The organism is Streptomyces sp. NPDC001744 (genome assembly GCF_042892575.1).
Classification (GTDB): Bacteria; Actinomycetota; Actinomycetes; order Streptomycetales; family Streptomycetaceae; genus Streptomyces.
Map to the genome: position 1 here is coordinate 10,499 of NZ_JBIAUG010000032.1, position 43,241 is coordinate 53,739.

33 protein-coding genes are annotated in these 43,241 nt (G+C 72.8%); 18 read left to right on the plus strand and 15 right to left on the minus strand.

The genetic code is table 11. From position 1 onward, the window contains the following. Positions 1-280: 280 nt before the first annotated feature. Both ACFYZY_RS28085 and ACFYZY_RS28090 read left to right on the plus strand, forming a co-directional pair. Positions 281-3,967, plus strand: a complete 3,687-nt coding sequence (locus tag ACFYZY_RS28085; protein ID WP_388699585.1) for a trypsin-like peptidase domain-containing protein — start codon at positions 281-283, stop codon at positions 3,965-3,967. A gap of 31 nt (positions 3,968-3,998) precedes the next feature. Then, positions 3,999-4,967 carry a bifunctional riboflavin kinase/FAD synthetase gene (locus ACFYZY_RS28090; RefSeq protein ID WP_388699587.1) on the plus strand — a complete coding sequence of 323 codons (969 nt, stop codon included), beginning with the start codon at positions 3,999-4,001 and terminating at the stop codon, positions 4,965-4,967. A 28-nt stretch (positions 4,968-4,995) separates the two neighbouring features. On the opposite strand, the gene ACFYZY_RS28095 is transcribed toward ACFYZY_RS28090, so the two are convergent. The 8 genes from ACFYZY_RS28095 to eccE all read right to left on the minus strand — a co-directional run bounded on the left by ACFYZY_RS28095 (position 4,996) and on the right by eccE (position 16,215). Next, positions 4,996-6,042, minus strand: a complete 1,047-nt coding sequence (locus tag ACFYZY_RS28095; protein WP_388699588.1) for an ABC transporter ATP-binding protein — start codon at positions 6,040-6,042, stop codon at positions 4,996-4,998. Then, entirely contained in the window at positions 6,039-7,004 is a 966-nt protein-coding gene (locus ACFYZY_RS28100) for an ABC transporter ATP-binding protein (RefSeq protein ID WP_388699590.1), read from the minus strand. Before ACFYZY_RS28100 ends, ACFYZY_RS28095 begins: the two co-directional genes overlap by 4 nt. Then, the gene (locus ACFYZY_RS28105) at positions 7,001-7,981 is read right to left on the minus strand and encodes an ABC transporter permease (RefSeq protein ID WP_388699592.1); all 981 of its coding nucleotides are present in this window, start codon (positions 7,979-7,981) and stop codon (positions 7,001-7,003) included. The genes ACFYZY_RS28100 and ACFYZY_RS28105 overlap by 4 nt, the downstream gene beginning before the upstream one ends. Then, the gene (locus tag ACFYZY_RS28110; protein WP_388699594.1) at positions 7,978-9,039 is read right to left on the minus strand and encodes an ABC transporter permease; all 1,062 of its coding nucleotides are present in this window, start codon (positions 9,037-9,039) and stop codon (positions 7,978-7,980) included. The genes ACFYZY_RS28105 and ACFYZY_RS28110 overlap by 4 nt, the downstream gene beginning before the upstream one ends. 3 nt (positions 9,040-9,042) lie before the next feature. After that, positions 9,043-10,878, minus strand: a complete 1,836-nt coding sequence (locus tag ACFYZY_RS28115; RefSeq protein WP_388699656.1) for an ABC transporter substrate-binding protein — start codon at positions 10,876-10,878, stop codon at positions 9,043-9,045. A 192-nt stretch (positions 10,879-11,070) separates the two neighbouring features. Continuing rightward, positions 11,071-13,779, minus strand: coding sequence for an SCO5717 family growth-regulating ATPase (locus tag ACFYZY_RS28120; protein WP_388699596.1), 2,709 nt, complete (start codon positions 13,777-13,779; stop codon positions 11,071-11,073). Between the two features lie 217 nt (positions 13,780-13,996). Beyond that, the gene (locus tag ACFYZY_RS28125; protein WP_388699657.1) at positions 13,997-14,782 is read right to left on the minus strand and encodes a hypothetical protein; all 786 of its coding nucleotides are present in this window, start codon (positions 14,780-14,782) and stop codon (positions 13,997-13,999) included. 128 nt (positions 14,783-14,910) lie between these two features. Next, positions 14,911-16,215, minus strand: coding sequence for a type VII secretion protein EccE (eccE, locus tag ACFYZY_RS28130; RefSeq protein ID WP_388699598.1), 1,305 nt, complete (start codon positions 16,213-16,215; stop codon positions 14,911-14,913). Positions 16,216-16,406: 191 nt separating this feature from the next. Here eccE and eccB point away from each other — a divergent pair, with 191 nt between their 5' ends. From eccB to ACFYZY_RS28165, 7 genes are all read left to right on the plus strand, one after another. Then, positions 16,407-17,951 carry a type VII secretion protein EccB gene (gene eccB, locus ACFYZY_RS28135; RefSeq protein WP_388699599.1) on the plus strand — a complete coding sequence of 515 codons (1,545 nt, stop codon included), beginning with the start codon at positions 16,407-16,409 and terminating at the stop codon, positions 17,949-17,951. Positions 17,952-17,954: 3 nt separating this feature from the next. Next, complete coding sequence (gene mycP / locus ACFYZY_RS28140; RefSeq protein ID WP_388699601.1) at positions 17,955-19,220, plus strand: type VII secretion-associated serine protease mycosin; 1,266 nt, start codon at positions 17,955-17,957, stop codon at positions 19,218-19,220. Positions 19,221-19,307: 87 nt separating this feature from the next. After that, on the plus strand, positions 19,308-19,766 hold the full coding sequence (locus ACFYZY_RS28145) for a hypothetical protein (RefSeq protein ID WP_388699603.1): 459 nt from the start codon (positions 19,308-19,310) through the stop codon (positions 19,764-19,766). Positions 19,767-19,789: 23 nt separating this feature from the next. Then, entirely contained in the window at positions 19,790-21,172 is a 1,383-nt protein-coding gene (locus tag ACFYZY_RS28150; protein WP_388699606.1) for a hypothetical protein, read from the plus strand. Between the two features lie 12 nt (positions 21,173-21,184). Next, complete coding sequence (locus ACFYZY_RS28155; protein ID WP_388699608.1) at positions 21,185-22,441, plus strand: S8 family serine peptidase; 1,257 nt, start codon at positions 21,185-21,187, stop codon at positions 22,439-22,441. Between the two features lie 31 nt (positions 22,442-22,472). Next, positions 22,473-22,805 carry a hypothetical protein gene (locus ACFYZY_RS28160; RefSeq protein ID WP_388699611.1) on the plus strand — a complete coding sequence of 111 codons (333 nt, stop codon included), beginning with the start codon at positions 22,473-22,475 and terminating at the stop codon, positions 22,803-22,805. Between the two features lie 14 nt (positions 22,806-22,819). Then, entirely contained in the window at positions 22,820-23,128 is a 309-nt protein-coding gene (locus ACFYZY_RS28165) for a WXG100 family type VII secretion target (RefSeq protein ID WP_388699613.1), read from the plus strand. Between the two features lie 85 nt (positions 23,129-23,213). Here the strand turns inward: ACFYZY_RS28165 and ACFYZY_RS28170 are convergent, their stop codons facing one another. The 5 genes from ACFYZY_RS28170 to eccCa all read right to left on the minus strand — a co-directional run bounded on the left by ACFYZY_RS28170 (position 23,214) and on the right by eccCa (position 31,035). Further along, positions 23,214-23,447: a DUF397 domain-containing protein gene (locus tag ACFYZY_RS28170; protein ID WP_125661844.1), complete on the minus strand. Its 234-nt coding sequence runs from the start codon at positions 23,445-23,447 to the stop codon at positions 23,214-23,216. A gap of 110 nt (positions 23,448-23,557) precedes the next feature. Beyond that, complete coding sequence (locus tag ACFYZY_RS28175; protein ID WP_388699616.1) at positions 23,558-24,226, minus strand: hypothetical protein; 669 nt, start codon at positions 24,224-24,226, stop codon at positions 23,558-23,560. A gap of 2 nt (positions 24,227-24,228) precedes the next feature. Next, positions 24,229-26,391 carry a hypothetical protein gene (locus ACFYZY_RS28180; protein WP_388699618.1) on the minus strand — a complete coding sequence of 721 codons (2,163 nt, stop codon included), beginning with the start codon at positions 26,389-26,391 and terminating at the stop codon, positions 24,229-24,231. Positions 26,392-26,402: 11 nt separating this feature from the next. After that, positions 26,403-26,837, minus strand: coding sequence for a hypothetical protein (locus ACFYZY_RS28185; protein ID WP_388699621.1), 435 nt, complete (start codon positions 26,835-26,837; stop codon positions 26,403-26,405). Between the two features lie 205 nt (positions 26,838-27,042). Further along, entirely contained in the window at positions 27,043-31,035 is a 3,993-nt protein-coding gene (gene eccCa, locus ACFYZY_RS28190) for a type VII secretion protein EccCa (protein ID WP_388699623.1), read from the minus strand. A 170-nt stretch (positions 31,036-31,205) separates the two neighbouring features. On the opposite strand from eccCa, the gene eccD reads away from it, so the two are divergent. From eccD to ACFYZY_RS28220, 6 genes are all read left to right on the plus strand, one after another. After that, positions 31,206-32,681 carry a type VII secretion integral membrane protein EccD gene (gene eccD, locus ACFYZY_RS28195; RefSeq protein ID WP_388699625.1) on the plus strand — a complete coding sequence of 492 codons (1,476 nt, stop codon included), beginning with the start codon at positions 31,206-31,208 and terminating at the stop codon, positions 32,679-32,681. Between the two features lie 198 nt (positions 32,682-32,879). Further along, positions 32,880-33,170 (plus strand): 30S ribosomal protein S15, encoded by a 291-nt coding sequence (gene rpsO / locus ACFYZY_RS28200; RefSeq protein WP_388699632.1) that lies wholly within the window; start codon positions 32,880-32,882, stop codon positions 33,168-33,170. A 280-nt stretch (positions 33,171-33,450) separates the two neighbouring features. Further along, the gene (locus tag ACFYZY_RS28205) at positions 33,451-35,670 is read left to right on the plus strand and encodes a polyribonucleotide nucleotidyltransferase (RefSeq protein ID WP_388699634.1); all 2,220 of its coding nucleotides are present in this window, start codon (positions 33,451-33,453) and stop codon (positions 35,668-35,670) included. Further along, positions 35,667-37,046, plus strand: coding sequence for a M16 family metallopeptidase (locus ACFYZY_RS28210; protein ID WP_388699637.1), 1,380 nt, complete (start codon positions 35,667-35,669; stop codon positions 37,044-37,046). The genes ACFYZY_RS28205 and ACFYZY_RS28210 overlap by 4 nt, the downstream gene beginning before the upstream one ends. A gap of 27 nt (positions 37,047-37,073) precedes the next feature. Then, a complete protein-coding gene (gene dapB / locus ACFYZY_RS28215; RefSeq protein ID WP_388699639.1) occupies positions 37,074-37,826 on the plus strand; it encodes a 4-hydroxy-tetrahydrodipicolinate reductase in 753 nt (250 codons plus the stop codon). Between the two features lie 5 nt (positions 37,827-37,831). Continuing rightward, the gene (locus tag ACFYZY_RS28220) at positions 37,832-38,284 is read left to right on the plus strand and encodes a hypothetical protein (protein WP_388699641.1); all 453 of its coding nucleotides are present in this window, start codon (positions 37,832-37,834) and stop codon (positions 38,282-38,284) included. On the opposite strand, the gene ACFYZY_RS28225 is transcribed toward ACFYZY_RS28220, so the two are convergent. After that, positions 38,274-38,834: a hypothetical protein gene (locus ACFYZY_RS28225; RefSeq protein WP_388699644.1), complete on the minus strand. Its 561-nt coding sequence runs from the start codon at positions 38,832-38,834 to the stop codon at positions 38,274-38,276. The genes ACFYZY_RS28220 and ACFYZY_RS28225 overlap by 11 nt on opposite strands. Before the next feature lie 54 nt (positions 38,835-38,888). Next, positions 38,889-39,128: a hypothetical protein gene (locus ACFYZY_RS28230; RefSeq protein ID WP_388699646.1), complete on the minus strand. Its 240-nt coding sequence runs from the start codon at positions 39,126-39,128 to the stop codon at positions 38,889-38,891. 199 nt (positions 39,129-39,327) lie between these two features. Between ACFYZY_RS28230 and thyX the strand changes: the two genes are divergently transcribed. The 3 genes from thyX to ACFYZY_RS28245 all read left to right on the plus strand — a co-directional run bounded on the left by thyX (position 39,328) and on the right by ACFYZY_RS28245 (position 42,948). Further along, positions 39,328-40,068 carry an FAD-dependent thymidylate synthase gene (gene thyX / locus ACFYZY_RS28235; protein WP_388699648.1) on the plus strand — a complete coding sequence of 247 codons (741 nt, stop codon included), beginning with the start codon at positions 39,328-39,330 and terminating at the stop codon, positions 40,066-40,068. A gap of 179 nt (positions 40,069-40,247) precedes the next feature. After that, on the plus strand, positions 40,248-41,147 hold the full coding sequence (gene dapA / locus ACFYZY_RS28240) for a 4-hydroxy-tetrahydrodipicolinate synthase (RefSeq protein WP_388699651.1): 900 nt from the start codon (positions 40,248-40,250) through the stop codon (positions 41,145-41,147). A 115-nt stretch (positions 41,148-41,262) separates the two neighbouring features. Then, entirely contained in the window at positions 41,263-42,948 is a 1,686-nt protein-coding gene (locus ACFYZY_RS28245; RefSeq protein WP_388699654.1) for a ribonuclease J, read from the plus strand. Positions 42,949-43,241: the final 293 nt, after the last annotated feature.

A 43,241-nucleotide genomic window follows, 5' to 3' on the forward strand; every position in this document is an offset into this window, starting at 1 on the left:
CCTGGGGGCATCGCCCATCTCCCGCGCGTTATTGGGTTTACGGGCGCGCGGGGGGGGGGGCCCCCCCCGGTCCCCGGCCCCGCGGGGGGGGGGGGGGGCCCCGGGGGGGGCCCCGCCCCACCGCCTTTCCCCGGTGTCCCCCTCCTGAAGGGGAGCCGTCCGGCGAAGTCACGGGGATTCACTCCACCGGGCGGGCGCTCGGGGCGAAAGGGGAGTGAAAGGGGGCGCGTTACGCGCCGTGCGCCGTCCGGTGATCACCGGCGGCCTTACCGTCGTCAGCATGGGACGCGGGGACCTGGCGACGCTGGTGCGGATCTGCGATCCGGCGGGCCGGTCGCGCGGCACCGGCTTCCTCGCCGACCACCACGGAACGGTCGTCACCAGCCACGAAGCCGTCGACGGACTCGGACGCGTCCTGCTGCGCGCCCCGGGCGACCGGAGCTGGCTCGCCGAGGCCGAGGCCGTCACCCCCCTCCCGGAGAGCGGGCTCGCGCTCGTCCGCAGCGACGGACTCGGCGTCCGCCCCCTGCCGCTCGCCACCCGCGCCGAGATCGAACCCGGCACCTACGTCCGGATCGCGGCCCACGGCTGGCGCGAGGCCCGCGTCCTCGGCCCCGCCGCCGTCACGTACACCGCCGCCGACCGCTTCCACGACCTCGACGACGCCCTCGAACTCGCCATCGGCACCGAGGGCGCCGAGGCGCTCCGCCGGGGCGGACAGGCCGCCGGCGGCCCCGTCCTCGACACCACCACCGGCACCGTCCTCGCCGTCCTCGGCACCGCCCTCCGCGGCGCCCGGGCGACCGCCGGGTACGCGGTCCCGCTCCGGCCCGCCGGCCCCCTCGCCGACCTGCTGCGCCGCAACGCCGCCACCGTCCCCGCCTACGGGCCCGACCTCAACCTCGCCGGCATCCTGGAACTGACCGCCACCTCCACCGGACCCGCGCGCCTCCCCGACCCGTGGCCCGAACCCGTCGAACGCGCCGGGTGCGCCCGCGAACTCGACCGCTTCGCCACCGGGAACGCCCCCGTCCTCGCCCTGGTCGGCGCCCCCGGCACCGGCCGCACCACCGCCCTCGCCGCGCTCTGCGACCGCCGCGCCCGGGGCGCGGAACCGGCCCCCACCGTCCGGCTGCGCGGCGCCGACCTGCGCGCCGGGGACCGCTCCCTCGCCGACGCCGTCGGCCGCGCCCTGCACCAGGCCGGCCGGATCGTCGCCGCCTCCGGGGCGCTCGGCGACACCACCGCCGTGACCCCCGAACGGGCCGCCGCCCTCGCCCGGGAGGCGGGCCGGCCGCTCCTCGTCGTCCTCGACGGTCCCGAGGAGATGCCCCCGCTCCTCGCCCACCGGCTCCCCGCCTGGACCACCGCCACCGAACGCTGGCTCCGCGCCCACGAGGTCCGGCTCGTCACCGCCTGCCGCCCCGAACACTGGGAGCGGGCCGGCGCGCTCTACGGCCCCCACGCCCCGCACCGGCCCGCCGCGGCGACCGGGGGAGGGCCGCCCGCCGTCGTCCTCGGCCCGTACACCGAGGAGGAGGCCCGGGCCGTGCGCGAGGGGTACGGGCTCCGCGCGACGGACCTCGCCGAGGCGGACGCCCGGCACCCGCTCGCCCTGCGGCTGCTCGCCGAGGTCCGGGCCGCGCTGCCCGGAGAGGTGCCGGGGCGGCCCTGCCGCGAGGAGATCTTCACCGCCCACCTGGACCTGATGTGCCTGCGGATCGCCGTCCGGATCGCCGCCGGGACCCGGCCCCTCGTCCGGGGGACCGCCGTGCGCCGGCTCGCCGCGCGCGTCACCGGCCGGGTCCACGAGGCGGCCCGCCGCTGCCTCGGCCCCGGGCACGGCGTCCTCGACCGGGCCTCCTTCGAGGAGCTGTTCCCCTGGCGGGAGGGGTGGGCCCCGGCCGTCCTCACCGAGGGCCTGCTCGTCCCGGCCGGCTCCGGCTACCGCTTCGCCCACGAGGAACCGGCCGACTGGCTCCAGGCCGCCCACCTCGACCTGGACGCGGCCCTGCACGCCCTGGTCCACGCCCACCGCGGGACGCCGGCGGGACCCGGCCCTTCCGGCCGGACCCACCCGGACGCGGACCCCGCCGCCCCGGGAGCCGCCGGGCAGGGAGGCACCGGGCCGGGAGGCGTCCCCTCGGGAGCCGCCGAACCGGAGGTCGCCGTTCCGGCCGGTCGTCACCGGGCGGGAGCGGGCACCCCGCCCCCCGCGCTCCCGGACGTGCCCGGAGCGGTCCCGCGCGCCCCCGGCCCCCGCACGGCCCCGGACGGCCCCGGCCCCGCCGTACCCGCGCGGCGGGACGCCGCGCCGCCGGAAGGGCCGGACGGGCAGCCGCCCGTGCCCCGGCACCGGATCGGACCCGTCCTCCAGGCGCTCCTGCTGCTGCACCGGGAGCACGGACCGGCCGGGCTCGCGCCCAGGCTCGCCGCGCTCGTGGAGGCGCTGGCCGGGTTCGCGGACGCCGACCGGAACGGGGACGGCGCCTGGTGGGCCGCGCGGCTCCTCGGGGAGAGCGTCCGGCGGATGCCGGACCAGCGGCCCTACCTGCCCGTCCTGCGGCTGCTCGCCGACCGGATCGGCGCCCGCCCGGCCCGGCACCCCGTCTTCGCCGCCTTCGGGCCGGGGTTCTGGCGCGGCCTCGCGCTCGGGGAGGACGAGCGGATCGACCTGCTCCGGCGGCTCGTCCCCGCCGACCCGCCGGACGGCGAACGCTGCCTCGACGCCGTCGCGGAGATGCTCGCCGCCGACCCCCGGGGCGTCCAGCCGCTCCTGTGCCGCTGGTTCGGCGACGGACGGCCGCTGCCCGCCGCCCCGCACGCCACCGTCGCCACCACCGCCCAGGCGCTCCTCCACACCCACCGGCGGCTCGCCGTGGACGACCTGTGCGAGGCGCTGGTCGCCACCGCGCACCCGCTCGCCGAAGGTCTCCTCGGCGCGCTCGCCGAGGACGAGACCTCCGCCCTCTGCCGGGCCGTCGACCGCTGGGCCCACGACGACGGACGCCCGGAGCGGCGCGTCGCCGCCGCCGCGTACGGACACCTGGCCGCCGGCCGCGCCACCGCCCCCGCCGACCGCGAACTCCTCCGCTACGCGGCCCTCGCCCTGCTCGCCCGCCCCGGCGACCGGGCCCTGCACGGCGCCGCCCTCGGCCTCCTGATCCGCGACCCGCACACCCGCGCCGCCCACCTGCCCCGCGCCCGCACCGAACCCGGCGTCCCCCTGGACGCCCTCCTGGCGGCGCTCCCGACCCACCCCGAACCGGTCCTCGACGCCCTCGGGGAGCGGCTGGACGGCCCCGGCGCCACACCGGCCGCCGTCCTGCGGGCCCTCGCCGGGATCGACACGCCCTCCCTCGCCCGCCGCGTCGCGGCCTTCGTCCGCGACCGCGCCCTGCGCCACCCCGAGGACGCCCCGCACGTCGCCGCCTTCGTGGACCGGAGGTTCGAGGACGGACCGGAGGCCAGGGCCGTCCTCCACCCCCTGGTCACCGGCCTGATCCGGAGCCGCCCCGCCGCCCTCCGGCACGCCCTCGCCCCGGTGCTCGCCGCCCCCGGCACCGGCGCCTCCCGCCACCTGCGGGCCGAACTGCTCGACGTCCTCCTGGAGCACGAGCGGTACGAGGCCGACGCCGGCGAGCTGTCCGTCCTGGACGCCCTCCTGGAGGCCGCCGCCGAGGGCGCGGAGCGGCGCAGCGCGCCCCGCACCCGGCAGCTCACCCACCGCGCCGGGCTCCTGTACCTCCGTACCCCCGAGGGCGCCGGGCGGCTCGACCGGACGCTGGCCGCGCTCGTCCACGAGTGGCCCGTCTTCACCGAACTCCTCGGCGGCTGGATCGTCGCCGCCCCCGGCGACTGGGCGCCGCTGCTCGGCATCGAGACCCTGGACGCGCTGCGGAGCCCCGGCACCCCCATGCCGATGCGTGCCGACGGGCGGGGGCATGGCAGTCTTAGACCTGCTTAATCGGCGAACAGGCGGACGAGGAGCGGTCACAGTGCAGCGCTGGCGTGGTTTGGAGGACATCCCCCAGGACTGGGGGCGCAGCGTCGTCACCATCGGCTCCTACGACGGGGTGCACCGAGGGCACCAGCTGATCGTCGGACGCGCCGTCGAGCGCGCCCGCGAGCTGGGCGTCCCCTCCGTCGTGGTCACCTTCGACCCGCACCCCTCCGAGGTCGTGCGGCCCGGCAGCCACCCGCCGCTGCTCGCCCCGCACCACCGCCGCGCCGAGCTGATCGCCGGGCTCGGCGTGGACGCGGTGCTGGTGCTGCCGTTCACCGCCGAGTTCTCCCAGCTCTCCCCGGCCGACTTCATCGTCAAGGTCCTCGTCGACAAGCTGCACGCCAGGCTCGTCGTCGAGGGTCCCAACTTCCGCTTCGGCCACCGGGCGGCGGGCGACGTCGCCTTCCTCGCCGAACTCGGCGCCACCTACGACTACGGGGTCGAGGTCGTCGACCTGTACGTCAGCGGCACCGCGGGCGGCGGCCGGCCCTTCTCCTCCACCCTCACCCGCCGGCTCGTCGCCGAGGGCGACGTGACGGGCGCGGCCGAGATCCTGGGCCGCCCGCACCGCGTCGAGGGCGTCGTGGTCCGGGGCGCCCGGCGCGGCCGCGAACTCGGTTTCCCGACGGCCAACGTCGAGACCCTGCCGCACACCGCGATCCCGGCGGACGGCGTCTACGCCGGCTGGCTGACGGCCGCCGGGGAGCGGATGCCGGCGGCCATCTCGGTCGGCACGAACCCGCAGTTCGACGGCGTCGAACGGACCGTCGAGGCGTACGCGATCGACCGCGAGGGGCTCGACCTGTACGGGCTGCACGCGGCCGTCGACTTCCTGGCGTACGTGCGCGGCATGCTGAAGTTCGACACCCTGGACGGTCTGCTCCGGGCGATGGCGGACGACGTGCGGCGCTGCCGCGAGCTGACGGGGGAGTACGACCGGGAGCACCCGCACCGGGACTGACCCGGCGGCCCGTTCCCGGCCGCACCGCTCACCCCCTCTCCGTGCTCCCCCCGCTTGCCGTGTTTTCCGTGTTTTCCGGGTCTTCCGCCCAGTGGCAGGCGACCGCGCCCGCCCCGCCGCCGGGCAGGACCGGCGGGTCCTCGCCCCGGCAGCGGTCCGCGACCGCCGCCGCCGCGCCCGACGCGAGGACCTGGCAGCGGGCGTGGAAGCGGCAGCCGGAGGGGACGCGGGACGGGTCCGGGGGTTCGCCGGCCAGGACCACCGGGGTGCCGCCGGACTCCGGGAGCACCGACAGGAGCGCCCGTGTGTAGGGGTGCCGGGGCGCCGTCAGCACGGACTCCACCGGGCCCGTCTCCACGATCCGTCCCAGGTACATCACCGCCACCCGGTCCGCGATGTTCCACGCGAGCCCCAGATCGTGCGTCACCACCAGGGCGGACAGGCCGAGTTCGTCCCGCAGGCGCAGCAGCAGCGCCAGGATCTCGCCCCGCACGGACGCGTCCAGGGAGGCCACCGGCTCGTCCGCGACGATCAGTTCGGGCTCCAGGACCAGGGCGCCCGCGATGACCACCCGCTGCCGCTGCCCGCCGGACAGCTCGTGCGGGTAGCGCAGGAAGAAACGTTCCGGCGGACGCAGTCCGGCCCGCGCGAGGGCCCCGGCGACGGCGGCCCGCTCGTCCCCCGCGTACCCGTGGATCCGCAGCCCCTCCGCCACCGCGTCGTACACGGTGTGCCGGGGGTTCAGCGACCCGCTCGGGTCCTGCAGGACGAGCTGCGCCCGCTTCCGGTACGACTTCAGCGCCCCGGAGGAGTACGCGAGCGCCTCCCCGTCGAAGGAGACCGTGCCCGACGTGGGCCGGACCAGCCCGAGCAGCGAGCGGGCCAGGGTCGTCTTGCCGCAGCCCGACTCCCCGACGAGGGCGACGATCTCGCCCGTGCCGACGTCCAGGTCCACGCCGTCCACCGCGCGGGCGGCCGGCGCGCCCCGCCGCCCGGGGAAGACCACGCGCAGGTCCCGCGCCGAGAGCAGCGGTCCGGCCGCCGCCCCCGGACGCGCGGAGGCGTCCGTCCTCATGAAGCGCTCCCCACGTGTACGCAGGCGGCCCGGCGCCCCGCGCCCGCCTCCCGCAGCTCCTGGTCGGTCTCCGCGCACGCGTCCAGCGCCACCGGGCAGCGCGGGCGGAAGACACAGCCGTCCGGCAGCGCGGCCGGGTCCGGCGGATCGCCCGGCAGACCGCGCGGCGCCCGCCGGGACGCGGGGTCCCCGATGCGGGGGAACGCCGAGGACAGCGCCCGCCCGTAGGGGTGCGCGGCCGCCTCGTACACCGCCCGCGCCGGGCCCTCCTCGACGATCCGGCCCGCGTACATCACGGCGAGCCGGTCGCAGGTGTCGGCGAGGACCGCCAGGTCGTGGCTGATCATCAGGAGCCCGAGGGACCGCTCGGTGACCAGTCCCTCGATCAGCCGCAGGATCTGCGCCTGGATCATCACGTCGAGGGCGGTCGTCGGCTCGTCCGCGACGATCAGCCGGGGACCGCAGGCCAGCGCCATCGCGATCATCACGCGCTGCCGCTGCCCACCGGACAGCTCGTGCGGGTGGGCGGCGGCGCGCGCGGCGGGCAGACCGACCTGTTCGAGGAGTGCGCCGACCCGCTCCCGGGCCGCCGCCGGGGTCGCCAGACCGTGCACGAGCATCGGCTCCGCGATCTGGTCCCCGATCCGCCGCACGGGGTTCAGCGAGTGCATCGCGCCCTGGAAGACGATCGACGCGCCCGCCCAGCGCACGGCCCGGAGGCGTCCCCACGACATGGCCAGGACGTCCTCGCCGTCCAGCAGGATCTCGCCCTCCAGGCGCGCCGAGGCCGGGAGGAGCCGCAGCAGGGCGAGGGCGAGCGTGGACTTGCCGCAGCCGGACTCGCCGGCCACGCCCAGCCGCGTCCCCGCCTCCAGGGTCAGGTCGACCCCGCGCACGGCGGGCACGGCCGCCGCGCCCGTCCCGTACGTCACCCTGAGACCCCGTACGTCGAGCAGGCTCATCGCCCCACCCCCAGCTTCGGGTTGAGCACGGACTCGACGGTCCGGCCGCACAGCGTGAAGGCGAGCGCGACCAGGGCGATGGCGATCCCGGGCGGGGCCAGGTACCACCAGTGGCCGGAGGAGACCGCGCCCGCCTCGCGGGCGTCCTGGAGCATCCCGCCCCAGGAGACCACCGTCGGGTCGCCCAGGCCGAGGAAGGCGAGGGTCGCCTCGGTGAGGATGGCGGCCGAGATGCCGAGCGTGGTCTGCGCGAGGACCAGCGGCATCACGTTCGGCAGCACGTGCCGGGTCATGACGTGCCCGTCGCCGCCGCCGAGCGCGACCGCCCGCTCGATGTACGGACGGGACTCCACCGCGATCGTCTGCGCCCGCACCAGACGGGCGGTGGTCGGCCACGAGGTCACCCCGATCGCCAGGACCACCGTCCACAGCGAACGGGACATCACGGTGGCCAGCACGATCGCCAGGACCAGCGTCGGCATCACCAGGAACCAGTCGGTGATCCGCATGACGACGGTCGAGAACCAGCCGCCGTAGTGCCCGGCGACGATCCCCACCAGGGTGCCGATGGCGACCGAGAGGACCGCCGCGAGCAGACCGACGAGCAGCGAGACCCGCGCCCCCCAGATCAGCAGCCCGAGCAGGGGGCGCCCGAACCGGTCGGTGCCGAGCGGGAACCCGGCGCTCGGCGGTTCCAGGGCCGTGCCCGGCGCCTCCGTCACCGACTGCACGCCGGCGCCGACGAGCAGCGGGGCGGCGAGCGCGAGCAGGGCGGTCAGGACGAGCCCGGCGAGCCCGTACAGGCCGGCGCGGTGGGCGCGGTACCGCTTCCAGAAGCGGGCCACCGACGCCCGGCGGCGTTCCCGGGCGAGGGACGACGCCGAGGGGGCCTTCCGCGGGGGCCCGGGGAAGGTCTTCGCGGAGGGCTCCGGAGGCGGCTCGGGAGCGGACGTCGCGGAGGTCGTGGAGGAGGTCATCGGCCCACCCGGGGATCGAGCAGCGGATAGAGCAGGTCGGCGATCAGGTTCATCAGGATCATCGCTCCGGCGAAGACCACGAACAGGCCCTGCACCAGCGGCAGGTCGGGCACGCTGAGCGCCTGGTAGAACAGCCCGCCGAGCCCCGGCCAGGAGAACACCGTCTCCACCAGGATCGAACCGGCCGCCACGTGGCCCAGGTTGATGAAGACCATGGTCACGGTCGGGAGCAGCGCGTTCGGCACGGCGTGCCTGCGGCGCACGAGGTCGTCCCGCAGCCCCTTCGCCCGCGCCGTCGTCAGGTAGTCGCCGCCCATCTCGTCCAGGAGCGAGGACCGCATGACGAGGAGGGTCTGCGCGTAGCCGACCGCCACCAGGGTCACCACCGGCAGGACCAGGTGGTGGGCGACGTCGAGGACGTGCGCGAGACCGGTCGCGCCCGTGCCCGACTCCATGCCGCCGGTCGGGAAGAGGCCGGGGACCGGGCCCGCGCCGACCGAGAAGACGATGATGAGGAGCAGGCCGAGCCAGAAGGACGGCACCGACCACAGCGTCAGGGCGATCCCGGTGTTCAGCTTGTCGCCGAGCCCGCCGTGGCGCCAGGCCGACCGGGTGCCGAGCCAGAGTCCGAGCGCCGAGTAGATCACCACGGCGACCCCGGTGAGCAGCAGCGTCGCCGGGAGCTTCGCCGCGATCAGCTCCCCCACGGGGGCGTGGAACTGGAAGGAGGTGCCGAGGTCGCCCGTCAGGGCCTTCGCGCAGTAGTCGGCGAACTGCTGCCAGAGCGGCAGGTCGAGCCCGAACTGTCGCCTCAGCGTCGCCAGTTGCTCGGCCGAGGTGGGCACGCCGTGGGTCATCGCCCGCACCGGGTCGCCGGGAACGATCCGGAACAGGAAGAAGCTGGTGACGAGCACGGCGAGGAGGGAGACGAGCGCGCCGCCCAGCTTTCCCGCCGCGTGGCGGAGGAGGCCGGGGGAGACGCCGGCGCGGGACGCGCCGTCCGCGGTACGGACCGTGTCCGGCCGTACCGCGTCGGCGGGGGTGCCTGTCGTCGTCACCGGCTACTCGCGGTCGTCGGCGGTCGCGCGGCGGCGGCGGGCGGCCCAGACGCCCGCGCCGAGGAGGACGACGGCGGCGGGTCCGGCGACCAGCCAGATCCCGGCCGGCGAGGAGTCCGCCCCCGGCCCGGAGGACGACGCGGCGGGCACGGCCGACCACCAGCTCCAGTAGCCGTCCTGCCCCCACAGGTTCCCGGCGTCCGCGGGCATGGTCGTGATGGACGCGATGTGGTCCGTGCGGTACGCCTCCAGGGCGTTCGGGTAGGCCATGACGTTCATGTACCCCGTGTCGTACAGGCGGGACTGCATCCGCTTCACCAGATCCGCCCGCTCGGCCGCGTCGTACTCCGCCGCCTGGCGCGCGTAGAGCCCGTCGAACTCCTTGTCGCAGATGAAGTTGTCGGTGGCCCCGGTGTCCTTCGGCGTGGCCGGGAGGGTGCCGCAGGTGTGGATGGAGAGGACGTAGTCCGGGTCGGGGTTGACCGACCAGCCGTCGAAGGCGAGGTCGTAGTCGCCCTTCAGCCAGGGGTCCGAGACGCTGTCCAGGCACTCGACCTTCAGGCCGATGCCGAGCTTGCCCCACCACTCCTGGAGGTACTTGCCGACCGCCTTGTCGTTCGGGTCGGTGGCGTGGCAGAGGATGCGGAAGTCGAGCGGCCGGCCGTCCTTGCCGACGCGCTTGCCGTCGGCGTTCCTCCGGTACCCGGCGGCGTCGAGGAGCCTCTCCGCCCCGGCCGGGTCGTACGCCCGCCTCTGCGCGCCGGAGGGCTTCCAGAAGTACGTGCCGAAGCGGGGCGGGATGTACCCCTCGCCCTCGACGGCGTGGCCCTGGAAGACCTTGTCCACGAGGGCCGCCCGGTCCACCGCGAGGAAGAGCGCCTTGCGGACGGCCGGGTCGAGGAGCGCCTTGTGGCCGTTGCCGAAGGTCCTCCCGTCCCGGGCCCTCGCGCCGGGGTTGGTGGCGAGGGCGTAGAAGCGGCGGCCGGGGGCGTCGTTGACCTTGATGTTCTTCTGGGTCTTCAGGGCGGCCGCCTGGGCGGGCGTCAGGTTCGGTACGAAGGAGACCTCGCCCTTCTGGAGGGCCGCGACGGCGGCGTCCCCGTCCTTGTAGTACTTGAAGACCAGCTCGTCGAACTTGGGCGCGCCCCGCCAGAACCTCTTGTTCGGCTTGAGCCGGACGTACTGGTCGACCTTGAAGTCCGTGATGACGAACGGCCCGTTGCCCACGAGGGGGAACTGCTTGTCGTTGTTGAACTTCGAGAAGTCGGTGACCTTCTCCCAGACGTGCTTGGGCACGATCGGCACGTCGAGCGCGGTCATCGTCGCCTGCGGCTTCTTCAGCCTGATGACGAGGGTCTTCGGATCGGGCGCGGTGACCTTCTCGAAGTTGGCCGTGAAGCTGCCGTTGGCGGTGGCGGCGTTCGGGTCGGTCATCATCTTGTTGAAGGTCCAGGCGGCGTCCTCGGCGGTGGCCTGTCGCCCGTCGGACCAGAACGAGTCCCCGCGGATCGTGTACGTCCACGTCAGCTTGTCGGGCGAGGGGGTCCACGAGGTCGCCAGACCCGGGACCGTGCGGGCGTCCTTCGGGTCGTAGTTCGTCAGGTACTCGTAGGCCAGCCGGTGGATGCTCGTCGAGGTGAGTTTCTGGGCCAGGAACGGGCTCAGCGAGTCGATGCTCTGCGAGACCGCCACCGTGAGGGTGGTGCCCCCGGCCTTTCCGTCCTCGGCTCCGGCCGTGCCGGGGACGGCGGCGAGAGAGCCCGCGGCGAGACCGCAGGCGAGGAGCGGACGGAGGAGCCTGCGGGCGGGACTGGGACGGGGTGGGACCTTCGTGACCATGACCATGGGACGTGACCTCGCGTCGGAGTTACTGTCGTGGATCGTGGGCTGACGGTGAGTGAAGCGAAGGTGTATCAGCGGTGGTCTGCCGTCGTCAACGATGGCTCAAACCCCTTGTGGACTGCGGGAACGCCAAGAGGCCCCGTACCGGGGGACCGGTACGGGACCTCATTGGTCTACTCCTGTGACGCCCTACTGATGAGAGGCCGGCGGCGCCTGCGGAGGCAGCGGCTGCCCGGGCCACCGCTCGGGAGATTCCTGCGCCGGGACCGGCTGCTGCCAGGCCGGGGGCGCGTCCGGCAGGCCGGGCTGGGACGGATGGGGCTGACCGGGAGGGAACGGACCGGGCATCGGTCCGGGGCCCTGGTCCGGTGCCGGCCGGCCGTACGGCGGCTGCCCGGGTATCGGCTGACCGGGCATCGGCTGCCCCGGCGCCGGATGCGCCTGCGGCGCGGGGGGCGTGCCGGGCTGGGGGGCGTACGGCTGGCCGGGGGCGGGCTGTCCGGGGGCGAACGGGCCCGGCGCCGGCGGGACCGGTCCCCGCGGGCCCGGCATCGGCGGCGCCATGTGCGGGGGCGGCGCCCCCCGGCCGTCACCGGTCCACAGGCCCTGCGCCTGCTGCGCCCGGACGAAGTCCTCGGCCACCAGCGCCGACAGGTGGAAGTACGCCTCGCGGGTCTTCGGCCGCATCATGTCGAGGTCCACCTCGGCGCCGGCCGCCAGGTGCTCGTCGAAGGGCACGACCACGACCCCCCGGCAACGGGTCTGGAAGTGCTGCACGATGTCCTCGACCTTGATCATCTTGCCGGTCTCGCGGACCCCCGAGATGACGGTGAGGGAGCGCTGGACCAGATCGGCGTAGCCGTGCGCGGAGAGCCAGTCCAGGGTGGTCGACGCGCTGGAGGCGCCGTCCACGGAGGGCGTGGAGATGATGATGAGCTGGTCGGCCAGGTCGAGGACCCCGCGCATGGCGCTGTAGAGCAGACCCGTGCCCGAGTCGGTGAGGATGATCGGGTACTGCTTGCCCAGGACGTCGATCGCCCGCCGGTAGTCCTCGTCGTTGAAGGTCGTCGAGACGGCCGGGTCCACGTCGTTGGCGAGGATCTCCAGGCCCGAGGGCGCCTGCGAGGTGAACCGGCGGATGTCCATGTACGAGTTGAGGTACGGGATCGCCTGCACCAGGTCGCGGATGGTCGCCCCGGTCTCGCGCCGCACCCGGCGGCCGAGGGTGCCGGCGTCCGGGTTCGCGTCGATCGCCAGGATCTTGTCCTGCCGCTCCGTCGCCAGGGTCGCGCCGAGCGCGGTCGTCGTCGTGGTCTTGCCGACGCCGCCCTTGAGCGAGATGACCGCGATCCGGTAGCAGGAGAGGACCGGCGTCCGGATCAGGTCCAGCTTCCGCTGCCGCTCCGCCTCCTCCTTCTTGCCGCCGAGCTTGAAACGGGAGGCGGCGCCGGGGTTCCGGCTGGACTTGGGCTTCTGCTTGTTGTTCCGCAGCAGCCGGTCGGAGGAGAGCTCGACGGCGGCGGTGTACCCGAGCGGGGCCCCCGGCACCGAACGCTCGCGCTGGTCGTGCGTCACCGGCGAGGGCCAGGCCGCCCCGGTCCGGGGATCGACGGGCGGCTGTGCGTCGTGCGGGGAGTGCGGCTGGGGCTGGGGCTGGGGAGGCTGCGGGGGGACGGCACCGGGCTGGGGGAGCCCGTAGTCGCCCGTTTCCCGGGCCTGCGGCGGCACACCGCCGGGCTGCGGGTAGCCGTAACCGGCCGGCTGCGGGGGCGTCCTGGGGTGCGGGAAGCCGTAGCCGGGGTGCGGGGCGGGAGCCGGGGGCTGCGGGGGCTGGGGAGCCTGGGGGTAGCCGTATCCGGCCGGTTCCTGGGACTGCGGGGGCACGGGGCCGGGCGCGGCCGGCGCGGACGCGGGCGACGGCCGGGCGGCGGGCGGGGGCACCGGCTGGGCGCCGGGAGCCGGCGGGGCGGGCCACTGCTGGGCCGCCGGTGCCGCGGGCTGGAACGACGGCGGCAGGGGAGGGAGTCCGGGCGCGGCCCCGGGCTGCGGCGCGGCGGGCGGGAAGTCGCCGGGAGCGGCGGGACCGCCGGGGGCCGGGAAGGCACCGGGAACGGCGCCGGGGCTCCGGGGCACGTCGGCGGCAGGGGGCGCCGCGGTCTCCGCCCCCGCCTCCGCCGTGGTCTCCGTACCGGCCCGGGCGGTCCGGTCCTCCGGGGGCGTGGTGACGTCGGAGGCGTCGCCCGGCTCGCCGCCGTCCGTCACGGAGTCCGTCACGGACGGCTCGGCGTCCCCGGCCTCTTCCGGTGCCCCGGGGGAGGGCACGCCGGAACCCGCCGGGGCGTGGTCGTCCCCGGCCGGGGCCGGAGCGGCGTCCGGGCCCGCGTCCGGCACCTCGGCGCCGTCCGCCGGGGACCCGGTGGCCCGCTCCGCGACCTCGTGCCGGAGCGCGGCGGGAGAGAAGTGCATGGTGGCACCGCTCTCCACGTCTCCGTTTCCGCCCCCGGTGGGGGAGCCGGCCGGCGCCGGACCGTCGGTCGCGGAGCCGTCGGACGGCGCGTCGGCGGCCGTGAAGCCGTCGGGCAGCGAGCCGTTCGGCGCGGTGGGGTCCTTCGGCGCGGAGTCGCCCGGAGCCGGGGACGGCGTCGCCGGCGGCGCGGGGCTCCAGGGGGGCTCGTAACCGCTGTCCGCCGGGGGGCCCGGCACGGGGACCGGTGCTCCGCTCGGCGGCGGGAGAGCGACGCCACCCGCCCCCGTACCGTCCGGCGCGTTCTGCGTGTACCAGGCGGGCGGGGTGTAGTCGATGGTGAACTCACCCGTCGTCTCGGCGGGATCCGCGTCGGACTGATCGTCGGCGGGCGGATTCCAACCCCCGTGGATCTCGTCACGATCGCCGTTCACTTTGCCTCCTGGTGTGGTCGAGCACCCTTGTGCCGTCGTGGGCGGGGCCCTTCCAGCCTAATCGGCGCGGGCCACCTCCGGGCGGGCCCGGCAGCTCCGTCCCGCCCGTCTCCGGGGCCCGGTCCGGTCCCCAAGTGACCCGACCGCGCCGCAGAGTGAGAACCCCTACCGTTCAAAACGATGCAAAAAGGGACGTACGCGAGCGACTTCGTGCCGCTCAGTCCATGCGGCGCGCGCCGCCCAACAATCCGGTCTCGACGTCCGTCGCCTGCGTCATCACGAACTGGCGGTCGTCCGGGGTGCACCAAAGGGTGACCCCGTCCGCGAGCGTGGACAGCGCCTCGTACGCGTGGCGCGGCAGGTTCATGATGCGGCCGATCCGGACCGCCTCGTCCGGGGACACCCGCTGGACCCCGGCCAGGGAGGACTTCTCCAGGAGGCGGGGCGCGACCGGGCTGAGATAGGGGAGCAGCGTCACCACCGACTGCCAGGGCGTCGACACGACGCGGCCGCGCGGCGGTCGCATGCCGCAGTCGCGCACCACGACCACCGGGCTGCCCGCCGACGCGCCCTGCGGCGGCACCCGGCCCACGTCGTGCAGCGTGATGCAGGGCTGCCCGCCGCCCGCGGCCCGGGCCAGCGCCGTCCACGCCTGCGCGCGACCGGTCTCGACCGCCACCCGGGCGCCCGTCGCGGCGGCCCGCAGCGCCAGGACCTGCGCGGTCCACAGGCCGCCGATGAGGGTGACGTCGTACGGGACGGGGCGGTTGATGCCGAGCACGGCGGGGCGGCCCTCGGCGTCGACCCCCATGACCACGCCGTCGTCGCCCACCGGGAGGGCCAGCGCTTCGAGTTGCTCCACGGACACGGAGTGCCGGTCGCGGCGCGGTCCGACGAGCCCGAAGCCGAACCGGGGCCGTCCGCCCCGTCCGGCGGGCCGGGGGAGGGGCGCGGCGGCGGGGGCGTCCGTCCGTCCGCCGTACGTACCGGTGGCCGGCCGCACGCCATGGGCACCGGAGGCGCCATCGACACCGGGAACGCCGGGCGCGCCGGTGAGTCCGGGAGCCCCCGCGCCCGGCTGTGCACCGGGGCCGGGGAAGCCGTGCGGTTCGTGCGGGGCGGCGGTGGACATCAGCGCGCACCCCCCAGCGGAAGCGTCGCCAGGACGCCGGGCACCTGTTCCCGGTCCAGTCGCACGAGCCCCGTCCTCACCCCGCGCGCCGCGCGCTCCAGTTCGTGCCGCGCGGCCACCAGTTCCTCGTCGCTGCGCCCGGTGATCCGTACGTGTCCGGTCACCGTCACCTCCTGCCGGTCCCCGCCGCTCAGCGTCAGGCTGAACGTCGTCGCGAGCGCGGGCAGCGAGGTCAGCAGGGCCACCAGCTGCGGCATCGACGCGCCCGCGCCGCCGTTCCGGCCGCCCAGCCGGGGCCAGCGCCCCACCCAGTACGTCGTGTGCCGGCGGTCGTCCACCCGCCAGGTGCGGGTGGTCTCCCGGGCCCGCCGCTCCTGCGGCCGGCCCCGGCCCGCCTGCGCGATCGCCATCGGGCTCGCGCAGCTGGACGTGGCGAGCGCCGAGGTGAGCTCCTGCTCGGTCAGCACGCTCGCCCGGAACCCGGCGCCCGCGAGCCGGCTCGCCAGCTGGTCGGCCGCGCGCACCAGGCACTTCTGCGCGCCCGTCATGCCGCCGCCGCGCGCGGCGACCGCCTCGGGACAGAGTTCGGGGTCGAGCTTGAGCGCGATCCAGGTGATCCGCACCGCGGGCGAACCCGTCCGCGCCTGGAGCGGGCCGTAGTTGCGCACCGCCATCGACTGCGCGGGCAGGTGCGGCGCGGGGGCCGGCTGCGTGTGCTGGACGATCTGCGCCGACTCCAGCCGGATGCCGTCCACGCTGAGCGCGTCCCGGACGATCCCGACCGGCAGCGGCCGCGCCGCCCGGTCCGGCCGCAGCGCCGTGCCCTCCGCGTCCACCCGCAGGACCGCGGTCAGGAAGGTGCCGTCCCCGACCATGCCGACCGGACGCCGGTCACGGTCGCCGTACGTGAGGGTCCGCAGCGCCGGGTCGCACTCCATGATCGGCGCGAAGCCCGGCTCGGTGCCCTCGGGCACCGTGAACGACGCGGCCCGGCGCGTCCGGGCGCGCAGCGCGAGGAAGGTGCCGAGCCACTCGGGCAGGGAACGCCGGCGCCGGCGCACCACGGCCAGCAGGACGAGCACGACGGCCACCACGCCCGCCGGTGCCAGCAGGACCGGCTCCACGGCCCAGGCGACGAGCAGCAGGGCCGCCGCCACCTCGATCAGTACGAGCTGTTGCAATCGGAACGAACCGAAATGACCGGGGCGGGCCTGGAGCCTCGGCGAGACCGAGGAGCCGGGTCCCGCGGGCGGGGGAGCGGAGGCGGCGGCCGCTGCGGGCCGCCTCCGCGTCGCGGAAGCCATGATGGAGAATCCCCCTCAATTCGTCCCGATGACCCTGGCCTGCCAGGGCTTTGGCGGCCGGATCACCCTACCCGCCCCACGAACCCCACGGGGCAGCAGGCATAGTAGGGGGCCGGTCCGACGGCCGGGGCCCGGGTGCCACCGCCCCGGCCGCCCCGCGAGGAGACCGCGCCTGACGAGAATGGGGACTCATGGCATCGCGACGGGACGAGCTCAACGCGTACACCTTTGCGAAGAAGCGCACGGTGGCGGCATTCCTCCAGCCCTCTCCCTCCGGCACCGAGGAAGGGGCGCCGAAGCCGCTGCGCGCGGTCCTCCCCGGGCTGGTCGTCGCCGCGTTGGCCGTCGCCGGGTTCGGCGCCTGGGGCATGTTCAAGCCCACCGCCCCCAAGGGCTGGGACGACCCCGGCACCCGCGTGATCGTCGGCAAGCAGTCGACGACCCGGTACGTCGTCCTGGAGACCGGCAGGGGCAAGGACCGGAAGACCCTGCTCCACCCCGTCCTCAACCTCACCTCCGCCCGGCTCCTGCTCGACCCCGACAAGTTCCAGGTCGTCCAGGTCGAGGACGGGAAGCTCGACGAGGGCAAGCCGCCGCGCGGCCCGATCCTCGGCATCCCCTACGCCCCCGACCGGCTGCCCGCGGCGGACGACGCGGGCAGGCCCAAGCGCTGGGCCGTCTGCGAACAGCCCGGCGGCGGCAAGGGCGCCGGCGTCCAGAAGGCGACCTTCCTCTTCGCCGAGCGCGACCTCGGGCGGACCGAGGGCCCTGGCCGGCTCGGGGACGGACAGGTCCTCTACGTCAGGGGCGAGAAGGGGAACGCCCGGTTCCTCGTCGACCACACCGGCACCAAGTACCCCGTGAAGGCCGGCTCCACCGGCCTCCTGACCGCCCTCGTCGGCCTCGGCAAGGAGCCGCAGCCCGTCACCGACGACTGGCTCGCCACCCTGAAGGCCGGCGACCAGATCGACTTCCCGCGCATCGACGGACGCGTCGGGGACCCCGCCGGCATCCCCGGCGACACCCTCACCGGGACCGAGAACCGCATCGGCATGGTCCTCCTCGCCCAGACCGGCTCCGGCCCCCAGCACTACGTCGTGCTCGCCGGGAAGGTCCGGCCCGTCACCCCCTTCACCGCCTGGCTCCTCATCAACTCCCCGCAGACCGCCGTCCTCGACATGGACGGCAGGGCCACCGCCGTCGACGCCTCCTCCGTCGACCCGGACCCCACCCCCTTCCACGACGGCGCGCGCTGGCCCCGGCTGAAGTCCACCCGGGTCAACGCCGTCTCCGGCCCCGGCGCCCGCGACACCGTCTGCAGCGTCCTCACCCACGTCGACGAGAAGGGCGGGACCACCCTCACCACCTGGGCCGGCCGCGACTATCCCGCCGACATCACCGCCGGGGGCACCAGCACGTACGTCACGCCCGGCACCGGCCTCCTCTACACCCAGATCCAGGGCCGGCAGAAGACGCCCGACGGCTCCCTCTTCCTCGTCACCGACACCGGCCTGCGATACGCCGTCCAGGCCAACGGCGACAGCGACTCCGACCGCTCCGAGATCGGCGCGGGGAAGCAACCGCGGAGCGACGGGCGCCCGGAACCCAGCGACGCCCAGAAGCGTCTCGGCTACGAGAAGGTCACCCCGGTCCTGGTGCCGATCGAGTGGTCCGAGTTCCTTTCGAAGGGCCCGCGCCTGGACACCAACAGCGCGCGCCAGCCGCAGGGTTCCTAGGGGATGGCGCCGGTGACGACCACGCACCGCACGGCGGCCCTGCTCACCGCCGGCACCCTCGCCCTCCTCCTCCCGGCCCCCGCGGCGACCGCCGCGACGCCCCGGGAGGCGCCGGTCCTCGACGGCGGCGGCGAGTGCGCCTTCCCCATGAAGGAGCAGATCCGGGGAACCCCCTGGCCGCTCCAGCGGGTCCTCCTCGACGAACTGTGGCAGGACACCAGGGGCAAGGGCGTCCGGGTCGCCGTCATCGACACCGGGGTCGACGACGTCAACCCGCAGCTGCGCACCGCCGTCGACGCCGGGGCGGGCAAGGACTACCTCGAACCCGACAAGAAGAATCCGGGCCCCGGCGACGAGAGGCGCGGCAGGACGGACGGCACGGTCGACGAGGTCGGTCACGGCACCAAGGTCGCGGGCATCATCGCCGCCCGCCCCCGCGAGGGCACCGGCTTCGTCGGCCTCGCCCCCGAGGCGACGATCATCCCGATCCGGCAGAACGACGAGAAGAACAACGGCAAGACCGACACGATGGCCCGGGCCATCGACTGGGCCGTCGCGAAGAACGCCCACGTCATCAACATCTCGCAGGACACCACCCAGGCCCTCTCCCCGAAATCCGCCCTGGCCAGGGCCGTGGCGAACGCGATATCCAAGGGTGTCGTCGTCGTCGCCTCCGCGGGCAACGACGGCGTGGACGGCGCCCTCGGGAACACCTACCCGGCCGCCTTCCCCGGCGTCCTCGCCGTCGCCTCCTCGGACCGCAACAACGAGCGCGCCGCCTTCTCCCAGTCCGGGACCTTCGTGGACGTCGCCGCCCCCGGCGTCGACATCGTCTCCACCGTCCCCGGCGACGGCCAGTGCGTCGACAACGGCACCAGCTTCTCCGCCCCGTACGTCGCGGGCGTCGCCGCCCTGCTCCGCGCCAAGTACCCGAAGTGGACCCCGGCCCAGATCGTCGCCCGCATCGAGCAGACCGCCGTCCGCTCCGTCAACGGGCGTGACAATCACGTCGGTTGGGGCGTGGTGGATCCCGTACGGGCCCTCGCCGACCTCCCCGGCACACCGCCGTCCTCGCCCACGCCCGACCCCGGCCCGCCCAGGCCGCCGGCCCCCGAGCCGGCCCGCCTGGCCCTGTCGGAGACGCCCCAGGAGCGCTCCGAACGGCTCGCCACCTACGCGTTGGGGATCGGAGCCGTCCTGGTGGCCGTGGTCGCCGGAACCGCCACCGTGATCCGTGACGGCCGCCGCCGGAAGGGGGCACGCCCGTGAACGGTTCTCCGGACAGGGCTTTGCAGTTGGAACTGTCGTACCGAGTGGCTAGAGTGACCGTTGTTCTTGCGGGACGGGGGATGTGACGTGGCAGGACCGGACGGGCACGGCAAGAAGGATCTGGAAGTCGGAGAGGTAACCCTCCAGACGTTCCAGACGCGCATGCAGAAACTGCTCGACGAGCTGAAGAGCTCGCCCGCCGAACACACGAAGATCGGCGAACAGAGGATCACACCGGACGCGTACGGCACGGGCTTCGCCGCCGCAACCGAGCTGCACGGGGCGTACGACAAGGTGCGCACACGGCTCGAAGAGCTGACGAGGATCTTCGGCGAGACGATCGAGGCGATGGGCATTCGCGCCCGGATCGCCGACAAGGGGTACTCGGGCGTGGACGAGGAGGAGCGGCAGCGCTTCGCCGCGATCCAGAAGTCCGTCGAGACGGGCACCAGCAAGCACCACGGCACCGGAGGCCGGGGCGCGCCCACGCCCGAGCAGCCGGTCACACCGACGCACGGGACCGCCGACACCGGCGGATTCAGCTGACGCCGACGGGGGAGGAACACACGATGTCGGGAGAGTTCGAGGGGAAGTCCCTGGACGCCCTGTACGCGATGATCGCGTCGGCCAGGCCCGAGGAGCTGTCGAGCAGCGGGACCGCCCTCGCGGCCGCGGTGCCCAAGATCCTTGCCATCGCCACCGATCTGCGGCACTACATCAGCCGCGTGGAGTGGGAGGGCGAGGGCGGCGACGCGTTTCGCAAGTGGGGCGCGGGCATGGTCTCCGAGACCCTGGTCCTCGGCGACTTCACCAAGGTCGTCTCCGAGGAGATGAAGCGCGCCGGCCAGGCCCTCACCGAGGCGAAGGCCGCCGTGCCGAAGCCGGCGGGCATGTGCTTCGCGGACCCGGAGAAGGAGAAGGCCCGCATCGAGGCCGAGAAGGGCCCGAAGCTCCAGGAGGCGATCCAGCAGCTCCAGCGCCTGTCGTCGTACTACGACGCGACGCGGGAGCGGATCGCGACGGAGCGGCAGCCGGAGTTCAAGCCGTTGAACGGCTCCGTCGACCTCGGTGAGAAGGCATACGGCCCCGGAGACGGAACCGGCTCCGGGACGTCTTCGGGCACAGGTACAGGCTCAGCCCCCACCGTCCACTCGCCCTCCCTGCGGCCCGCGGAGCCGGGCACCGGCGGCGCCGACCGGATCACTCCGCCGTCCCCCTCGCCGACGCAGCCGTCCACGCCTCCTCCGCCGGTCGCACCGCCGGACAGGGTGGTGGACACCCGCCTCGACTCGGTGACCATTGCTCCGGAGGCACCGAACCGGCCCACGACGCAGCCCCCTGCCGTGCAGCCCCCGACGACGAGCGGACCGGGGCCCGTGCTCCCTCCCGTCGCTCCGCCCTTCGGTCGGCAGACCGGTCCCCAGGGCGGCCACCCGCTCCCGCGCCCGGCCACCCCGGGGCCGTCCGGTCCCGTCACCCGCGCCCCCGGGCTCACGGGTCCCGGCCCGCTGGGCTCCGCTCCTCGGGCCGAGGGCATCATCGGTGGTCGGCAGGTCCCGGGCCACGCCGGACCCGGCCGGCCGGGACGCGTGTCCATGCCCATGGGCACGGTCATCGGTGAGGAGCGCGCCGCCTCCCAGCTCGGCCGCGGGGCCACGGGCATGCACGGTCCCGGTGCCGGAGGTTTCGGCGGCGCCCCCGGCAGCACGCCCGGTGCGGCGGGCCGCCGACTGGCGACCCAGCCGGGCGGAACGGTGGGATCCGCCGCCACGTCCGCCACGGGCGGGCGTGCCTTCACCCCCGGCGGCACGGGACTCGTCCGTCCCCCGGCCTCCACCGACCCGGACCGGAAAGAGCGTCGCGAGACGCGCAACCGTCCCGACTACCTGTCCGAGGACGAGGAGACGTGGACCTCGGGACAGCGCCGGATCGTCCCGCCCGTCATCGACTAGGAGTCTCCCCCGATGCCCTTCCCCACCCGGGCCGTTCGCAGCCGAGCGGTCGGTCTGCTCGGCGCCCTGACCGCCGTCGTCGCGACGTGGACCGTCGCGGCGCCGGTGGCGCAGGCGGACGACATGCGGTCGCGCCAGTGGTACCTGGAGGCGATGAAGGCGGACGAGCTGTGGAAGGTGGCCACGGGCAAGGGCGTCACGGTGGCCGTGCTCGACAACGGCGTCGACTCGTCCATGGCGGAGCTGCGCGGCAAAGTGCTCCCGGGCCGCGACTTCTACAACGACAAAGGGGGAGACGGCCTTGCGAACGGCGAGGACACGAGTCCCCACGGCACGAACATGGCCCTTGCCATCGCGGGCACCGGAGCGAACGGCGGCGTCAGGGGAATCGCACCGGACGCCAGGATTCTTCCTCTGAAGGTCGCCGATGCTGTCGGGTCCTACGGCCTGGTGGGCTACGCAGGCCGGGCGATCCGGTACGCGGCTGACAACGGCGCCAAGGTGATCAACATCTCGATGGCCGGAGTCGAGTCCGATGAGGACATCGCCAAGTGGCAGAAGGCGGTGGACTATGCCTTGGCGAAGGACGTACTGATCTTCGCGGGATCAGGCAACGACGGGGATGGTGGTCCGCTCTATCCGGCGGCGACTCCCGGTGTCGTTGCCGTTGGAGCCCTCGACACCAAGGGGAAGATCGCCAAGTTCTCCAGCTACGGCCCCCACCTCGCCCTTGCCGCCCCCGGCGTCGATGCGCCGGGCCGCTGTTCCAAGAACAAGTCCGAGTACTGCGCCTTCGAGGGCACCAGCCACGCCTCCGCCATCGCCTCCGGCACCGCCGCCCTCATCTGGTCCGCCCACCCCGACTGGACCGCCAACCAGGTCCTCCGGGTCATGCTGGAGACGGCCGGACACAACGGGCCCGTCCCCAGCAAGTACATCGGCTACGGGTCCGTACGCCCCGCTCAGGTGCTCCTGGAGGGCAAGGGGAATCCGGGCGATCCGGACGTCAACCCGCTGCTCGCCGCGCGGGCGAGCCGGTCGCCCGCTCCGTCCGCACCGCGGACCTCCCCCTCACCCGGGAAGACGGGGACAAGCGGCACGAGTCCGGCCACGGGCCCCGGGACGCCCGGGAAGACCGAATCGGCCGCCGGGCCCGAGGAGAGCGGTCTCCCGCTCCGGGCCGTCGCCGTGAGTGCCGTCGCCGTCGTCGCCGTCCTGGGCGTCGTCGTGGCGGCGGCAGTACGCAGGAGAACGTCGACAGACGCATGAGCAAGGTCATCTCACCAACCGAGGAGCACGAATGAGCACTCCCACCGGCGGGTTCGGACTCGCAGACGATCCGGTCGTCAAGGCCAAGAACAAGATCATGGAGACCGGTGAGGCGGTCTCCAAGCAGGCGCGCGAGCTCGCCAACATCCTGGAGACGTGCAGCGCCGGCTGGACCGGTGTCGGCGCGGTGGGCTTCAAGCAGGCCCAGACGTTCCTCAACGAGGACCACGACGTCATCCGTCGTCTGCTGGGCGTGCTGCTCAACGCCGTCGGCGAGACGAAGAACCTCAGCAACGCGAACGACGACGACGTCCGTGCCGCGTTCGCCGCCGCCAACAACAACTCCGCGCTCAACAACCTCTAAGAAAAGGGGACGAAATGTCTGCCGACAGCGCCGGCACCCGGGTACGGTACGAGAGCGTCCAGGAGATGGCGAACCGCATCCGCACGGTCTCGCAGAACATCATCAAGGACATCCAGGAGATGGACACCGCACTCAAGGTCGTCACCGACACCTGGGACGGCGACGCGCACCACGAGTACGAGATCCTCCAGCGCAAGTACAAGAAGCGCGCCGAGGACATGAGGGACCGCCTGGAGAAGGTCGCCAAGATCGTCGAGCAGGGCAAGGACAGCTACCGCGCCACCGACGTCAAGGCGTCCCGCCTCTTCACCGAGGCGTACTGATCCGCGTACGCGCCGCGACCCCCGGGGTCGCGCGAAGGGGCCCGCTCCCTCGGGGGAAGCGGGCCCCTTCGCGTTCCCGTACGTCCTACCGCAGGTCGAACTCCCCGTCCTTGGCGCCCAGGACGAAGGCGTCCCACTCGGCCTTGGTGTACCGCAGCACGGTGTCGTGGTCGAGGGAGGACCGCATCGCGATGGCGCCGCCCGGCAGATGGGCGATCTCCACGCGCTCCTCGTCGGGGCTCGTACCGGGGGCTCCCTGCCACTCGACACCGCTGATGTCGAGCGCGTACAGCTCGTCCTTCTCCTGCTGGGTGCCCATCTGGCTCTGCTCCTTCGTGCGGTGGGAAAGGTGGAACGGTGTAGCGGTTCCATCATGAACGCCGGGCGGACGCCCTGTCAGGCGGAACCGGATGTGCCTCGCGTGGATCGTCAGGGGGCGTTTCCGGTGAGGGGCCTCACGACGGGGTCCTTCGCCAGCGGCCGGTTCTCGCAGCCGAGGAGTTCCGTGGCCCGGCGCGCCATCAGGTAGACGAACGACATCTGCTGGTCCTGGGTGCCGTGGTCCTCGACGGTGCCCAGGTTCGTGGTGAACGAGACGCCCGCGTGGAAGAGGACCTTCTTCGACGGTTCCTTCAGCTCGCCGGGCAGCTCGCACCGTACGTAGAGGTCGGTGGTGACGTCGCCGGACCGTCCCGTCGCCCCGTTCAGGCGGTAGCGGCGGGTGCCGGCCGCGTCCGTTCCCTTCTGCGCGTCGGAGAGGGGAGCCCACCCGTACTCGACGGTCGTCTGGCCGTCACCGCTCCGTCCGTCCGGAAAAAAGAAGCACTGCCTGACGGCGAGTGTCTTCCCTTCCTCCCCGTACTCGCGCAGGCGGTCCTGCGCCTTCTCGACGAACCGGGGGCTCCGATAGCCGTTCCGGGTCGTGAAGGAGTCCGTCCGCATCACCTGGGACAGCAACTTCGCCTCGGGGGAACCGGCGGAGACCGCGCAGGCATAGTCGTCCGGACGCTCCGCCCGCGACGGAGTCCCGTCACTGCACGAGGTCACGGTGAAGAGGACGGAGACGACGAGGAGCGGCCAGGTTCGGGAACTGCGCATGATCACCCCAGGTACTTCTTGGCCGCGCCGATGCCGTCGGAGTGGCCCCCGCTCGCAGCGTCCTTGGCGGAATTGAAGGGGCCTTCGCCCAGGTCCTCGCGCTTGTGCCATGCGTCGAACATGCTGTTCAGCCCATCCGTCCCCGACGAGTACGAGTCGCTCGACTCCTTCCTCGCCTGCTCCTCCGCCACGTCCTGGACGTCCTTCACCCAGTCGAACTTGACGGAGTCGATCAGTGCGCCGCCCGCCGTACCCACGAAGGGGATCTCACCGATCAGCGCGTTGCCGGCGATGGCCGAGTACTCGGCGGTCTCCTCGGCCCAGTCCGACTTCTCCTTGCCCTTGTCGATGTAGACGTCGGCGCCGATCTCGTTGAGGGCACCCATCGCGAAGCCGATGTTCTTCGAACGGTGGTCCCACTCGGCGCTCTGACCGTGTACGGGGTTGGTCTCGGGGGGCGGGGCCGGGGCCTCCGCGAGCAGCTTCGCGGAGTAAGCCCGCTCCGCCTCGTACATCAGGGCGTACGACGGACCGTCGTCCGCGATTCCGCGCATGACGCGGACCAGGCTCTCCTGGCCCACCGCGATGTGCGCGTTGTCGCCCTTGCCCGTGATGTCGGGGTTGCCGCCGGCGCCGCCGTACTCCGACTCCTGGCCGTTGAGCGTGATGTGGGTGTCGGCCACGTAGTCGGCGAGGGCCCGGGCCATCGGCTGCTTGATGTTCGCGAGCTCCTCGGGGAACTCGGCACCGCCCTTGTCGTCGTCCAGGAACGTGATGGCGTTCTGCATGACCCGCGCCTGCCCCTCGGTGTGCGGCCCCACCGGGCCGAGCTTCTCGCCCGGCTCGTGCCCCGTCGCCGCCGCCTGGATGGCGTTGCCGAGACCCACCGCCTTGAAGGGGTCGTCCATCCTCGTGGGCGCCGAGTAGAGGTTGTTCATCGCCGGATCCGGCCACTCCCGGTCCGTGAGCAGGAACTTCAGGTGCTCGTTCGCGTTCCCGGGGGCCTTGGGGTCGAGGAAGTACTCCGCGTCCTTCGGGTCCTTGCTCATGATGTCGAGCAGCCCGTCCAGCGGATCGTGGGCGAGGTTCGGCCGCTGGCCGTCGAAGAAGTGCTCCCAGACGCGGGGCTTCTCCTTCTCGACCCTGATCATGTCGTCGCCGATCTCGTTCAGGAACTCCTTGCCGTACGCCTTGGGGTCTCCCTGGTTCATCGCCGTGACGAGGATCTGATATCCGTTGGTCACGTTGCCGTAGCGCCCGAAGTTCTCCGTGCCGAGCTCCTTGAGCCCGTCCACGAACGGCCGGTACGCGTAGCCGTTCGGGTCCTTCGTGCCGGAGGCGATCGTGTTCGCGAGGCCGGCGTTGATCGAGTCGTAGAGCTTCTTCTCGTCGGCCGGGATGCCCCGCTCGTTCGACGCCAGGTTCATCCGGTCCGCGATCTTCAGGGCGTCCTTCGCGCCGAGGCCGTCCAGATACGCCTCGCTGAAGTGCCTGTCCCCGGAGTTCTGCCGGAGCAGGTCCCGGTAGTGCTCCAGCTCCTCCTTCGACGCCTTGCCCTCGCGCACCTTCTCCGACAGCGCCAGCGCCTCGACGGCCTCGACGTCGCCGACCGGCTTCGCGTTGAAGCCCAGGGGCGCGGTGCCGTCCGCACCGGAGGCGTTGAGCAGGGCGGTCTTGACGTCCGCGTCGAACTCCGTGACCGCCTTGACCGCGTCGTTGATCTTGGTCGTGTACGACATCTCCACGTCCCGCAAGCCCGGGTCGTGGCGGATGGCGTTGGCCTCCTGGGCGCTGACCTCGCTGAAGTCGTAGCTGGCGTTCCCGTACTCGGACACCTTCATGCCGGCGGTCACGGCCTCGTCGACCGCCGCCTTCACCCGGCCCTTGAGCTCGGTGAACGTGCTGTGCGCGTCCCGGAGGAGCGACTCCATGGCGCGCGCCTCCTTCTGCGCCGAGTCGAGCTCCTTGCGGGTGATGCCGAAGTTGGTCGCGCTGACCTGCTGGGCCTGGCCGGTCCACAGCGGACCGCCCGCGGCGACGCTCTGGACCTCCTTCTCGTACATGTCCTCGACCTTCTTGAACTTCTCCGCCATGCTCTTCCAGCCGTCGGCGGCGGTGCTCAGCTTGCCGAGGTCGATCTCCATGATCTCCTGGTACGTCGGCATCGTGATTCCTCCTACAGACCCGAGACCTTGGACTGTGCCGGGGCGAAGCTGTACCCCGTCACGATGTCGTTGTTGCTGAACAGCGTGGACGCGCCCCGCAGCGCGGCCTTCTCCGAGTCCAGACGCGCCATCAGGCGCTTCACCTGGCCGTCCCAGTGCTCATGGGCCTTCTTCAGGCCGGTCGCCGTGTCCCAGCCCTTGAATTCGGCGACGGCGCCGCTGGTGCCCTCGTCGCCGGCGTCCGCGGCCGCCTTCACGTCCGGCTGTATGTGGTTCTCGATGGTGTTGGCGGCAGCCTTCTTCCTGGCCGGCGTCGTCGCCAGGTCCGGCTGCTCCCCGCCCCCGCCCCCGCCGGCGTCGGCGGGCACCTGGTTCAGCCGTGTGCTCGACGACCGGTGCTCCATGGCGACGTTCTTGTGCTGGGTCCACTCGTTTTCGAACGACACGGTTTCCTCCTTGGTCGAGCCTCGGCCGGGCCGGGATGGTGTTTTCAGTTCTGGGGCCCGCGCGCCCTGCCGCGGACGTGCGGACGTGAAGACCGCCGGACGGTTCCGACCCGTTCCGGGCCGCCCCCACGGATTCCGTAGGGGCGGGACACGGCCTCCGCACGGGGCGGACCCGGGCCCGAGGCGTTCCGGACCCGGCGCCCGGTCACAGCGCGGGCAGCCGCCCCGTCTGCACCAGTGACGCGCCGCCCCGGCGCCCCACGAAGTAGCCGCGGCCCGGTGGCATCGGACGGGGCCGGACCGCGCCGAGCAGGTCGCCCTCCGCCGGATCGCCCGACAGGACGACGCCCTGCGCGCCCAGTTCCTTGACGCGCTGCATGAAGGACTCGTACATCGAGCGGGAGGCCCCCGCGCTGTTGCGCGCGATGATGAACCGCACGCCCGTGTCCCGGGCGAAGGGCAGGTACTCCGCGAGCGGCGCCAGCGGGTTCCCCGCGCTCGTCGCCACCAGGTCGTAGTCGTCGACGACGATGAAGACCTGCGGCCCCGACCACCAGCTGCGGTCCCGCAGCTGCTGCGGCGTCACGTCCTGCGGCGGCTGCCGGCGCGCGAACACGCCCGAGAGCGCCTCCATGTGCATCTGCAGCGAGCTCGCCATCGGCGCGTACTCGAGCAGGTGCTCCTCCGGCAGGCTGCCGAGCAGCGCCCGGCGGTAGTCGCCCACGACCAGCTTCGCCTCGTCGGGGGAGTACCGCTGGGCGATCTGCTGGACGATCAGCCGCAGCAGGTTCGTCTTGCCGGACTCGCTCTCGCCGAAGATCAGGAAGAACGGATCCGTCTCGAAGTTGACGAAGACCGGTTCCAGCCGGGTCTCGTCGATGCCGATCGCGATGCCGTGCTGCGGGAACTCGGAGCCCTTCGGCAGCAGGTCGGCCGACAGCTTGTGCGGAAGCAGCCGCACCGGCGGTGCCGGCGGACCCTGCCAGCCGGTCCGCACGGCCTCGACGAAGGACGCGGTGCCCACCGCGAGGTCGTCGTTCGCGCTCGACCCGTCGATCCGCGGCAGCGCCCCCATGAAGTGCAGCTTCTCCGGCACCTGACCGCGCCCCGGCACCCCGGTCGGCACGTTCGCCGCGACCTTCCGGTCGAACTCCGAGTCCATGACGTCACCGAGCCGCAGTTCGAGCCGGCCCAGCATCTGGTCCTTGAGGGCCGCCCGCACCTCCATGTACCGGGAGGCCGTGATCACCACGTGGACGCCGTAGCCGAGGCCGCGCGCGGCCAGGTCGGACACGGTCCCCTCCAGGCCCTCGTACTCGTTCCGGAAACCGCCCCAGCCGTCCACCACCAGGAAGACGTCGCCCCACGCCTCTTCCCCCGGGCCCTGTTCCGGGCGACCGCCGGGCAGCTCGCCCGCGGCCCGCTTGCGCCGGTAGGTCGCGATCGAGTCGATGGAGTGTGCGCGGAAGAACTCCTCGCGCCGGTTCAGCACCCCCGTCACCTCCGCGACCGTCCGCCGCACCCGCTCCGGGTCGAGCCGGGACGCGACTCCGCCGACGTGCGGCAGGTCGGCCAGCGACACCAGACCGCCGCCGCCGAAGTCCAGGCAGTAGAACTGCACCTCGGCCGGGGTGTGGGTGAGCGCGAACGACGAGACGAGCGTCCGCAGCAGCGTCGACTTCCCGGACTGCGGCCCGCCGACCACCATCATGTGACCGGCCGCGCCCGAGAAGTCCCGGTACAACACCTCGCGCCGCTGCTCGAACGGCTTGTCGATGAGTCCGAGCGGCACGGTGAGCGTGCCCCGGCGCGTGTACTCCGTCGCCGTGAAGCCCCGCTCCGCCGTCCGCGCGAGCCCCGGAAGGAGCTGGTCGAGCGAGGGCGCCCGGTCGAGCGGCGGCAGCCACACCTGGTGCGCCGGCACCCCCTGCCCCTCCAGACGGCGCACGATCACGTCGAGGACCGTGTCCGCCAGGGCCTCGTCCTCCTCCGCGCCCCGCCCTGCCGGGTGCGCCGGGTCCGGCGCCGCGTACACCACCGGCACCGGCGCCGCCGTGAACAGCACGGGCCGCCGCTCCACCGGCAGCTGCCCCGCCTCCGGGCGCGGCCCGTCCGCCCGGTACGTCCCCGAGACGTACGCCGCCTTGAAGCGGGTCATCTCGTCCGTGCCGAACTTCAGGTAGCCCGAACCGGGCACCGACGGCAGGTGGTATGCGTCCGGCACGCCGATCGCCGTCCGCGACTCCGCCGCCGAGAAGGTCCGCAGACCGATCCGGTACGAGAGGTACGTGTCGAGGCCGCGCAGCTTGCCCTCCTCCAGGCGCTGCGAGGCCAGCAGCAGGTGCACGCCCAGCGAACGGCCGATCCGGCCGATCTGGATGAACATGTCGATGAAGTCCGGCTTGGCGCTGAGGAGTTCGGAGAACTCGTCGATCACCAGGACCAGCGACGCCAGCGGTTCGAGCGGCGCGCCCGCCGCCCGCGCCTTCTCGTAGTCGTGGATGTTGGCGTAGTTGCCCGCCGAGCGCAGCAGCTCCTGGCGCCGCTGGAGCTCGCCGCGGATCGCGTCGCCCATGCGGTCCACCAGCGTCAGGTCGTCCGCCAGGTTGGTGATGACCGCCGCCACGTGCGGCATCTGCGACATGCCCGTGAAGGTCGCGCCGCCCTTGAAGTCCGCGAGGACGAAGTTCAGCGTCTCCGAGGAGTGCGTCACCGCCAGACCGAGGACCAGCGTCCGCAGCAGCTCCGACTTGCCGGAACCCGTCGCGCCCACGCACAGTCCGTGCGGGCCCATGCCCTCCTGCGCGGCCTCCTTCAGGTCCAGCATGACCGGCTGCCCGTCCTCGCCGACGCCGATCGGCACCCGCAGCCGCTCGGCCACCGTCCTGGGCCGCCAGGTCCTGGCCACGTCCACCGAACCCGCGTCCCCCAGGTTCAGCAGGTCCGTGAAGTCCAGGTTGGCGAGCAGCGGTTCGTCGTCGTCCCCGCCGCCCGTCCGCAGCGGCGCCAGCTGCCGGGCCAGCGCCTCGGCCGCCGGCAGGGACATGCCGTCCGGCAACCCCTCGTACGCGAAGCCGCCGCCCGACTCCAGACGCAGCCGGCCCGGCCGCACCACCACCGACAGGCCGCCGCGCGGCTCGTCGAGCTCGCCGGACACCACTTCCACGATCGTCACGCCCTGGAGGCCCTCGGCCGCCGCGAGCAGCGAGTCCGGCGGCACCGGACCGCCGCGGGTGGAATCGGAGTCCAGGACCACGACCACGTGCGGCTGGTCCAGCACCGGCCGGCTCTCCCGGGAGAACCGGGGCCGCCCGTCCAGCCGGGAACGCATCAACTGCTCCAGCTCACCCAGGTCGTCGCCGAACAGCCGCCTCGTACCGGCTCCGTCGACCTGCCCCGGCACCTGCGCGTGCGGCAGCCACTTCGTCCAGTCCCACCGCTCCCACGCCGGCCGCGCCGCCACCACGGCCAGCATCAGGTCGTCGGGGGAGTGCAGCGTCACCAGCTGCGCCACCAGGGCCCGCGCCGCCGCCTGCGCCGACTCCGGATCGCCCGACACCGTCACGTGGTAGAACGCCCGCATCGAGACCGCCATCGGCAGTCCGTCCAGCGTGCCGTGCACCGCGAGGAACTGCTGCATCGCCCCCGCGCACAACGGCTCCAGCTCGTCCACCGGCGCCGTCTCCGGCGCCACCAGCGGCGTCGCCAGCCGCTGCGCCCCCAGGCCGATCCGGGCCTGCCCGAAGTCGCGGTCGCCGATCCGCCGCTCCCACACCCGCGACCCCTCGGCCACCACCGACCACAACTGTTCGGGGGCGGGGTGCAGATACAGCTGCGCGTCCCGCTGCGCGCGCGCCGTGCGGCGGACCGTACGCCGGGTCTGCGCGAGGTATTTGAGGTAGTCGCGGCGGACATCCGCCATTTGCCCCTGCGTACCACGACGGAACCGCACGACCTGGGCGATGGCCATGCCGACCGTCGACGCCAGCATCAGCACGCCCATGATCCGCATGATCGGCGACGGCGTCATGAAGAAGAACACCACCGACGAACCCATGCCGAGCATCGGGAGCAACTGCATCAGCGCCGACTCCTGCTGTCCCCGCGGAAGTTCCGGCGGAGGCTCCAGGACCAGTTCCTCACCGGGTACTTCAGGAGGAAGGGACCTCGGCGGGCGTTTGACGACGATCTGGCTCACCGGCGCATCAATCCCTCGTTGGAGACGGGCTCGTGGCGGGAGCATCCGCACCGGCAGCCGGGCGCGCGGACTTCCCCCATGGGCGGTGATCCTACGTGCAGCCCCTTACGGCGCTCCCCGGTAGGGTGGCGCGCGCATCGTGCGCAACCGCGAATCAGGGGGTCCACACCGTGAGTACGACCGCAGCGACCGGCTTCTGCCGCGTCACCGTCGTGGCGCCGGACAGCCGCATCGACGTCGCGCTCCCCGAGGACATCGCCGTCGCCGACGTCCACCCGGAGATCCTGCGGCTCACCGGCCAGACCCAGGCCGCGGGCACCCCCACCGGCTACCACCTGGTCCGCCGCGACGGGTCCGTCCTGGACGGCGCCCGCACCCTGGCCGCCCAGCGGGTCCTCGACGGCGAGGTGCTCTCCCTGCGCCCCTTCGCCCGGTCCCTGCCGCCGGCCGTCTACGACGACGTCTCCGACGCCGTCGCCTCCGCCGTCACCCGCGACCGGCACCTGTGGAGCGACGAACTGCTGCGCGGCGCCGGACTCCTCGGCGGCGTGCTGCTCCTCGTCCTCATGAACTTCGTCCTCTGGTACGCCGACCCGGTCCGCCACGACATGCACGGCCTCCCCGGGATCGTCGCGGGCGCCGCCGGTCTCCTCCTCACCGCCTTCGCCGGCGTTCGCGCCCGCGTCTACCGGGACCGGCCGACCGCCGTCGCCCTCGGCCTCGGCGCCCTGCCCCTGCTGCTCACGGCCGGTTCCGGGATCATCGGCCCGGACCCCGGCCAGGGGCCCGGCCGCCTCCAGTTCCTGCTCGGCTGCGTCACCGTCCTCGTCGCCTCCGTCGTCCTCGTCGCGCTCACCCCCAGCGGGGACGCCCCCTTCGTCGCCGCCACCTTCCTCGCCGCCGTCGGCACCCTCGCCACCTTCGTCGCGATCCTCACCGGGGCGACCGCCACCGGGGCCGCCGCCGTCTGCGCCCCCGTCGCCCTCGGCCTCGTCGCCTTCCTGCCCGGCCTCTCCGCACGCTTCGCCCGGCTGCCCATCGGCTACGCCGCCCCGCGCAGCGCCGCCGGCGACGAGTTCCTCGGCGACCCGCGGCAGCCCGGCGAGGAGGCCCGTCCCGTGGACGGCGAGCGCATCGCGCTCCAGGCCCGCCGCGGCCACGAGATGCTTCTCGGCCTGGTCGGCGGCTGCGCGGCCGTCGTCGTCGGCTCCGCCGCCGTCCTCGGTTTCGCCGGAAACGTCTGGGGCCAGCTCCTCGCCCTCGCCTCCGGCCTCGCGATGCTGCTGCGCGCCCGCCTCTTCCGCTACACCTCCCAGGTCGCCTGCGCCCTGGTCGCCGGCATCGCCGCCGTCGCGCTGCTCGTCCTCGGCCTCTCCCTGAACCCGCCGGCCGACCTGGTCGGGGACCTCCTGGTGTACGGGGACCGCGGCGGCCTCGACATCCGTACGATCTGGCTCACCGCCGCCGTCGCCGGCGGGGCCGCGCTGATCACCGCGATCGGCCTGATCGTCCCGAAGAAGGGGCTCTCGCCCTTCTGGGGCCGCCTGCTCGACCTGACCGAGGGCTTCGTCCTGCTCTCCCTCGTCCCGCTCTGCCTCGCCGTCCTCGACGTCTTCACCACGGTCCGCTCCCTCACCGGCGTGTAGCCCGCCGGCGGGAGGGCCCCCGGGGCCGCTCCGGCGAACTGGTACGCTGTGTGACGGCCGTTTGTGTACGCGCTCCCGGAAGCCCCCGAAGCCTCTGGAAGCTGCGCCCATCGGACCTTCGCTCGCCGAGTCACGGAAGCTTCCCCTGAGAACCAGACCAGGGGCACTCGCGGGCGCACGAACCAAGAGGAGATCCGCGTGGCTCTCGACGCCGCCGTCAAGAAGCAGATCATGGCCGAGTTCGGCACCAAGGAGGGCGACACCGGCTCCCCCGAGGTCCAGGTCGCGATGCTGACCCGCCGCATCTCGGACCTGACCGAGCACCTCAAGCAGCACAAGCACGACCACCACTCCCGCCGTGGTCTGCTGATCCTGGTCGGCCAGCGCCGCCGCCTGCTGCAGTACCTGGCCAAGAAGGACATCCAGCGCTTCCGTACGCTGGTCGACCGCCTCGGCATCCGCCGCGGCGCGGCCGGCGGCGCCAAGTAGGACGCCGTGGAGGGAGCGGTTCCCACGTTCAGGGGGCCGCTCCCTTTGCCGTACGTGCGAGAAACCCGCGCGTCCCTTTAGTCTGGTAGCACAACCCCATACGACGAGCGAGAAGCCGCCGGCCGGCCGCCGGTCCTCGGTAGTGGCCCCCGGAACCGAATCCCCGGGTGCTTCGATCGAAGACCGGCCCGCCTCAGAAGCGCTTCTCCGCCGCCGTCGCACACCGTCCCCGGCCACACGGGCCCGGGACGCAAAGACGAACACGTAGGAGAAACCCATAGTGGAGAACGAGACCCACTACGCCGAGGCCGTCATCGACAACGGCGCCTTCGGCACCCGCACCATCCGCTTCGAGACCGGCCGCCTCGCCAAGCAGGCCGCCGGCTCCGCCGTCGCCTACCTGGACGACGACACGATGGTCCTCTCGGCGACCACCGCCTCGAAGCGCCCCAAGGACCAGCTCGACTTCTTCCCCCTGACGGTGGACGTCGAGGAGCGGATGTACGCGGCCGGCAAGATCCCCGGCTCCTTCTTCCGCCGGGAGGGCCGCCCCTCCGAGGACGCCGTCCTCACCTGCCGCCTGATCGACCGTCCGCTGCGCCCCTCCTTCAAGAAGGGCCTGCGCAACGAGATCCAGATCGTCGAGACGATCATGGCGCTCAACCCCGACCACCTGTACGACGTGGTCGCCATCAACGCCGCCTCCTGCTCCACGCAGCTCGCCGGCCTGCCCTTCTCCGGGCCGATCGGCGGCACCCGCGTCGCCCTGATCAAGGGCCAGTGGGTCGCCTTCCCGACGCACACCGAGCTCGAGGACGCCGTCTTCGACATGGTCGTCGCCGGCCGCGTCCTGGAGGACGGCGACGTCGCGATCATGATGGTCGAGGCCGAGGCCACCGAGAAGACCATCCAGCTGGTCAAGGACGGTGCCGAGGCGCCGACCGAGGAGGTCGTCGCCGCCGGTCTCGAGGCCGCGAAGCCCTTCATCAAGGTCCTCTGCAAGGCCCAGTCGGACCTCGCCGCCAAGGCCGCCAAGCCCACCGGCGAGTTCCCGGTCTTCCTCGACTACCAGGACGACGTCCTGGAGGCGCTCTCCTCCGCCGTCAAGGGCGAGCTGGCCCAGGCGCTCACCATCGCCGGCAAGCAGGAGCGCGAGGCCGAGCTCGACCGCATCAAGGAGCTCGCCGCCGAGAAGCTCCTCCCGGCCTTCGAGGGCCGCGAGAAGGAGATCTCGGGCGCCTACCGCGCGCTGACCAAGAAGCTGGTCCGCGAGCGCATCATCAAGGACAAGGTCCGCATCGACGGCCGCGGCATCACGGACATCCGTACGCTCGCCGCCGAGGTCGAGGCCATCCCGCGCGTGCACGGCTCGGCGCTCTTCGAGCGTGGCGAGACCCAGATCCTGGGCGTCACCACCCTCAACATGCTCCGCATGGAGCAGCAGCTGGACACCCTCTCCCCGGTGACCCGCAAGCGCTACATGCACAACTACAACTTCCCGCCGTACTCCGTCGGCGAGACCGGCCGCGTGGGCTCGCCCAAGCGCCGCGAGATCGGCCACGGCGCCCTCGCCGAGCGCGCCCTCGTGCCGGTCCTCCCGACCCGCGAGGAGTTCCCCTACGCGATCCGCCAGGTGTCCGAGGCCCTCGGCTCCAACGGCTCGACGTCCATGGGTTCGGTCTGCGCCTCCACCATGTCCCTGCTGAACGCCGGTGTGCCGCTCAAGGCCCCCGTCGCCGGCATCGCCATGGGTCTGATCTCCGAGGAGATCGACGGCCAGACGCACTACGTCGCCCTCACCGACATCCTCGGTGCGGAGGACGCCTTCGGCGACATGGACTTCAAGGTCGCCGGTACGAAGGAGTTCGTCACCGCCCTCCAGCTCGACACCAAGCTGGACGGCATCCCGGCCTCCGTCCTGGCCGCGGCCCTCAAGCAGGCCCGCGACGCCCGCCTCCACATCCTCGACGTGATGATGGAAGCGATCGACACCCCGGACGAGATGTCCCCCAACGCCCCGCGGATCATCACCGTCAAGATCCCCGTGGACAAGATCGGCGAGGTCATCGGCCCCAAGGGCAAGATGATCAACCAGATCCAGGAGGACACCGGCGCCGAGATCACGATCGAGGACGACGGCACCATCTACATCGGTGCCCAGGTCGGCTCGCAGGCCGAGGCCGCCCGCGCCACGATCAACGGCATCGCCAACCCGACCATGCCGGAGGTCGGCGAGCGCTACCTGGGCACGGTCGTCAAGACCACGACCTTCGGTGCCTTCGTCTCCCTGCTCCCGGGCAAGGACGGCCTGCTGCACATCTCGCAGATCCGCAAGCTCGCCGGTGGCAAGCGCGTGGAGAACGTCGAGGACGTGCTCGCGATCGGCTCCAAGGTCCAGGTCGAGATCGCCGAGATCGACCAGCGCGGCAAGCTCTCCCTGATCCCCGTGATCGCGGACGAGGACGCCGCCGAGGGTGACAAGGACGACGCCGCCAAGTGACGTCCCGTAGTTCCCGCGCGACGGCCCGCCCCTCCTCCGAGGGGCGGGCCGTCGCCCGTACCCAAACGCTTCTCCCGGGCAGGGACGGCATCGGCACGGTCCGGCGCACCACCCTCCCCGGCGGCCTCCGCGTCGTCACCGAGACCCTTCCCTCCGTGCGCTCCGCCACCTTCGGCATCTGGGCGCACGTCGGGTCCCGCGACGAGACCCCGGCGCTCAACGGGGCGACGCACTACCTGGAACACCTCCTCTTCAAGGGCACCCGCGAGCGGTCCGCCCTCGACATCTCCGCCGCGATCGACGCGGTCGGCGGCGAGATGAACGCCTTCACGGCGAAGGAGTACACCTGCTACTACGCCCGGGTCCTCGACACCGACCTGCCGCTGGCGATCGACGTCGTCTGCGACATGCTGACCGGCTCCCTCGTCCTCGACGAGGACGTGGAGGCCGAGCGCGGGGTCATCCTCGAAGAGATCGCGATGACCGAGGACGACCCCGGTGACGTCGTGCACGAGCTGTTCGCGCAGACGATGTTCGGCGACACCCCGCTGGGCCGCCCGGTCCTCGGCACCGTCGACACCGTCAACGCCCTCACCCGGAGCCAGATCGCCCGCTTCTACAAGAAGCACTACGACCCGACCCACCTGGTCGTCGCCGCCGCCGGCAACGTCGACCACGCCACGGTCGTGCGCCGGGTCCGCCGCGCCTTCGAGAAGGCCGGCGCCCTCGGACGCGCCGACGCCGTCCCCGTCGCCCCCCGCGACGGCGCCCGCACCCTGCGCGCGGCGGGCCGCGTCGAACTCCTCGGCCGCAAGACCGAGCAGGCCCACGTGGTCCTCGGCATGCCGGGCCTGGCCCGCACCGACGAGCGCCGCTGGGCCCTCGGCGTGCTGAACACCGCCCTCGGCGGCGGCATGTCCTCCCGCCTCTTCCAGGAGGTCCGCGAGAAGCGCGGCCTGGCCTACAGCGTGTACTCGTACACCTCGGGCTTCGCCGACTGCGGCCTCTTCGGGGTGTACGCGGGCTGCCGGCCCAACCAGGTCCACGACGTCCTGGAGATCTGCCGGGACGAGCTGGCCAAGGCCGCCTCCGACGGCCTCACGGACGAGGAGATCCGCCGCGCGATCGGCCAGCTCTCCGGCTCGACCGTGCTCGGCCTGGAGGACACCGGCGCGCTGATGAACCGCATCGGCAAGAGCGAGCTGTGCTGGGGCACCCAGATGTCGGTCGACGACATGCTGACCCGGATCGCCGCCGTCACCCCGGACGAGGTCCGGGAGGTCGCCCGCGATGTACTGGAGCAGCGGCCCTCGCTCGCGGTGATCGGCCCGCTGAAGGACAAGCAGGCCGACCGCCTCCGGCAAGCGGTCTCCTGACCCACGAGTCCCCCTTAAGGAAGAGCAATGAGCAAGCTGCGCGTGGCGGTCCTCGGCGCGAAGGGCCGCATCGGCTCCGAAGCGGTCCGGGCCGTCGAGGCCGCCGAGGACATGGAACTGGTCGCGGCCCTCGGCCGCGGCGACGGGCTGGAGGCGCTCACCGAGGCGGGCGCCCAGGTCGTCGTCGAGCTGACCACTCCGGACTCGGTGATGGAGAACCTCGACTTCTGCGTGCGCCACGGCATCCACGCGGTCGTCGGCACGACCGGCTGGACCGAGGAGCGCCTCGCGCGGCTGCGGACCTGGCTCGACGCCTCTCCGGGGACCGGTGTCCTCATCGCCCCGAACTTCTCCATCGGCGCGGTCCTCACCATGAGGTTCGCCCAGCTCGCGGCCCCGTACTTCGAGTCGGTCGAGGTCGTCGAGCTGCACCACCCGAACAAGGTGGACGCCCCCTCGGGCACCGCCACCCGCACCGCCCAGCTCATCGCCGAGGCCCGGTCGAAGGCAGGCCGCGCCCCGCAGCCCGACGCCACGACCACCGCCCTGGACGGTGCGCGGGGGGCGGACGTGGACGGCGTGCCCGTGCACGCGGTACGTCTCCGGGGCCTGCTGGCCCACCAGGAGGTGCTGCTCGGTGGCGAGGGCGAGACCCTCACCGTCCGCCACGACTCCCTGCACCACTCCAGCTTCATGCCGGGCATCCTCCTGGGCGCCCGCCGCGTGACCACCGCCCCGGGCCTCACCTTCGGCCTGGAACACTTCCTGGACCTGGGCTGACGGCCGTGGGCGGAAAGATCACGTACGTCTTCCTCTCCACCGTCCTGGTGCTCGTCTTCGGGGTGGTGGCGATGGAGGGCGTCCTGCTGCTCCTCACGGGCGAGCCGGCCGCCATGGGCATGGGCGCGGTGGCGTTCCTGCTGCCGCTCGTCGGCGGCTGGTTCCTCTGGAAGAACACCCGCTTCGCGCGCCGGGCGAACCGCCTCGCCGCCGAACTGGAGGCGGAGGGCGGCCTGCCCGTCGACGAGCTGCGGCGCACGGCGGGCGGCCGGATCGACCGCGACTCGGCCGACGAGGTCTTCGCGCGGCGCAAGGCCGAGGCGGAGGAATCGCCCGAGGACTGGCGCTGCTGGTTCCGGCTCGCGGTCGCCTACCACGACGCCCGTGACACCCCCAGGGCCCGCCAGGCGATGCAGCGGGCCATCGCGCTCCACGAGGGGCGTCCGGTCAGCGCGTAGCGACCGGGACCGTGCCGTACTCGGCGTTCCACGCCTCGACCGTGTCGGCGGCCCGGTCGAACGCCTCCACCCGGGAGAGGAAGTCGGCGCCGTGGTCGGTGAGCAGCAGCAGCTGCTCACCGCGACGGCGGTCGAGCACCAGGGCCTGTCCCTGGACGGTGCGGGGGAGGCCCAGCCAGCGCACCGGCTGCTGCGCGGTCCGTACGGACGCCACATCGGCCCACGGCACGGTGAGGGTCGAGAGGAAGCCCACGCGCCGCACGCCGGCCCGGCTCACCCAGGTGCCCATCCGCAGCATCCGCAGCGTGGCCAGGATGATGAGCAGGGCGATGCCGAAGGTGACGCCCCCGCCGCCGAAGGAGCCCGCCGCGGTGACGATCACCGCGGCGAGGAGCACGAAGGAGGCGAGCAGCAGCGAGAGCGCCGCCGCCCCGACCCGCCAGGACCCCGGCCGGTACGGACGGCGCCACTGGTCGTGGTCGTCGAACGGCAGGGCGACAGGGTCGGTCGTGTCAAAAGCACGGTCGGCCGTCAGGAAGGGCAGGGGCACGACAGGTCCTCACTCACAAGCACGCTCGAAGGGGCGATGCCCGGTGAGGCTACCTCAGTGGCCTTCGGAGGCCGCGGACTGCTGCTGGCGGGCGGCCGATTCGCCCGACTGGAGCGACGGCATCCCGAAGACCAGTGCCCCGACGAGACCGGCCACGACGGTCAGTCCGAGCAGGGTACGGCCCACGATCTGCGAGGCGCTGGGACGTTCCCGGGGCGGCGGAGTGACGTTACTGCGAAAGTGGTCGGCCTCCACGACGAACGCGAACGGTACGGCCTCTTTCCGGCGGAACATCAGAGCCACTCTCCTGGGATGTCGTCTGGGGGTGTCGTCGTGATTCACCTGTACAGACGAGGAAACCGGTCCTTTGGTGCCCGTTTTCGCCAAGGATTTCACCAAACCGGCCGAATGCAGTCCTCCAGGAGGAGGGGGTCCGACCTCCGGAGGACCCTCGTTAAAGTGGGCGGCTGCACCCCGACTGGAAGGACCGCTGGTGAGCGACAGCCCCACCGAGAACGTGAAGATCGACTTCAGGAGCGACGTCACCGTCGACCTGGTCAAGAGCGCGGCGGCCGACTCCGACGTCCTGTGGGCCGCCCGGGTCTCCACGGCGGGCGAGCAGTCCCTCGAAGAGCTCCAGAAGGACCCGGAGCGCTCCAAGGGCCTCATCAACTACCTCATGCGGGACCGCCACGGCAGCCCGTTCGAGCACAACTCGATGACCTTCTTCATCAGCGCCCCGATCTTCGTGTTCCGCGAGTTCATGCGGCACCGCGTCGGCTGGTCGTACAACGAGGAATCGGGCCGCTACAGGGAGCTCCAGCCGGTCTTCTACGTCCCCGACACCTCTCGCAAGCTCGTCCAGGAGGGCCGTCCCGGCAAGTACGTCTTCGTCGAGGGCACCCCGGAGCAGCACGAGCTGACGAGCCGCGCGATGGAGGACTCCTACCGGCAGGCGTACGAGACGTACCGGGAGATGCTGGCCGCCGGCGTCGCCCGCGAGGTCGCCCGCGCGGTCCTTCCGGTCGGGCTCTTCTCCTCGATGTACGCCACGTGCAACGCGCGCTCGCTCATGCACTTCCTGGGCCTGCGCACCCAGCACGAGCTGGCCGCGGTCCCGTCCTTCCCGCAGCGGGAGATCGAGATGGTCGGCGAGCGGATGGAGGAGCACTGGGCCCGGCTGATGCCGCTGACCCACGCGGCCTTCAACAAGAACGGCCGTGTGGCCCCGTAGGGCACACATGTCCGACCCCGCCATGCGAAGTGTCCGTATTGCGGGGTTTCGGGAAGTTCATCTAGGCTGATCAAACGGACCCGGCGCTGCCTGAACCCCCGAGCAGGCAGCGCCGGGCTCCTTCTCTCCCGTCCCCCCAGAGGGGCACCCGGTGCTGAGCAGCGAGTAGCGTGGTACCCATGGCTCCGATCTCCACTCCGCAGACCCCCTTCGGGCGGGTCCTCACCGCCATGGTCACGCCCTTCACGGCGGACGGCGCACTCGACCTCGACGGTGCCCAGCGGCTCGCCACCCACCTGGTGGACGCGGGCAACGACGGCCTCGTCGTCAACGGCACCACCGGCGAGTCCCCCACCACCAGCGACGCGGAGAAATCGGAGCTGGTACGAGCGGTACGGGAGGCGGTCGGCGACCGCGCCCACGTCGTCGCCGGCATCGGCACCAACGACACCCGCCACTCGGTCGAGCTGGCCCGCGCCGCCGAGCGCGACGGGGCCCACGGCCTCCTCGCCGTGACGCCCTACTACAACAAGCCCCCGCAGGAGGGCCTGTACCGGCACTTCTCGGCCATCGCCGACGCCACGGAGCTCCCGGTGATGCTGTACGACATCCCCGGCCGCAGCGGCGTCCCGATCGACACCGAGACGATCGTCCGCCTCGCCGAGCACCCGCGCATCGTCGCCAACAAGGACGCCAAGGGCGACCTGGGCGGCGCGAGCTGGGCCATCGCGCGCTCCGGCCTCGCCTGGTACTCCGGCGACGACATGCTCAACCTGCCGCTGCTCTCCGTCGGTGCCTGCGGCTTCGTCTCCGTCGTGGGCCACGTCGCCACCCCGGAGCTCCGCGCCCTCCTCGACGCCCACCTGGGCGGCGAGGTCCAGAAGGCGACCGAGATCCACCAGAGGCTGCTCCCGGTCTACACCGGCATGTTCCGCACCCAGGGCGTCATGACCACCAAGGCCGCCCTCGCCCTCCAGGGCCTCCCCGCCGGTCCGCTGCGGCCCCCGCTCGTCGAGCTCTCCCCGCAGGAGACGGAGCAGCTCAAGGTCGATCTGGCCGCCGGCGGGGTAGAACTCTGATCAACGACTTCACAACTGAACATCGTCACCAGTCGAAAACCACAACAGCAAGTGCACGAATGTCATGCGCGCCACGTGCCAGGGGGTACGTGGCGTGCGTGGTGAGGAGAGTCTTTTGAGTCATCCGCATCCTGAACTCGGTGCCCCGCCGAAGCTGCCGAAGGGCGCCCTGCGCGTCATCCCGCTCGGCGGGCTCGGTGAGATCGGCCGGAACATGACGGTCTTCGAGTTCGACGGCCGTCTGCTCGTCGTCGACTGCGGCGTCCTCTTCCCCGAGGAGGAGCAGCCCGGCGTCGACCTGATCCTGCCGGACTTCACCATCATCCGGGACCGCCTCGACGACATCGAGGGCATCGTGCTCACGCACGGGCACGAGGACCACATCGGTGCCGTCCCCTACCTGCTCCGGCTCAAGCCGGACATCCCGCTGATCGGCTCCAAGCTGACCCTCGCGCTGATCGAGGCCAAGCTCCAGGAGCACCGCATCCGCCCCTACACCCTCGAGGTGAAGGAGGGCGACCGGGAGAGCCTGGGCGCGTTCGACTGCGAGTTCATCGCGGTCAACCACTCCATCCCGGACGCGCTCGCGGTCGCGATCCGCACCCCCGCGGGCACGGCCGTCGCCACCGGCGACTTCAAGATGGACCAGCTCCCGCTGGACGGCCGCCTCACCGACCTGCACGCGTTCGCGCGGCTCAGCGAGGAGGGCATCGACCTCCTGCTGTCCGACTCGACGAACGCCGAGGTCCCGGGCTTCGTCCCGCCGGAGCGGGAGATCTCGAACGTCCTGCGGAACGTCTTCGCGAACGCCCCGAAGCGGATCATCGTGGCCAGCTTCGCCAGCCACGTGCACCGCATCCAGCAGATCCTCGACGCCGCCCACGAGTACGGCCGCCGGGTCGCCTTCGTCGGCCGCTCGATGGTCCGCAACATGGGCATCGCCCGCGACCTGGGCTACCTCCGGGTCCCGGCCGGCCTCGTCGTGGACGTGAAGACCCTCGACGACCTGCCGGACGACGAGGTCGTGCTCGTCTGCACGGGTTCCCAGGGCGAGCCGATGGCGGCCCTGTCCCGCATGGCCAACCGCGACCACCAGATCCGGATCGTCCCGGGCGACACCGTGATCCTGGCGTCGTCCCTGATCCCGGGCAACGAGAACGCGGTCTACCGCGTGATCAACGGCCTGACCCGCTGGGGCGCGAACGTCGTCCACAAGGGCAACGCCAAGGTCCACGTCTCGGGCCACGCCTCGGCCGGCGAGCTGCTGTACTTTTACAACATCTGCAGGCCGAAGAACCTCATGCCGGTCCACGGCGAATGGCGCCACCTGCGCGCCAACGCCGAACTCGGCGCGATGACGGGCATTCCCAAGGACCACATCGTCATCGCCGAGGACGGCGTCGTCGTCGACCTGGTCGACGGTCGCGCCCGGATCACCGGCAAGGTCCAGGCGGGGTACGTGTACGTGGACGGTCTCTCGGTCGGCGACGTCACCGAGACCTCCCTCAAGGACCGCCGGATTCTCGGCGAGGAGGGCATCATCTCGGTCTTCGTCGTGATCGACTCGTCGTCCGGCAAGATCGTGGGCGGCCCGCACGTCCACGCCCGCGGCTCCGGCATCGACGACTCCGCGTTCGACGCGGTGCTCCCGAAGATCGACCAGGCGCTCAACAAGTCCTTCCAGGACGGCGTCGTCGAGCCCCACCAGCTCCAGCAGCTGATCCGCCGCTCCGTCGGCAAGTGGGTCTCCGACACCTACCGCCGACGTCCGATGATCCTTCCGGTCGTCGTCGAGGTCTGACCGCGCTGACCAGCGCGAACAGGAGCGGGGCGCCACGATTTGCATCGGGGCGCCCCGCTCCAGTACGTTTACGGCTCCGCCAGAACGGGAAGCCCCGGCGCCGATGTGCGCCCGGAAGGCCGAACGGGAGGCGGGAAAACCGACTCAGAACTTCTGATAAAGTCGGAACCGCGGGAAGGGCCCGGAGCGAAAGCGAACGGGACCGGAAAGCACCGGGGAAATCGGATCGGAAAGATCTGATAGAGTCGGAAACGCAAGACCGAAGGGAAAAGCCCGGAGGAAAGCCCGGTGAG

Excerpts from the sequence above, each read along its gene's own strand:
- ACFYZY_RS28175 (WP_388699616.1), bottom strand. The coding sequence starts at position 24,226 with ATGCGCAGTTCCCGAACCTGGCCGCTCCTCGTCGTCTCCGTCCTCTTC.
- ACFYZY_RS28160 (WP_388699611.1), top strand. The coding sequence starts at position 22,473 with ATGAGCACTCCCACCGGCGGGTTCGGACTCGCAGACGATCCGGTCGTC.
- ACFYZY_RS28230 (WP_388699646.1), bottom strand. The coding sequence starts at position 39,128 with ATGTTCCGCCGGAAAGAGGCCGTACCGTTCGCGTTCGTCGTGGAGGCC.
- ACFYZY_RS28115 (WP_388699656.1), bottom strand. The coding sequence starts at position 10,878 with ATGGTCACGAAGGTCCCACCCCGTCCCAGTCCCGCCCGCAGGCTCCTC.
- ACFYZY_RS28155 (WP_388699608.1), top strand. The coding sequence starts at position 21,185 with ATGCCCTTCCCCACCCGGGCCGTTCGCAGCCGAGCGGTCGGTCTGCTC.
- ACFYZY_RS28150 (WP_388699606.1), top strand. The coding sequence starts at position 19,790 with ATGTCGGGAGAGTTCGAGGGGAAGTCCCTGGACGCCCTGTACGCGATG.
- ACFYZY_RS28170 (WP_125661844.1), bottom strand. The coding sequence starts at position 23,447 with ATGGGCACCCAGCAGGAGAAGGACGAGCTGTACGCGCTCGACATCAGC.
- ACFYZY_RS28165 (WP_388699613.1), top strand. The coding sequence starts at position 22,820 with ATGTCTGCCGACAGCGCCGGCACCCGGGTACGGTACGAGAGCGTCCAG.
- ACFYZY_RS28180 (WP_388699618.1), bottom strand. The coding sequence starts at position 26,391 with ATGCCGACGTACCAGGAGATCATGGAGATCGACCTCGGCAAGCTGAGC.
- ACFYZY_RS28105 (WP_388699592.1), bottom strand. The coding sequence starts at position 7,981 with ATGACCTCCTCCACGACCTCCGCGACGTCCGCTCCCGAGCCGCCTCCG.
- eccE (WP_388699598.1), bottom strand. The coding sequence starts at position 16,215 with ATGGCTTCCGCGACGCGGAGGCGGCCCGCAGCGGCCGCCGCCTCCGCT.
- mycP (WP_388699601.1), top strand. The coding sequence starts at position 17,955 with ATGGCGCCGGTGACGACCACGCACCGCACGGCGGCCCTGCTCACCGCC.
- dapB (WP_388699639.1), top strand. The coding sequence starts at position 37,074 with ATGAGCAAGCTGCGCGTGGCGGTCCTCGGCGCGAAGGGCCGCATCGGC.
- ACFYZY_RS28100 (WP_388699590.1), bottom strand. The coding sequence starts at position 7,004 with ATGAGCCTGCTCGACGTACGGGGTCTCAGGGTGACGTACGGGACGGGC.
- dapA (WP_388699651.1), top strand. The coding sequence starts at position 40,248 with ATGGCTCCGATCTCCACTCCGCAGACCCCCTTCGGGCGGGTCCTCACC.
- ACFYZY_RS28095 (WP_388699588.1), bottom strand. The coding sequence starts at position 6,042 with ATGAGGACGGACGCCTCCGCGCGTCCGGGGGCGGCGGCCGGACCGCTG.
- ACFYZY_RS28085 (WP_388699585.1), top strand. The coding sequence starts at position 281 with ATGGGACGCGGGGACCTGGCGACGCTGGTGCGGATCTGCGATCCGGCG.
- eccB (WP_388699599.1), top strand. The coding sequence starts at position 16,407 with ATGGCATCGCGACGGGACGAGCTCAACGCGTACACCTTTGCGAAGAAG.